Source organism: Shewanella canadensis, from assembly GCF_003966225.1.
In the GTDB taxonomy this organism is placed as follows: domain Bacteria; phylum Pseudomonadota; class Gammaproteobacteria; order Enterobacterales; family Shewanellaceae; genus Shewanella; species Shewanella canadensis.
In genome coordinates, this window is record NZ_RXNU01000001.1 from 692,059 (window position 1) to 749,729 (window position 57,671).

A 57,671-nucleotide genomic window follows, 5' to 3' on the forward strand; every position below is an offset into this window, starting at 1 on the left:
CCCCACCAAAGCTGACGTGAGATACACCAGTCGTTAATATCACGCATCCAAGAGTTGTACATGTTCTCATACTGCTGTGGCACAAACTTGATGTCACCATTATCAACGGCTTCCATCGCTGTTTTAGCCATAGGTGCAACAGAGACATACCATTGGTCGGTAAGCAGTGGCTCGATAACTACGCCTGAGCGATCGCCATAAGGCACTTTCAGTCCGTGTGGATCGATCTTACCTAGCAAGCCAAGCGTCTCAAATTCGGCAACAATGACTTTACGAGCCTCGAAACGGTCGAGACCGGCATAACGCTCTGGCAGACTGTTATCTAATTCGGTATTACTGGTGCCGTCGGTGTTAACCACTTCTGCAGATGAACGAATCGACGCATCGAAGGTTAAGATATTATACATTGGCAGCGCATGGCGCTTACCGACTTCGTAATCGTTAAAGTCGTGGGCTGGGGTGATCTTCACACAACCGGTACCGAACTCCATGTCGACATAATCGTCGGCAACAATCGGGATAAGACGGTTAACGACTGGCAGCAGGATGAACTTGCCGATCAGTGAAGCATAACGCTCGTCATCGGGATGAACCGCAACAGCGCTGTCACCTAGCATGGTTTCTGGACGCGTAGTTGCGACCTCTAAATAATCTTTGCCATCGGCAGTTAATGCGCCTTCGGCGAGCGGGTAGCGGAAATGCCACATGCTACCTTGCTTCTCTTTGTTCTCAACTTCGAGATCTGAGATAGCGGTGTGTAGGGCTGGGTCCCAGTTAACCAGGCGCTTACCGCGATAGATAAGGTCATCTTCGTACAAGCGTACAAATACTTCCTGTACCGCTTCAGACATACCTTCGTCCATGGTGAAACGTTCACGATCCCAATCAACCGATGCGCCAAGGCGACGTAGTTGCTTAGTGATAGTGCCGCCGGACTCGTTCTTCCAGTCCCAGATGCGGTCGATAAACTTTTCACGACCGAGATCATGACGTGTCTTGCCCTCTTCGGCAGCCACTTTACGCTCAACCAGCATCTGAGTCGCGATACCCGCATGGTCGGTACCGACCTGCCAAAGGGTGTTTTTGCCCTTCATACGCTGATAACGAGTCAAGGTATCCATAATGGTATCTTGGAAGGCATGGCCCATATGCAGACTTCCCGTCACATTTGGTGGCGGGATCATGATGCAATAGTTGCCCTGCGACTCATCGCCATGTGGCTTGAAGTAACCTTTCTCTTCCCAGCTTTGGTAGAGAGACTGTTCAATAGACTGCGGATTGTATGTTTTTTCCATGGGAGCGTATGCTTCTCAAACTAAATTAAGTGGTTGTTTTGCTAAATCCTGAGTGTTCAATGTAACTCCCAGGCTCCGATACTGCCGGTATCGCTCGCGAGCGATCGCCTTATGGCCGGTATCGTTGGCAACGAAATCGATAATCTGACCAAAGTTTACCGCAAATGAGGGGACTTGGTCTGCAAGATTAATCAGAAGATGGCGATTTTTATTGGGACCCAGCTTATCGAAGCCGATTTCAACCGGAGCACCGGTGGCGGGTCCTTCCCCTTTCAAATTATGGGGAACGAAAGAGCGCGGTTCAAACTGCCATAAAAGTTCATCGATGGCGTAAGCCTGCTCTCTATCCTGGCAATGAAGATAAACCAGTTGCTGCTTTATAAATGCCTGCTGAGCCAGTTCACAAGCCAAGTGAAACATTTGCTCTAATGCCGTTCCCGAGCTTCGAGGCTCAGTTGGCATAAGATAAAATAGGGTCTGTGTCATAGTTAGGCTTATTCAGCGGACGAAAGAGGAGATTTTACACAAAAACGGGGACGAGTTCAGCCTCTAATCTCTGTTTTATTTGTGGCTGCGGCTTTTATTTACTTCATGAAACTTCAAATGGAAGTTGTAGCCTTGTGGTTATCAATTGCTTGCAGCAGGCTTAAGTGCAAACACTTCTGCGACACGCTGTGAATATGTCCCTATACGCTCTGCGATTTCATCCCTGAAATCGAAGGTCACAGCCGCGTTTACACTGGCTACGATTACAAGAAGTTGTCTCTTCGATTGAACGGTGGCTCTGGGGAGTAGATAGTTTTAATGGTAATAACTATTATCGTTAAGTTAGAAAAAACACGTATTACATAATGTAATACGTGTTGACGCCTCCTTTAGCTTGTATTACTTTTCGTATTACGTTGCACTCATTCGATATGTAATACAGGAAGGTAAGTATGTCACTCTCTACACAAATAAAAAACATGATAAGTACCCCATCAGATTCACAACTGCTGTCAATTCGAATCCCGACAACTACAGTAAACCAATTGGAAGAACTAGCACAGATTCTAGAGAAAACGCGTTCAGAGTTGATAAGTACATTTATCGATGGAGGGTTGGAAGAACTTGAAAAGCAGTTATCGGATGCTAGAAATGAAAAAGCATTGGCAAGCGATACTAATACAGAGTCAAAGTCTCGTTATTTTCTGTTAAATACTAACTACAACAATTCACATCAAGACCATTATACAATGCTTGAAAATGAGGAAGCATCAGCCTTTTATGGTAACTGGAAAGAGAATATTGCTTACCTTGAAGATGGTGATGTCGTATTCCTCTATCAAAGTGGAAATGGAATTGTAGGTTATGGTTATTCAGACGGAAAGCTTATCAAAAGGGATCATGAAGGCAGTCCAGGTGAATGGTATTCTCGAAAGCTAAATAACTTTGTGCGTTTGGATAAGCCACTTACAGCAAAGGCTTGTAAAGATACAACTAAATCAAATTTCAACTTCAGAATGACAATGGTTAGCTTAAGTAAAGAGCAGGGTGAAGCACTGCTAAGCAAGCTTAATCAATCATAACTTTGTTGAGTGTGAGTGCTGACTTTTGCTAAATATAATTTGCCGATTTAGTGAACCGTACTGATCAGTCAAACGAGCTGTTACACTATGTGTTACACGCTCTGTTACACACGTTAGTGGTTACTTACTATGAAGCTCAATAAAATCGAATGTCATGAGTTGGCTAAGTTGTCTTATCGGCCAACTCATATTTTCAAGCGAAGAGAATACTTGCTTGTAAATCAGCAGGTGTAGATACGGCTGCGAGCTTCGATGACATGGATGTCATCGCAGAGCCCACAAGGATGTGCTTGCGGCGACTCGCAGAAGTGTCTACACATTCAGCTCACCGCAGGTGATAAATAGCCATGAAGGTACGGGTTTCAATAACCTACTAACAAATTAAGACGTTTTCATTAAACCTCGAAGCCAGATTCGGCTGTCGAGCAGGCAGCAGAAAATAGTCACCTTGCTGAGCATATAAGTAAATTTTGCCTGTTATGGCTGGGGCGGACCTACCTTTAATTCTTAGGAGATAAAGTCAGCTATGACTTGTTGTTTTTTGGGGTATCCCTTGCACCGGCCAGTCGGCCGAAAAATACCGATAAACCTATGGTTTTTCTGACATGCTCAGCCCAGTAAGCACCAATGAGAAATCCTACTGCAGCCCATATCGGTACGTTTAATGAGTAAACTTCTCCGGATTGCAGGCTGATCATGATACCGATAAAAGCGCCTATGAGTGTTGGTGAGCAGGCAATGGATAACCACAGTAATGACTGAACGAACAAAGCGACGAATCTCATCTATTATCCTTAATTCAGATGTTGTTGACATATTATGTCTTATGTTGGGTCGAATTTAAATCAATATAATTTCATCAACCTTCTTTAAGTGTGAAATCAGACGCTGGTAAGCCAGCAAACTTGCTGGTAAATTAGTCATTGGTTGAACTATCAGCCAAAGTAGTAACCAAACTGATTTTTTATTAATAGCTAAAGTAACAGCTAATCCAAGGAGTATTTGATGATTGTAGTTTCCCTTTACCGGGCAAACACCGCAAGTTAACCAACTTAAGTTAACCGTTTTAAGTTAACTGTTTTTAAGTTAACTAACTTAAGTTAAACCTGCATCTGCCCGGTAGTGAAGTTCACTTTTACCGGGGTCTTAGTTTTATATAAGTTTAAGAATCCCAGAATGAAAATATTCAGGCGCTTTGCGCTGGGGTCAATATGACAAAATCAAATCGTTTCGCCTCTATCCGTTCCACTAAAAAAACCGTTATCACACAGCCTGCTAAACCAGAGCCTGCCGTCGGGCACTCTGTTGAAAAAGAAGCTGTTGAACATTCAAATAAGTTAAGCCTGTCGCAGATGGGGTGGCGTGTTCACTTTCAGCACCAGCTAGCAGGTCTTGATTTTTCTGAGGGAAGAGTAGCGCGAATCTCTGCCCATCACCGTGGTCAGTACGACTTGCTCTCCGAACTTGGGGAAACCAGTTTAGCTGTCAAGAGTGACCTCCCGCCTATGACAGTAGGCGACTGGCTACTACTCGATGAACAAGGCAACTTTCTGCATCTGTTTGAGCGTGACTCTCTGTTTAGTCGTAAGGCGGCGGGGAGTAAGCTTGAGCGGCAACTGATAGCATCGAATCTGGACTGGGTGTTTATCGTTTCATCGCTTAATCACGACTTTAATATCAACCGTATCGAACGATATCTGGCGCTGGTCAATGACGCCAAGGTGACGCCTGTGGTGGTGCTGACCAAGCAAGATCTCTGTGATGATATTAGTGCCTATACCGAGCAACTCAGGGCATTGGACAGTAACTTGTTGATTGAAACTGTCAATGGTCTGGATGGCGATAGCGTGCAGGCGCTTAAGAGTTACTGCGGTAATGGTAAAACTGTGGCATTGATAGGCTCGTCCGGTGTGGGTAAGTCGACTCTGGTTAACAGTTTACTGGGTCAGGTAGAGCAAAGCACATCCGGCGTTCGGACTGATGATAGCAAGGGGCGGCACACGACCACGGGACGCTCCCTGCATCTGATGCCAACTGGTGGTCTATTGCTCGATACGCCGGGGATGCGCGAGCTGCAGCTGGCCGACTGTGAAGATGGAGTGAATGATACCTTCTCTGAGCTGGTCAGTTTAGCCGAGCAGTGTCGCTTTGGTGATTGCCAGCATCAACAGGAGCCAGGCTGTGCGGTACAAGATGCTATCTCATCGGGAAGTATGAGTGAGCGCCGCCTTGTGAGTTATCAAAAGCTGCTGCGTGAACAAGCACTAAACGGTGCCAGCATCGCCGAGAAGCGCGCCCAAGGACGTAGTCAGAGTAAGCTATATAAACGCATACAGGAGAGCTCGAGATCCAATAAGCGGGGCTAGTTAATAAGAGAGGCTATTGTCCCAATGGCCTCTCTTTGTTTGGCTTTTTTTGAGTATCGATAGCTCAAGCTCTCAGCCCTTGTATCCTCAGTCCTTGTATCTCAGTTCTCTTTATCTCACTTGTCTTTGACCTGCTTATCCGTTTGGAATTAATTCCATAAGTGGACTGAGTTTGCACAAGTTTTCCCTGTTGCAGAAGGCTTCAAAAGTCTGACCTAAATTCGTTGCCCACTATGAAACCCACTTGTATCTTAACATGTAACTAAAATGAGGTTTTTCTGATCTCAGCTGTGATGATTCGGTGAAACATCTCTGATTGCTTGTTCTTAAAATATGGGCTGAAATATCTATGCTGCTGAAACACAAAATAACGGGATTGTTTACTTCGTTATCATTTTTTATGGTGCTCCTCGTATCAATCGTTGCTTATCAAAATTTTGCTGAATTCAGTCAGGCCAGTTATCAGGCAAAGGTTGAAACGCAATCTAAGCTGGTGGCTCAGGCATTAGATGAAAAGTTAATGCGTTTTTTCGATGTGATCGATTCTGCCGCATTCTTCTTCGACGAAAATGGCGAGCTCGATCTTGAACGAGCCAACCTCACCGTTGAGCAGATAGCCAAAACGGTAAAAGGGGAGGCCGGTATCTATTTGGGTTTAAAAGATGGCACCCTGATTAGTGATGGTAAAGTCGTGGAAAATTTCAATGCGATCACGGCTAAGCGTGAGTGGTTCTTGAAGATTTTTGAAGGTGAGCATTACGTAGTTTCAAGGTCCTTTGTGGATGTCACTAAGAACGTCGAAGTGTTTGGCCTTTCTGTTCCTATCATGCACCAGGGGCGAACTTCCGGGGTCGTGTTAATCAACATCCCCGTTAAGTTATTCAGTGATTTCGCCGCCTCTCTTACCAGTAACAACCAGATGTTCGTCTACCGCAGCGATGGCTACATTTTATCGAGTGAGGATAAAGACAATATTGGTAAGAACATATTTGAAATACGCCCACAATACAGGGTGATATCAGAATTAAACAAGTCGATGACATACACAGCTTCCGGTTTGGGCGATTACTTCGTTACAAGCAATAAGCTGAAGGTTCGTAATTGGACTGTGGCTAGCTATGAAGCGGTGAAAGTCATAGAAGCTGCCAGTATGAATAACCTATATGAAGCTCTTATTTTAATTGCCGTCTCTCTGGTTGCACTCATGATCGTTATTTACCAGATGGTTATTCGTCTTATCTACAAACCTATTGGCGGGGAACCTCTGGAGATCTCAAACATTGTTAAGCAAGTGGCAGATGGTGATTTGAGTATGGATTTATCCTCTTCTGGCCAAGAGGGGATTTATGGCAATGTGATTGCCATGGCACAGAATCTTAGGGTCATTGTCACCAATATCAATGAAACGACAGGTGAACTTAATCGATCCTCTGTCTCCCTATCATCGTCAGCTGAGACTATGAGTAATGGCTCAAAGGCACAAACAGTGCAGCTCGAGCAGACTTCGGCGGCGATGAACGAAATGACCTCCACAGTCGATGAAGTGGCGCGAAGTGCACTGCAAGCGGCAGAGTCAGCTCAGGGCACTAATGAGCATTCCGAAGTTGGAATGAAGGTGGTAGAGGATATGAATGCCAATATCCGTTCACTGGTCAACGAGATGAACGATGTCACCCATGTCATCGAAAATGTTGAGGCCGAAACTGTCAATATTGGTAGTATTCTCGATGTGATTAAAGGCATTGCCGACCAGACTAATCTTTTGGCGTTAAATGCTGCAATTGAAGCGGCACGAGCCGGTGAGCAAGGTCGCGGTTTTGCAGTAGTGGCAGATGAAGTTCGAAGCCTTGCAAGCCGTACACAAGAGAGCGCCAATGAGATCTCTGTGATGATTGAAAAGCTACAAACAGAGGCTAAAAAAGCGGTAGATCAGATGGGGAAGAATGCTCAGCTTGCTGGACTGACCTCGACAAAGACTGAGGAAGCAAACTTATCGCTGACACAAATAACGACATCTGTTTCTGTCATTCTAAATATGAATGACCAGATCGCCACAGCATCAGAGCAGCAAACCCAGGTAGCAGCAGAAATTAACCAGAGTGTTCTGGAGATCAATGATTCGGCAAAAGAAACCAATAAGCACGCCGATAGCACTACGGAACTCGCACAAGAGCTGGGCGGAATGGCGAATACCCTAAATGGTATTGTGAGCCAATTTAAGCTTTGAAGAGAGCCCCAAACCTCCCTTTAATGTCATCTGTAGAAGCAGCCGTGATCGTTCGTGACCACGGCTTTCTAATACATGCTGTGACATGATGCAAATAGTCTGGTTTCATCTAGAATTTAATTATGAAGAGGACTCCGACTAAAATTTGTGTGCTTTATGATGGTGCCTGTCCCCGCTGTATCAAAGACCGGGATAACTATCTACGCCTGGCTGGAGGTCGAGCCGAAGGGGTGAGCTGGTTCGATATAATACCAATCGGTATAAAGATGTGATCGCTCAGCGAGTATGTAGCGCTTCTGAGGCAAGGCAACGAGTGAAGAACATAGTTATTCTACGTTTAAGCTCGTTAACACTGCATCAGGTGCGCTAAAACTCGCCTTTCAGGAGTGTTTTTGGCTGCCTACTTCTGCGTTGAATGACTTCAGAAGGGAGCACCATTCCCTCACTCATTCGCCTTGAATTAGTTTGCCAAAAAAACTCTGAGTAGATCACTTTCTTATACCGATTGGTATAACGACAAGGATGAGCAACTAAAGAGTTGGGGGATAGATCCCCGCAAGGCGTTGACTGAGTTACATGTGATTATTGGCTCAGATGAAAGCGTGGGGAAGCCGAAGAGGAGCAGAGGAATTACGTTCGCGGAACTTGATTCTGGTTTAGCCTTACCGGACGAGCCAATAGTATTATCCGAGCTGGATGCGTATATCGTACTAATGGAAAAGGTACCAGTGTTGAAAGCGTTAGCCTGGCTTATGGGGCTGAGCCTCGTGCGCCCCGCGCTGTCTGCTTGGTACCACAGGGCGGTGCATAAACGGCTTAAGCGTGAAGGACGCTTATAAGAGAGGATTTTGGTTTGTGGCGTTCGTGACGACCACTCCCCGTCGGCAACCTTGTCGAATTCAGTTATGGTCAACCTATAATACCAATTGCATTAAATAATTAATCAATTCAGAGCCCCCTCAGGATTTTCAATTCAAGGCGCATTGATGAGGAAATGGTTACTCCCTTTTAAGTCAATGCAAAGCAGAAGTGGGAAGCCTGAGGGGCTCACGTAGTGCGACTGATGTTTAAAGCAAAGGGCAAAGCCCTTTATGCTGCACTGGATGCTTTCGATATACGACTGCATGGATGCAGAAGGTAGAGCAACGCAGGAGCTTGTTGCCGAGAATAACTATTAGCTTCAATCATCCTACTTGCCTACAGAGCTTTGCACTCTCGCTGAATGGTCAGGTACTTAGTGCAATTGGTATAAGATAGACCTAGGCTCATGAAAACTTTCGGGCAAAGCAGGCAAATAAAAAGGGTGAACACCTATGTGTTCACCCTTTAGCTTGTTACTTAGTGCTCAACGATGAGTTTATTCCCCTTGAGGAACACCCGCTCGGTTGATCAGGAACTGAGTTAACAAAGGTACCGGACGTCCGGTAGAGCCTTTATTAGCACCACTGTTCCAAGCCGTACCGGCCACATCGATATGTGCCCAGTTGTACTTCTTAGTGAATCGGGACAGGAAGCAGGCTGCCGTGATTGCACCACCGGCGCGACCGCCAAGGTTGGTCATATCGGCAAATGGGCTCTCTAAATGCTCTTGGTACTCATCCCACAATGGCAAGCGCCATGCGCGGTCGCCACTTTGCTCACCGGCATTTAACAGCTCATGTGCAAGTGGGTTGTGTCCGGAGAACAGACCCGATGCGTGCTTACCCAGTGCGATAACACAGGCACCGGTTAAGGTTGCGGTATCGACCACTAATTCAGGATCGAAACGCTCAACATAAGTTAATACGTCACATAATACTAAACGCCCTTCGGCATCGGTATTGAGCACTTCAACGGTTTGGCCTGACATAGTCGTCAGGATATCACCTGGGCGGTAAGCGTTGCTCGATGGCATGTTTTCACAGCCGGCAAGAATACCCACAACATTGATAGGTAGTTTCATATCACACAGGGCTTTCATCGCACCGATAACACCGGCAGCGCCACCCATGTCGTATTTCATTTCGTCCATGGCTTCGCCAGGCTTGAGTGAAATACCACCCGAGTCGAAGGTTAGACCCTTACCGACCAAGACGATTGGCTTTTCGGTATTGTCGACGGCACCCTTGTACTCCATGACAGTCATAATCGATTCGTTATCACTGCCACGGCCCACAGCTAGGTATGAGTTCATACCTAGTTTAGCCATCTGCTCTTCGCCAAGCGTAGTGACGGTAAGCTCTTCACTGTTCTCGCCCATTTGACGAGCCTGAGAAGCGAGGTAAGCCGGGTTACAGATGTTTGGTGGCATGTTAGCCACATCACGACAAAGACGCATACCGGCAGATACTGCCATACCATGCTCGATGGCGCGTTCACCCACGGTCAGTTCGCGACGCGTCGGTACGTTAAATACCAGTTTACGCAGTGGACGACGAGTCTCACCTTTGGCACTCTTAAGGGCATCGAAATTGTAGAGACTGTTTTGAGTCGTTTCTACCGCTTCACGCACCTTCCAATAGGTGTCACGGCCTTTAACGTGCAACTCGGTCAGAAAACAAACGGCTTCCATTGAACCCGTTTCGTTCAGAGTCTTGATAGTTTTCGTTATGATCTGCTTGTATTGGCGCTCATCTAACTCACGCTCTTTTCCGCAGCCGACAAGTAATACTCGCTCACTTAGTACGTTTGGCACATGATGCAAAAGTAGCATCTGTCCAGGTTTTCCTTCTAAATCGCCACGACGAAGTAAGTTACTGATATAGCCTTCACTTATTTTATCAAGCTGCTCAGCAATACCTGAAAGACGTCGAGGTTCATACACGCCAACCACAATACAGGCCGAACGTTGTTTTTCCGGACTACCGCTCTTAACGCTAAACTCCATGAGCTCTCCTAGATTCTTAAAGACAAATTTTAATATTTATTAGATAATGTCTGCTTGCGCCCAAAACGGGCCTAAAATTGGTACACCAAAGTCTGTTTTTTTAGGTGTTTTTTCGCCATTTTTAGTTCATGGCTGGTCACAAAACTATCAAAAGTAGACAGTCTACATGAAAGTTTGACTGACACCAGCATAATTATAAGTTAAGAGACCGGATCCAGCCTGTGATTGTATTTAGATATTTGATTAGAGAAGTTTTTAAGGCACAAATTGCGGTACTTTTCGTGCTTCTGGCTATTTTTATTAGCCAACACTTTGTGCGAGTACTCGCAAATGCGTCTGATGGTGAATTTCCAGCTTCTCTGGTCATAACCCTTTTGGGCCTCAACCTTCCCTATCTTGCGGTTTTAGTCATACCTTTAAGCTTATTCTTAGGAATATTATTGGCTCATGGGCGTATGTACGCCGAAAGTGAGATGGTGGTATTACACGGCGTAGGTGTGAGTGAATGGTATATCACACGAGTCACTCTCTTGCTGGCCGTGATAAATATGCTCTTCACCGGTTACCTGTCTGTTTTTGTGACGCCCTGGGCCGAAGAGAAACAGAATCAGGTGCTGGAATCGGCTCAGTCTGAAGCCGGGCTTGCGGCAATCACCCAGGGTCGTTTCCAGACCAGTCCTAATGGCAGAGCCGTATTGTTCGTCGAACGAATCGACAGAGATAATCAACTCAATAAAGTCTTCGTTGCTCAACTTCCCGATCCCGAAGATGAATCGGGGCAGAGTAATATCGTCATGGCTAAAGGGGGCAGCGTTGTCGAAGACAGCTCCGGTGGACAACGCTTACAACTCAATGATGGCGTGCAGTATCAGGGCACGCCTAAGAAGGTCGATTTTCAAGTCGTTGAGTTCGGCGGCTACCAGATGCAGATTAAGGAGCAAGAAGTTGACGAGCGTCGTCGCAAGCTTTCTGCACTGCCCATCAAAGATCTGATGGCCTTAGATGGCCCGGAAGCGACGGCCGAGTTTCATTGGCGATTAGCTATACCGCTGGCTATCCCCTTAATGACACTGATTGCCGTCCCTATGGCGCGGGTTAATGTCCGTCAGGGTAAGTTTGCCAAGATGTTCCCGGCCATCTTACTATACCTCGGCTATTTCGGCTTGATGATAGCCGGACGAAAAGCCTTAGAAGATGGTGTGGTACCTGCCTATCTAGGCATGTGGTGGATACATGCCTCGGCCCTGTTCCTGGGGATATTGCTCTTGGGTAGGGAGCGGCCATCGGGGGCGAAATTATCGGGTATGTTTAAGCGTAAGAAGGTGGCAGTGTGAGGATTTTAGATCTCTATATTGCCAGAACAATAGTCAGCACTTCAGCCCTGTGTTTGCTTATTCTTACCGGCCTTTCAGGCATCATTAAATGGGTGGATCAGTTACGTTTAGTCGGGCGTGGTAGTTACACCATGCTCGATGCCGGTATTTATGTCTTGTTTCTTATCCCCAGAGACCTGGAGATGTTTTTCCCTCTGGGTGTGCTGCTGGGTGCCTTGATTGGCATGGGGATGCTGGCATCCAACTCTGAGTTGGTAGTGATGCAGTCTTCGGGCTTGTCTCGTTGGCAAATTACCCTCTCGGCGATGAAAACCGCCGTACCTCTGATGCTGTTGATTATGGCGTTAGGTGAATGGGGAGCCCCGGTTGCGGAGCAAAAAGCCAATGAATTACAGGCGACCAAACTCTCCGGCGGTAGCCTGATTAAATCCAGTCGCGGGATCTGGGCCAAAGATGGCGATCTGTTTGTTAATATCGGCGAAGTCGAAGATATCAATCATCTGGGCAACATTACCCTGTATGAGTTCGATGAGACGCTCTCTTTAGTGCGTACCATTCACGCCGAACATGGTGTCTATTCCAATGACCATTGGCGCTTAGTGGATGTGAGGCAGACCGATCTGACCGAAGATAGGGTGACACTCACCGACTTAACACTCTACCGTTGGGAGTCGACCCTGACTCCGGATAAACTGAGTGTTGTTTCGGTTAAGCCCGAATCTCTCTCGATTCAAGGCTTGATAGGCTACCTGGATTACCTCAAGGTTAATAATCAAGATTTTGCCCGATACGAATTGGCACTGTGGCGTAAATTACTGCAGCCGGTAACGGTGGGAGTCATGATGTTAGTCGCGCTCTCTTTCGTGTTTGGTCCGCTAAGAACTGTGACCATGGGAGCGAGAGTGTTATTAGGCGTCATCGCCGGATTCAGCTTCTATATCAGTAGCGAAATCTTTGGCCCGCTAACCTTAGTCTACGGGGTGCCGGCATTTATCGGCGCCGGAATGCCCGCGGTGATATTCAGTGCCGGAGCCATCTATTTTATTAGGAAATAGGAATCCTGAGCGACTAGACACCTAGGACACTCATTGCATGAGCTAATAGACGCCAGCAAAGCTGGCTGTTATACCAATCGGTATAAAGGTGTGGTCACTCAGCGAGAGTTTAGCGCTTGTGAGGCAAGGCAACGAGTGAGGAACATAGTTATTCTACGTTTAAGCTCGTTAACGCCGTATCGGAAGCGCTAAAACTCGCCTTTTAGGAGTGTTTTTGGCAGCCTACTTCTGTGTTGAATGAGTTCAAAAGGGATCACCATTCCCTCACTCTTTCGCCTTGAATTATGCAGCCAAAAATAACTCTGAGTTGACCACTTTCTTATACCGATTGGTATTTAATCTAAGACGACACTCACTTTGTGAGCTAATCGACACCAGCGTTGCTAGTTGTTGGAAAGAGGCATAGCTGAATATTTTCCAAAGAACCAGAATCTAACAGCTTGTCTTTATCCAATAGAGCGCAGCTCGTCGAATAGGCGTAGCCGTCCGCGAAGTGATAGGCCGTAGACCGTCTTCTCTACTTTTCCTTGGTCCTAAAAACGCTACACCCCATGCCAGTTACGCATCTGGTTGGCTTCCTTAGACAGTACGACCACTTCTGAGCGAGTCATCATATCCTGGAGGGCGAGCTTATCTCCGTTGATTAAGATCCACAGGTTACCTATGCCAAGCAGAGACCATACAAGTCTGGCGGAGGCGGTGATAACGCTCAGACTCTGGCCGTTAGGATGCTGAACCTTTAGTCTCCAGGCTCGCATGCCTAAAGTTTGGCCACCATGACTCCAAAAGGCTATGTAGAACAAGCCCACGCACAGTGCGATCCAGAATTGATAGATGCCTTTATAAAGAGGTGTACCATTGAGTAGATCTGAAACATGTTCAAAGCTTCCCATCTCAATCAGACCCGCCGAGGTGAGGGCGGTAAACACCCCAAAGCCGATGGCTCCGGCTATCATGTAAACGGCAACAGCGAGCAGTAGATCGTAGACTATGGCGCCGAAACGACGGAAGAAACTCGCACGGGGGAAATTAGCATGTTCGCTATTGGGCATTGAGCTTTCTTTCATTGATATTCTCTTAACTTCAATTGAGATCCAAGGCTGTTTATCCAGCCACTAAAGATGACTGGATAAAATGACGACGGGCTATGAATTTTCTTTCGGATCGTCTTTAATGTAATAGATATCACTAAAGCCCATTTTAGCAAACTCGTTATCTCTAAAATCTCTTACCGCCGACTTCCCTTTAGAGGTCATCATCACCTGCTGTTCCATCATATGATAGTTGGTCAGATCTATCCCTTCCGCTGCCGCGACAGCCTCATGAATATTATTGAATTTGTCATAGGCGAAGTTAATCTCTTTCGCTTGCTTCTTAAATTTGTAGGTAATTCTACGAGCCATAATATGTTCTCTAAAATAAGTTATTTAAAATTGCTATCAAATATGAGTATTGTATCGATTAAACTTGAGCACTAACCATAAGAACTTAGTCTTAAGAGCTTAGGCTTAATAATATAGAGTTAAGAGCTTAGTGCCAGCACCATATAGCAGGCGTCCGGAGTGTAGCTCCCGAGGCTCTTCTCTATAGGGTGAGCGATAAAGCCCCGCCCGTGCCAGTAACTATCCGCACCTTGCACCGCCACCAGTGATATACAGGGTAGGGCAAGTTTTTTGGCATGCTGGACTAAGGCCTGAAAGGCCAGTTTCCCCGCCCCTTGCCCCTGAACTTTCGAAGACAGGGCGATGTCATGTAGATACAGGGTATCCGGCTCTGTCGCAGCGACCAGAGTTTGTTCAAGGGAAGGTGGAGAGCCTGCAACCCAAGGGTGCGCGAGGCAATATCCAACAACCCGCTTATCAGACTCTATAACGAAGCAAGTTTGCGGCGAAACCAGCCATTTACTCTGCAATACTTCGAGCGATTCGGGTTCAATTTGCGGGTAGCACTCCTCCTGGATCAGTAATATGTCGTCCCAATCCGCAGAGGTTATACTTCGAAGTTGCATCTCATCCCCAAAATCGCTAGCTGTTGTGATGGCGGTATAATACGTTATTTCATCGGCCTTTGCTTTATTTCAGAGGCCTTACTTCAGGCGCCTTATTTCAGGTAGCTTATTTCAGCTACTCTACTTTAAATATCTTTGCTCCAGGTGCCGTTTGAAATAATCGGGGTTCAGAGTTTCACCTGTGGCTTGTTTTACCAGCTCATCAGTGCTTAACAGGCTTCCCTGTGACCAAATTTTCTGTTCCAGCCACTCAAAAATTTGAGCTATATCTCCCTGGGCAACCAAGGTGTCCACCGAGCCCAGGCTCGTTTCCATGGCAAAACGGAATTGTGCCGCATACATAGCGCCTAGGGTATAACTGGGGAAGTATCCAAGCTCGCCCACGGCCCAGTGTATATCTTGCATGCAGCCATCTTTAAAGTTGCCCTGGGTGTTAACGCCTAATAGCGAACTCATCTGCTGGGCCCAGAACTCAGGCAGATCGGCGACACTGAGACTGCCATCGATTAAGCCTTTCTCGGCTTCGAATCTGAGTAGGACATGACAAGGGTAGGTGATCTCATCGGCATCGACCCTGATAAGACCCGGATTAACCCGGGTGTAGATATTGGTCAGTTGCTCTGTTGAAAGTTGGCTACCTAAGTGTTTGGCAATTTGGGGTTGTAAATGGGAGAGAAATCCGCTGCCGCGTCCCAGCTGCATTTCACAAAACAGACTCTGGCTCTCATGGATAGCCATAGAGCGAGCATGACCGGCAGGCTGTCCTCGCCAGTTAATCGGCAACCCCTGCTCATATCTGGCATGGCCCGTTTCATGGATAACGCCCATTAAGGCGCTGGTGAAATCGGACTCATCGTAGCGGGTCGTCAGGCGAACGTCACCAGGCACTCCACCACAAAATGGGTGGCTACTGACATCTAATCGACCCTGAGTAAAATCAAACCCGAGAAAGTCCATCACCTCTCGTCCCAGTGTCTCTTGAGCCTGGCTGGAGCAAGAGTCGATATTAAACCTGTGCTCCCCGGTTTGTTTATGCTGAACTCGCTGAATAAGCGAGGGAAGCCAGGTTTTAAGGTGACCAAATACCGATTCGAGGTGCTCGGTCGTCATGCCCGGTTCAAACTTGTTCAGTAGGGCATCATAAGGTGATAAGCCTTGTGCCTGTGAACGGATATTCGCCTCCTCTTTAACGAGTGCCATCAAGGCCTCGAGATTAGGCCTGAACCCCTGCCAGTCATTATTCTTGCGCTGATCACGCCAGGCATGTTCGCATCGGTACGCGAGCTCTGTCTTAGCCTTAACCAGTGATGCGGGGATCACGTTGGCCTGAAAGAATTGATAGTTCATCTCTTTCAGGTTCGCAGCTTGCTCGCGAGTTAGCATCTCATCTTGAGCAAGTTGTAGCGTGTCGGCAAGGAAAGGGGCTGTTTTTAGCTCGTGAATATGTTTGGCTAACTCAGCCATCGCAGCGCCACGGGCGGCGCTTCCGCCGACTGGCATCATCGTCGCCTGATCCCAGTCACCCAGTGCACTTAGGTGCTCGAAATGAGAGATCGTCTGAAAATGTTTTGTGAGCGTGTCGTAATGGGAGCTTGGGCTAGGCTGGGTCATATCAACTCAATATTGGGTCATTTGAAGCTTATGGTACTGACTTTTAATGTAACAGCCAAACTCAATGGTGATGGGTTGCAGACAGAAATACCTGAGCCGGGCTTGAATTGATTTAGTGTAATTAAAAAAAGCGCCAGAGGCGCTTTTTTTATGGATGAAACTTATCAGATTTGGGCTTGTTGTCAGTCAAGTAACAGAGCCAGTGCCGGTTGCTCATTATTGGGGAAAACCTGATAGGCCTTATGGTGTTTGATTAAGCTGGCTTTCTTATCTCCCTGACTGAGAAGAAGCTCATGCTTGGCGGCCATTTGAGCTAACTTCTGTTCGTTAGCGCGTACAAACAGCGTGATAGGCTTAATGACATTCTTGTCCTTGATATACCCCTCATACTGCTTGTTAGATATCACCAGACTATTTTCTCCGTCACTGTCGAGTTTTAACTTAGTCGTGACCTCTTCATCTAAGATCACGACCCAGTCATTGGCCTTTAATTCAGTCAAAAAGTGCTCGAGAGACTGGCCAAGCTGCTGGTTGCTCATGGCTGCGCGATACTGATTATCGATACGCGCTAGCAGGGAAGGAAGCTGTGCGCCTGCACCCAAACTTCTGCCATCTCGGATCCATTGGGTTAAGTCTTTTGCTATCAACTTGGAAAATTGGCGCGCTTTCAATGCGCTCGCCATCCAACTGCAGAGAAAGTGACTCTCGGCTGCGGCAGTTTTTATGACGTTCCCTTTTGATGCGCGCTCTTCAAGGGCGGCTAGGCCTGCTTGAGCAAATTCAACGATGGCCTGATTATAGCTAGTCATTATTTGTTCTCTGTATCGTTAAGAAAAAATCACCGTCAAGCGGTGATTTTTAGATAAAAAGGTGTCACCCATGAAAGTAAGGTTATCTGATTTTCTTGACCTTAGCTGGCGCCTTGTTCGATGAGTTTTTAACTTTAACTCTACGACCCCCCAGATTCTTCTCTGCGATCATCTGTGCGCCGGTGTTATCTTCTCTTTGCTGTTTCTTGGCAAAACTACGGCGTTTCTGAATTTGCTTGATAAGCAGTTCTCGGCTGCCCACTTCATAACCCGGGACAGTGATACGGCGAAGCTGCTTGCCAATCAGCTTTTCGATATCGGCTAAGGTGCGCTCCTCTTCACGGCTGACCAGAGAAATAGCGACCCCTGATTTTCCGGCGCGGCCGGTACGGCCGATACGGTGCACATAATCTTCGGCTAAGAAAGGCAGGTCGTAGTTAACGACATACTCAAGACCTTGAATATCGAGGCCGCGAGCCGCAACTTCGGTGGCTACCAAGGCGCGTACCTTGCCCTCTTTAAATTCACGTAGAGCGCGGCGACGATTACCCTGAGCCTTCTCGCCATGCACTACAGCCGATGTGATGCCATCGAGGTTTAACTCTTTTACCAGCTTATCCGCGGCGTCGCGTGTCGCGGTAAAGACCAACACCTGTTGCCAGTTTTTCTTGCCGATAAGTTCAGACAGCAGCTCTCGCTTACGACGCTGCTCTACCGGATAGACCACCTGGCTCACTGTATCTGCGGTGCTGTTTTGGCTATCGACACTGATAAGTTTGGGCTTGACCAACATATCGTTGGCCAGTTTCTTCACTGCGCTAGAGAAGGTGGCAGAGAAGAGTAAATTTTGACGATTCTTATTCACGGCTTGAAGTATCTTCTGGATGTCGGCTATAAAGCCCATATCCAGCATACGGTCCGCTTCGTCTAATACCATAAAATCAACATTAGACAGGTTCAAGTTACACGCTTGAAGGTGCTCGAGTAAGCGTCCCGGTGTGGCGACTATGATGTCTGCACCACGTTTGATCTTCTGTGCCTGAGTCTCCAGCTTTACACCACCATAGATGGTTAATACCGAGACCTGCATGTATTTGCTGTAATCTTTGATATTGTCGGCTATTTGACTGGCCAGTTCACGGGTCGGTGTCAGGATCAGTGCACGGGTATTGGAACGCTGAGTTTCTGTTGGCGTGTCGAACATCTTCTGCAAAATAGGCAGAGCAAAGGCGGCAGTTTTACCTGTGCCCGTTTGTGCACTGGCTAATACATCCTGACCTCTGCGAATTGCCGGAATGGCTTCTTGTTGAACTGGTGTCATTTTCTGATAACCACATTCTGAGATAGCACGTAAAATCTCGGGAGCAAAACTAAAAGATTCAAATCTCATCTTGGGTTTCCTGTATTTAACCAATTCAAATGCCCTGCGAAGTTGCAGGCCAATGTCACCATAAACAATAGCCGTCAAAAATTGACGGCGGCGGAATATAGCAAATTTGCGTCGATTTTAACAGCAAATACTATCAGGTAAATCCAGGTATTGTTTAATTCTGCTCTTATTAACCGAATCACCTCGCATTGTGGTTGTTTAAAGGTGCGCGCAGTTTGACAGTTTTAGCTTGTGGTCTAGGCTTTATAACTCTTACAGCTTGGATTGCATGGAGGCAATATGACACTACTTGTGTGTTCTCAAATGGAAGCGCCTGATTATCTCGCCAGTTTTGACTCTCTTTCTCACTTGCTCTCTCACTTTTATGAGGGTGCGTTATGACGATTAATGTTCTGATCATCGACGATTCCCTTAGCTCTTGTCGTGTGTTGAGTAAACACTTTATGCAGTTGAACGTGTATCGAGTCGAGTACTGCAGCGATGGCCAGACGGCGTTACGGACACTGACCAAATACAGAGATGATTATCAGGTGATCGTGGTCGATCTTCATATGCCTAAAATGGATGGCATCGAGCTGTTAATCAGGCTCAGTAAGATAGGCTTCAAGGGCGGAGTGATCATCGCATCCGGTATGGAGAGCCGGATAATTGAAGCCGCTTCTCAGGTCGTCGTGAACTCCAGACTAAGGCTGTTAGGCGCCCTGATGAAGCCCGTCTGCTCCTCTCAGCTGAAGATATGTATCGAGCGCTTGTTTATGATGGACAGTGAACTGGCTCCTAAACAGCCCATGATGAAGGTGAAGGAGTTGCAGGAGGCGATTAATAGCGACAAGGTGATTCCCTATTATCAGGCTCAGATGGATGTTAAAACCGGTGAGATAAAAGGCTTCGAGGTGTTGTGCCGCATTCAACAGGGAGAGCAACTGCAACTGATCTCACCGAGCCGCTTTATCGATCTGGCCGAAGAGCATAACTTGCTCAATACCTTAACCGATAAACTCATCACCAGGGCGATGGATGAGTGGAGAGAGATAAGCCGGATGAGCTCCTGTGCCGGTAGCAGCATTTCGATAAACCTAACCCCGAACCAATTAGCACAGCGAAGCTGGCCAAATCGGTTGATGCGCTATTGTGAAGAGAAACAGCTCAAACCCTCGAAGGTGACCATCGAGATAACCGAAAATCAGGTGCTCAATAAGCAGAGTCAGCACTCGAGTATTAGTCGGTTAAGGATGCATAATTTTGGCGTGGCTATCGATGATTTCGGGACCGGTTATACCAATCTGTCACAACTATGTAAGTTACCGATTAGTGAGGTCAAACTCGATATGAGTCTGGTCAAAGGGATCCACTTAGATCCGCTGGCGCAAACTATTTTGAAATCTCTGCAGGATATCAGCCAGGGCTTGGGAGTGGATCTGGTCGCCGAAGGTGTCGAGGATATTCGGGATCTCAATTATCTCGAGAAGATCGATGATTTGCGCCTGCAAGGCTACTTAATCTGTCGACCAAAACCCTTTAGTGAAATCATGCGCTGGTTGAAGGCGCACGAGAAAGTGGGTTGCGGACAGGTGTAATAGGATCCCGGAGATCTCGTTCCTCGATTCCGGGATGACTACTATTAATAGGGGCTAGAGCCTGAGAACTGAAAAACTAGATAGCCTTCTGTTACTAAATAGTTTTAGTTGCGTTTGTCAGCCAGGCAAGCTCCTCACCCCGCATTAATGGCGATAGGGTATCGAATACCAATCTATGATAATCATTAAACCAGTTGATCTCGGCCTCACTTAAGAGTGCTTTATCTATTAGGCGTGAATCCATGGGGATCATAGTGAGTGCTTCGAACTCGAATATTTCACGTTCGGCGTTTGCTAAGGCTTCACAGTGACGTACCGTCACTAAGTTCTCCAGGCGTATGCCAAATTCATCGGCGCGGTAATAGCCAGGTTCATTTGAGATAACCATGCCGGGAAGCAGGGCGACATCATTACTGTTTTTGGCTACACGCTGTGGTCCTTCATGGACACTCAAGAAGTGGCCGACTCCGTGTCCGGTGCCATGGTCGTAGTCGAAGCCATGTTGCCAAAGGTACTGTCTGGCGAAAGCATCGAGTTGCTGCCCTGTGGTGCCTCTGGGAAAGCGCGCCTGATCCAGGGCGATATGGCCTTTAAGGACTAAGGTGACCATCTTCTTCTGCTCATCACTGACCTGACCTATGGCCAAAGTACGGGTGACATCGGTCGTGCCGTCGAGGTATTGAGCGCCGGAGTCGACCAGATAGAGACTGTTGTTGGTCATGGTTGCCGGGGTGCCATTGTTGTGGTTGTAATGGCACATTGCCGCGTTGCCGCCCACCGCTGAGATAGTGTCGAAACTTGGCTCACGATAGAGCTCATCTTCGAGACGGAAGGTTTCTAATTTATCCGATAAGACGCCCTCATCATAGAAGTTGCCAGCTGACACCTCCTTATCTAACCAGGCGAGGAAGCGACTGACCGCGACGCCATCGCGAATATGACAGGCTCGGATCCCGGCAAGCTCAGACTCATTTTTTTGTGCCTTAGGCAGTGAAACCGGATCGAAGCCGGCAACTAATGTCGCGCCCGCCTGCTGGGCAGTCAGTTGAGACCAGGCATTAGCCGAATTAGGGTCGGCTAGCAGCTTGGTGTCCGCTAGCTTATTGAGGGCCGATTTCAATTCAGTCTCATCGCAGAAGGTGACGCCTTCACCCACATGCTCATTGATGCCAGCAGGAAGCTTTTTAAGATCGGTAAAGAGCACCATATCACCATTGGCGTGCAGCAGCGCCGTGCCTAACACGATAGGCAGACAGGGGACATCGCTGCCTCGAATGTTCAGCAACCAGCAGAAGGAGTCGAGTGAAGTGATAAGCGCGGTATCGGCGCCCGCTTTGGCGACGGCAGCACCTATCTCCAGACGTTTTTGCAGACTCGTCTTACCTGCACTCTTAGCGTCAAAGAGTACGACCGGTGAACTTGAGGGCGCCGGTCTGTCCTGCCAGTGAAGGTCGACTGGATTTTCTTCGACAGAGACTAAGCTTATCTGCGCCTTTGCCAATTTAGTTTCAGCACTTTTTTGCCAGCTAAGGGGATGGAGGCGGGAGTCGTAACCCACGCGCGCATCGCGCGTTAAGGTCTCTGTGAGCCACTCAATTTGTGGTGTGTCAGTCAGGCTGAGATATTCAAACAGAGTGCCATCCACCTGCTGCTTAACCTGAACGGTATATCGACCATCGACAAAAATCGCCGCACTCTCTTTAAGCACGATAACCATACCCGCAGAGCCGGTGAAATGACTGATCCACAGCATGCGCTCGTTGCGCTCGGGGACATACTCTCCCAGATATTCATCGGCGCGTGGAATGATGAAAGCGTCGAGGTTGGCTTTGGTCATTTCTGAGCGGACGGCGTCCAGGCGAGCGGCGATTGTTTGTGTCATACATACTCCTGTTATCACTGACCGACTTTCGGGCGGGATGCATTGTCAGTGTTTATTCTAATGGGATTATTTGCTGCCGATTATCGCAGCTCAATGGAGGAGAGGGAAGTTGCTCCATTGCGTTTTTTTATTCAAACAAGCTACAGCTTGTAAACTTTGAAACATTTAACTTGTTACATTCTGGTGCAGATCAATTAGATTAACCCAATAGACTCATCACCCATCTTTTGGCTAAGGTCATCCGCCTCTTAGATAAAGTATGCATCTGATTTTTTACTGTAGGAGTTAATTAATGCCGTTTAATGTTTGGGTGCTGACCCTGGCACAAGCGTTCGCGATGAGCGCCGCACCTATGATGATGTTACTGGGAGGGATCGTCGGTATCGAGCTGGCACCCAGCCCGGCCTTAGCGACATTGCCGATCACCTCCATGGTTGTGGGGGTTGCGATATCGATATTACCTGTGACTCAATTGATGAAGCGTTTCGGGCGTAAAAAAGTATTCATCGGTGGATCTCTTTTGGCTGCGATGGCGGGCCTCATAGGAGCCTATGGGATAGGTGAACGTGACTTTACGGTCTTCTGTATCAGCGGAGTGCTGCTCGGCACCGCCGGGGCGATCGTTCAACAGTACCGTTTCGCTGCAATGGAAGCCGTGGCGCCCGCTTTAGGTGCTAAAGCTGCATCTCGGGTGCTACTCGGTGGGTTAGTCGCCGCATTTCTAGGCCCGGAACTGGCCCTGTTTGGCAATGAGTTAGTGGCCACTCCCTATGTCGGCGCCTTTCTTTTTCTGACGCTGGTTTGCCTATTAGCGGCTTTTACATTGATGTTTTACCGTGAGTCTGCGGCAATTAACCCCCTTCATTCGGAACGTTCTCATGCAGCTCCCAGACCTCTAGCGGTTATTTTGAGTCACACTCAAATCTGGGTGGCTATTGCTGGCGCCATCATAGGCTTTGCCATGATGAGTTTCGTGATGACGGCCACTCCCCTGCATATGCATCATATCGAACATCACTCTCTGGCCGATACTAAGTGGGTGATTCAGAGTCACATTATAGCCATGTATCTTCCTTCATTATTCACGGGGTTTTTAGTGGCAAGGTGGGGGGTATCTAAGATGATGTTGCTGGGCTTAACGGCCTATCTGGTGACTATCGTTATCGCCTTGATGGGTAATGAACTTCTTAATTATTGGTTGGCACTGGTATTGTTAGGTCTGGGTTGGAACCTGTTGTTCGTTGGCGGAACCGTGCTTCTACCCCGTTGTTATGCTCACGGTGAAGGATTTAAGGTACAGGCGTTGAATGACAGTTTAGTCTTCGGTTCTCAAGCGCTCGCCTCCTTGAGTGCCGGATGGGTTATTCATCAATTGGGGTGGGAGTTACTGCTGAGTATCTGTCTGCCATTCATAGCCTTTCAGCTTTTGTTGATGACTTGGTGGAAATTTAGTCAAAGCAATCGCTTGGAGGCTAATGCTAACAAATAAGGCCCTCTTTTCATTGTGGATTTATGTTAGAATTTTTGTTTCAATTTAGTATGCTTTTCTCTTTCGAATACGAAGAGAGCTGTGGAGCAGTTAATGCAAACAATAACGGTCGATATCGGTGGTACCACAGCATTATTTGAGATGCATCTTGATGGTCGAGTCGAGCAGTATAAAATTGCTACGGGTGACGGGTTTAATATCGATAGCCTTAATCAGCACTTAACGGAGTTAGAGTCTGATTATGGATTTAGCGAGTATGGGCTGGCGATAGCTCTGCCTGGACTGGTTCAAAATAACCGACTGCTGTCGAGCAGATCTCTGCCGAGGCTAAATGGCTTATCCCAAGTCGATATCTTGAGCCGAGCGAAGAACATTGTTATTTCAAATGATATCGATGCCGGCATACAGGCTGTTAGCGATCCTAAGCACCCATGTGAGTTATTGATCATGAGTGGTAGTGGGATCGGGATGTCCATTGCCTTGAATGGTAAACTGTTTACCGGGGCATCCGGTGTAGCAGGAGAGTTAGGGCATTGCCGGGTGATGACTGAATCCGGTGAGTTTAGCCTGGAGCAACTTGCCGGTGGTGTCTGTGCACGCACACGCGGGCTTAAATCACCCAGTGAGTTGTTTCGTGCAGGAAGTTATCTGGGGATGGGGATAGCCTGGTCCGTGAATCTGTTTAACCCTAATCGCATATGGCTTGCCGGTAGCATGATGAACAACGATGATTATTATAAAGGTTGTATCAGCGCACTCAATGATATGGCATTAACGGCCCCCTTATCTCAAGCGAAGGTATCCCGTGTTCATGATATGGAAACCTTAGTGTGCAGAGGCCTGAAGAAACTTCTCGCACAAACAGGGGATTGATCTTTTCTGCCTATTATCGACTCCTTGTCTAGGGAGTCGAGCCGATATAACTCACATTTTCGCATTTTACATTTAGAGCCAAGATGTTGAGTATGTTTTTATTAACTACTTATACCGATTGGTATTAATGTAATAGAACATTAACTTTCCCTCGAGTTGGTAATAATGAAAATAAAGTTGAAACAGATAGCCGTCGTGATATCGGCAGGGCTGTTGAGCACCTCGGCTCTTGCTCAGAGTGAGATATTTGCCGGACAGTCCGGCACAATATCTGACATCGGTGACGTGGTACAGATCCTGCTCCCGGCAGGGGGGCTGGCAGGAAGTCTTTGGATTGGTGACACCGAAGGTGCCTGGCAACTCACAAAAGGGGTCGCAACTACCTCGGCCATCACACACGGCTTAAAATTTAGCTATGAGCGACTCAGACCCGATGGTAGTGAGCACAACTCCTTTCCTTCGGGACATACATCGGCGGCATTTTCGGGTGCCGCCTATATTCATCACAGATACGGCAATGCCTGGGGGATCCCGGCATATGGTGCGGCTGCCTTTGTTGGGGCCAGCCGTGTATGGGCTAACCGTCACTATCTGGATGATGTCATGGCTGGTGGCTCTATTGCTGTGCTCAGTAGCCTATATTGGACCGAGCCTTACAACCAATCCGACTTCGTGATATCTCCTACCATAGGTGAGGGGAGCGTGGGACTCTCACTCAATTACACTCCGGGCAGAGCGGGGGCGAAATCTGACCTTAGCTCAAAACATAAGAGTGATTGGGGTAAGGTCGATAAGAGCTACCGTAACAGTTATGAGCTATTTATCGGCGGCGCCGATACCAATGAGAACAGCATTCAAGACGCAGGTAGTCAGGCTTTCGACCTGTATGACTTTAGCCGCGAAAGTGAACCTCATACCTACTCTTCAGCGAGAGTTAAATGGGGCATGGATGAGGCTCAGTATCTCTATTTTAGTTTCACTCCCTTCGAGTCCAGAGATACCAGTAAGCTCAACGAAGATATTCACTTCGGGGGGAAACAGTATCGGGCGGGCAAGGAGGTGGTTTCGGCTTACCGTCTATACGGTTTAACCGCGGATTACCTGTTTGAGTTATTGCCAAATAGTGATTGGAAACTCGATGTGGGTGCTGGCCTGAGCGTTAATCATCTCTCTATTCGTTTAGATGATATCGAAGGCGACAACTTGAGTGAGCGAGAGGATTGGTTTATCGCCCCGGCGGCCATGGCCGAAGTGGGTTATCAATTCACTGACAGCATCTCTGCGAATATTGGCTACCGAGCATCGATATCCGGTACGGCAGACTCTCAAGATGTGTGGGTCAGTTTCGATTACAGGTTCAACGAGCGCTGGGCAACCTCTTTGGTGGCCGGTCAGTTTGAGCAGCAGATATCGACAAACGAGTTAACCAACGACTTGTCTCTTGCCTATGGCGGTTTTACGGTTGCCTATGCCTTCTAGTCTAATCTATTAAACTATTAGTGAAATGCCAGTCGGTGCTCAATCGACTGGCATTTTTATATCGGCTCCAGAATTAATTGTTCGGGTGAAGTTTCTCCCAGGTTTACGACCTCATTATTTATTCCCTATTTGGCCTAAATTTAATCATTCTCTATCCGTTTGAATATTTTTCTACTGATACTTTGTATATTTTATGCTAGAAAGTAGTTCTGATTTCATGACTGGTTCCATAAGCGGATCCAGTCTTGAGTAAAATAGGTGTTATGCCTGGAGTTCAGGCGTTTTCCAGGTACAAAAATGAAAGGGTAATCAAATGACCTTAGGTGTAGGCGGTTCAACCGTAGAACAAGAGCTGGCGAAACTGACCGATATGACCGAAGGCACTCAGCCTATCGGTCATGACGAATATCAAGCTCGTATCGAGAAGGCTCAGGAGCTGATGAAGTCTCAAGACATTGAGGCTATCTATGTTAATGCCGGTACCAACTTATACTATTTTACCGGCACACGCTGGTATGCGAGTGAGCGTATGGTCGGCGCCATTATTCCGGCCAAGGGCGCGGTCGAATATATTGCCCCTGCATTCGAAGTGGACACGCTCGAAGGCTTTATGGTTATCGAAGGTAAGGTCAACACCTGGCAAGAGGATGAGAGTCCCTATGAGTTATTCGGATCTGCCTTGAACGAGATGGGGATCACGGCAGGTAAAGTCGGTATCGATGAATCCGCCGCATTTTTCATCTTTGACGGCGTGCGTCAGGCTCACTCAAATTTCGAATACGTTAACGCTAAAAGCGTGACCGCGACCTGCCGTATGATTAAGTCAGAGACTGAACTGAGTCTGCTTCAGCGTGCGAAAGATATGACGCTGGAGGTGCATAAGGCGGCGGCTCGTATTTTGCGTGAGGGGATCACGGTCGCCGAAGTTGAAGCCTTCATCAATGATGCCCATAAGGCGGTAGGTATACCGGCGGGATCTTACTTCTGTATCGTACTCTTCGGTGAAGACAGCGCGTATCCTCATGGCGTTAAGTCTCCTAAAGCCCTGGAGTTGAACGATACTGTCCTTATCGATACCGGGTGTCAGCTACAGGGTTATAACTCAGATATTACCCGTACATTTGTGTTCGGTACACCCAGTGCTCGTCAGCGTGAGCTTTGGCAGTATGAGCAAGATGCGCAAATAGCTGGATTTGAAGCCGCCAGAATCGGGGCCCCGTGTTCGAGTGTCGATGAAGCTGCGAGGGATCTGTTGGTCGCGGCAGGATTTGGCCCCGATTATGCGGTTCCGGGACTGCCGCACCGTACCGGTCATGGCATAGGCCTGGATATTCATGAGTGGCCCTACCTTGTGCGGGGCGATGAGACGCCACTGGCCGCAGGCATGTGTTTCAGCAATGAGCCTATGCTCTGCGTTCCCGGTGAGTTTGGTGTCCGTCATGAAGATCATTTCTATATGACTGAGCAAGGCCCGGTGTGGTTCACCAAGCCGGCACATTCTATCGATGATCCATTTGGGTATGAGGCTTAATATCGATTGGTATAATATGAATCGCTATAAATGAAAAAGCCCCGGACAGTGACCTGTCCGGGGCTTTATTTTTTTGGGTAAGATTAATCTATGCTGATTAATTCGACATCGAAGATAAGTACCGAACCGCCGGTAATTTTCCCCGCATTACGATTTCCATAGGCCAGTTCGCTTGGAATGAAGAAGCGGGTCTTCTCACCTGTAACCATTAACTGAACCCCTTCTGTCCACCCTTTAATGACTCTGTTAAGTGGGAAGTCGATTGGCTCGCCTCGCTCTACTGAGCTGTCAAATACGGTGCCATCGATCAATGTGCCATGGTAATGCACAGTTACAGTATCGGTCGCTTTCGGGTGATTGGTGCCATCTCCTTTTGCTAATACCTGATATTGCAGTCCTGAATCGGTTGTAGTCACCCCCTCTTTGAGCTTATTTTCACTGAGGAAAGCACCACCTATCTTGATATTTTCCTGTGCGGCTTTTTGATTATTCATCGAAGTGAAGTAGTAAAAAATAACTCCGGCGATGACGACAATAGCTAATAGAATTTTCATTATAATTTTCGGTTAGTCAGATTTCGATAATCATAATAACCCAATCTATTGTAAGAGGTAAATTTAGAAAACCAGATAACCGGATTCAGATGAAACAGGAAGTATTTGTTCCTCCCTTTTTTATCTTGCTGGCAAGGAGGGGCTGATGCATTAACAAATTGCCTGTTTCGATAGAGCAGTCCTAATTTTTGGGTATTATACCAATCGGTATAAAGGTGTGGTCACTCAGCGAGAGTTTAGCGCTTGTGAGGCAAGGCAACGAGTGAGGAACATAGTTACTCTACGTTTAAGCTCGTTAACGCAGTATCGCAAGTGCTAAAACTCGCCTTCCGGAGTGTTTTTGGCAGCCTACTTCTGTGTTGAATGAGTTCAAAAGGGATCACCATTCCCTCACTCTTTCGCCTTGAATTATGCAGCCAAAAATAACTCTGAGTTGACCACTTTCTTATACCGATTGGTATTACAGTAATTTAACCTGATGCAGCAGTGTTTGCCCCTTCGATGAGAGCAGCCATAACAAGGTGCCGTTGTTTAAAGCAATCATTAACCATAAGGTTATTCGAAAGCTCGTTTTCTGAGATTTATGCCTCAGCCACCTCTGGGCCAGCAGCGCTCCTGGCCAGCCACCAATCAGCGCCATCAGTTGCAGTGTGCTCTCTTTGGTGCGCCAGTTCCCCTTACGGGCTGCGGACTTATCAAGAGCATAGGCGATAAAGGTGAAGCCGCTAACGATTAGGTAGAAGGGCGCTATCTGATAGGGCAACATCTGCTGAAACAGCGCGGCGGCGATAAGCACCGAGAACCCCAGAATAAACAGTAAGCCAAGGGAGCTTCTGTGTCTCGGCGGCTTAGTAAGTTTTGTTCTCATCTCTTCATCTGTACTCGTTGTTATCTGTATTAGTTCGTGCCGCTACCCATCTGCGGCTGTGATTATATCAAGATTCAAGAGGTGTTGTGGGGCTGGTTAATCTGATATTGATTTTCCCAGTGTGATGATAAAATTTGCCCCCCCTATCGGTGCATCCTCCACCTTGATGCTGCCATCATGTTTATGGACAATCGATTGGACTATCGCGAGCCCTAATCCATAACCTCCCGAGTCACGTGAACGGCTGGGGTCTAGACGGGTAAAAGGCTCGAATATCTGCTTCTTCTTGCCCGGAGCGAGCCCTGAGCCATCATCCTGAATACTGATTGTTAAAGCGTTATGCTGGCTTTCTACCGTGATGAGGCATTTAGCGTAGGCGAAGCGCCCCGCATTTCTCAATATGTTTGACAGGGCTATTACCATCAATTTGATATCGCACCTTAACTGACACTGAGTCTCATCATCGAGGATAAATTGGATCTTGGGATAGAAGTGTTGCACTTTTTCTATCGCTCGTTCGATGAGCTCTCTGGTGCTGATTGAACTCCACTCCAGTTCCGCACCATCGTGTTGAAGGCGGGAGTAACGCAGTACCTGTTTGACAAGTTCATCGAGCTCTTTAATCGAACGCTCGAGTTGCCCCTTAAGCTGCGAACGCTTATTTTCATCGGCCTCTTTGAGTAACTCTATGGCGAACTCCATTCGAGCCAGAGGGCTCCTGAATTCATGGGCAACCCCATGGAGAAGATCCCTCTGTGTGATGAGTAACTGATCGAGCGCGATGGATTTTTGCCGATTAGTGTTAGACATCAGATCTGCCTGGGCCTGCAATGAGTCGATGCTTATCTGCGAGGGGACGGCTTGGCTCTCTAAAGAGAGCGAATCACTGAGGCGCTTCAGTGCTTTCTTATCTTGATAATCCAGCAGGGTAAAAGTGGCGATAGCCGTGAGCAGGGCAAACAACCAAGTGAAAATTTCGGCCGCATAGGCCAAGGTAATATCATCGATGGGGCCAACGGTTAATGCATATTGTTGTGATATCGGGTAGTAGATGAGCCCCATATCCGGGTCGATAATACCGTTATTGCCTATCGGAGAGGCGAGTTGATCTAAGACATCCTGAGTGAAGTTGTCCTGATCTCGTTTATCGAGATAGACCGGAGTGTTTAACTCAGCGGAGAGCTTTGCCGCCTGTTGTTGCCATAGACTTGGGCTGGCATCGTGAATACTGTTTTTAATCTGAGTCTGATACTCAAGCAGATTATCATTGAAGGTACTCATGGCGAGTCTGTCTATGGCGTCATAGAAGATAGCCTGACTCAGTAAGGCTGCAATACTGAAGCTGATTGATAACGCTATCGCCGCACGAACCGATTTAGTCATTCTTATCTCGCAAGTAAATATCCCCTGTTTCTGACCGTCTGGATAATATTCCCCGATTCGGCATGTTGGTTTAACTTATTTCTGAGTCTGGATATGCGCAGGTCTATCGAACGCTCGATACCATCATATTCAAAGTTGAAGATGGTTTGATGCAAGGTGTCCCGACTGACTATCTCACCGCTGTGTATGGCGAGTTGCAGCAAGACATCGTACTCGGCACCAGTGAGCTCAATCAGTTGGTTGTCGACACTGAGGGTTCTGTTTGCCGGGTTGAGCACAAAACATCGGTTGCCAAACTCTATACTTTCGAGCTTTTGGCGTTTCTTGTGTTTCTCAAGGTGTCTCAGTTGTGCCCTGATATGAGCGAGTAACACTCTGGGCTTAACAGGTTTCGCGAGATAATCGTCGGCACCGACTTCGAGGCCTGTGACCTCATCGATATCATCATCGAGTGCCGTCAACATGATTATCGAACCGTGGTAGTCCTCTCTGACCTGCTTGCATATGGTGAGCCCATCGACATGGGGGAGCATAAGATCCAGTATCACTATGTGTGGGTTCTGACTGAGGATCTCCTTCGCGGCGTTGAGGCCATCGTTAAGCACACTGACCCGGTAATCGTTTTGGATCAGATAGTCACGAACAAGCTCACAAAGCTCGATGTCATCATCGATAAGCAGTACGGATAATTTATTTTTCATTGACCTCTCCGAGGTAAGCCCTGTATTGCTACGGGGCCTATCTTTCTTGAATGCTTTAGTCAAAGTTTAATACGCTAGAGCTTCTTCTTACACGCCTCGAATATAACCTGATTATAAGATGTCATAAAGTGTATGAGCTGTTTACGTTTTTCTCTCTGCTCTGTGGTGGATATCGCATCTCCCGTTCCCGCCATATATTGCACACCACATAAAGTCTTGGCGTGCTCACTGTCATCTTGAGAGATACCCGGCAGGGTGGCTCTTCGTCCCGTAGTGGCATAGAGCCTTAAGTCGCCCAGAACCTGAGCATCCTTAACCGCCTGTGCGACCTGAGCCTCTACCGGATCGATGTTCGGATCTGAGTCTTCTGTATGGTTGCACCCACTAAGCAGAGCCAATATAAACAATGATGCTATTGCCATGAGTCGAGAGTTGTTTGCTCTGTTCATAACGCTCTCCTTCTTAAACTTCTTGCGCCGAGCAACGGAAGTAAAGTAAGTAACCAGAAGCCTAAGCTACCACCGGATGAATCACCACCCGTCTCGCCCTCACTGCCGCCTCCCGTTCCTGTGCTGGTGGCGTTAACTGTGATGGTGACGACTGCGCTGGCAGTGGCTTTCATTGAGTCCTGCAGGGTGTAAGTGATGGTTTCACTGCCTGAGAAACTTGCCCCTGGAGTGTAGCTTATCTTGTTATTGACGATAGTGGCTGTGCCTTGCCCCGTATAGTTAAGGCTTAACAGGGTGAGTTGATCGCCGCTATCGACATCACTGTCATTGCTCAAGGGGTCGATAACATTGTTCGATGAGCCCTGATTTACATTGCTGGCGTCATTGACCGCCTTGGGGGCATCGTTTACCGCCGTGACGCTAATCAGTGTCGGGAAAGCCTCACTCTCAATGCTGCTACTGTGTGCAATAACGAGTACGGATAACTCACCGTTAAAGTCGGCCGTCGGTGAGATGGTGGTACCGTTCACCTGGTAGTTATTTCCGGCTTGCAGGCTAAGGCTGGTCGCCGTGAGCCCCAGGTACTGATACATATCGGTCGATAACGTCAGTTCGCCATCCTCATCCATGGTGAGGGGAGCCTTGAGTCCGGTTATCTTGATTGTCTGCTCATTTGTCCCTCCGGCAACAGAGAAGTTACCATTATTGACTGCAAAGAAGATGTTGTCGGCACAAGAGAGTTTAATGCGAGCACTATTCGAGGAGACTTGAGCCAGACTGACCTCGTGACTGCCGTCGTTGTCGACGCCCATCGCCAGGTTGGTATCGAAGCTGGTTCCACCGTTGGTTGAAAGCTGAATGTTCACCTTACTGCATGAGATAGGCGCCGCAGCCGTACTGGCGACATTCCAGGTCACGAGCTGACTGTTATTGGCCCAACTGGTACCCGCGACCGGTTCGATAACGGCGAAGGCCTGATTCGTGTCGATAACACTGACTTTCATCGAATCTCTGGATAAGCCCTGATCACCATCTCTCACTACCAAACGAAAGTTGAGTTCACGAGTTGTCTTCGGATAGGTTTCGCCTATGGTCAGTTTATTGAGCAACAGATCCTCGAGTCTCGGAAAGGTGCGACTGGGTTGACTGGTCGGGTTCCAGACCCTGAACAGAGGGCGTTTACCGTCATCAACCTGCTCGGCTGCACTGGCGCTGGCTGGTCCCAGATCATATTGCTGCCAGTCATAGGACAGGGTATCGCCATCGGCATCGGTTGCGCTACCCGTCAACACAAATGGGGTACGAGCGGGGATGGTATAGTCGGCTCCCGCGCTGACCTCGGGATTTGTATTCGACGTCGTGCTGACTTGAGCACAGCTGCTACCACTGCCCGTGGTGATATGGGCCTGTATGACATCTATCGAGTGTGAATGGAAATAGGGGTTAGAGTTATTCTGTAGGTTTTGTTGACCACAGATCCCCGCATAGCTCATGACCGTAGAACCACTTCCCGGCTCAAAAGCACTGCTGTCGGCTCGGTTGCCATCGCAGGAGTCGGTCAGGCCGTTGAAAGTATGATCGGCGCCAAACTGATGGCCTAACTCATGGGCGACGTAGTCGATATTAAATGCATCGCCTGTGGGACTGGGACTGCCTGTCACTCCGTCCCCTTTAGCATTGGTGTCACAGATGACGCCCAGTGCCGCCAATCCGCCACCTCCGGTTCCGACCACATGGCCGACATCGTAACTGCCGTTGCCTATCGCATTATCTATGATCCCGGTATTGGCTTCGCCATCGGCATCGGTGTTGTCGAAGGGGTCGCTATTCGGATCGACAAAAATCAGCGAATCGTTGTTGGCAACCAACTCTAACTTCACCGCCAGATCGGCCTGATAAACATCGTTAACCCGATTGAGCATGGTGATGACAGCGGCGAGGCCCTTCTCCTTGGTTCCGCCATGGAACTGGGTGTACTCACCCGTGGCAGAGACGGCAATTCTGTAGGTCTTCAGTTGAGTCGCCTGAGCCTGGGCGTCCTTAGCTTGGGAAGCCATAGCCGCGTCCCTAAGGGCGTGGTTGGTGAGGGCCTGCTGACTATTATCTCTGATCTTCGGCGGCAAGCGTTTGGGCATATTGGCAAGATCTAGTGGGATGGCATCTTTGCGAAAGTAGCTGATGTAGCGAGCATCACTGTCCCGGTATTGAGGGTCGATAAAGACCGTTTCTTTGCCGTACCTGAACAGGCCGTGAAACCCCTGAGGCGTAATATCGAAACGGCCATGATTGTCCGGTTTACCCAACTCATGACCACTGAAGGTTTTAATATTAGGGTACTTTTCATTCAAGCCTCGCTCGACTATGGCTGAAGGCTTCAGCTTAAAGTTGGCAAAGTTACCATCGGGTAGAGGCAGGGTAACGATAACCGAGTCGCGGCTTGACAACATTATCTGATTCAGTGCGGCGATATTCGTGCTCAGCTGCACACTGGAAAGAGCCTGGCTATTTACCCGTGTGAGATCGTCTCTGTTAGCAAGCTTTTGCCATTCGTTAAACTGGCTCCCGGACTGAGTCCCGGCAACGGCACAATGCGATACAGCCGTCGCGATAAAGAGACTCAAAACCGTCAATACTTTTTTCATGGTGGTTCCCCTTTACCAAATGAAGAGTTATCACCTTAATGTAATAAGGGTGTTAACTTCCTTGGCAAATTGTAGCCGCTTTGCCTTGCTTGATACAAACGGATACAAAAGAGGAGTTATTTGCGGGTTTTAGCCTTATCCCGGTGTATACCAATTGGTATTAGTCCGCCCTACCATCGAAAGCCGTGGGAGCCTGCTGCGGCGCCCACCACAGCTATCAGGCTCAGGGAGAGCAGGAAGATGTGCATGTTATGCACCAAAGAGAAGGTTTTCTCGCTATCTTGTGCGGCTTTCTTTCGGAACCACTGATGTAAGAAGAGGGGTTCTAAGATAAAAAGCACCAGAGTGAAGACTGCCCATACCAATGTCATCAGGTGCATCCACCAGAAATGGGGATGAAGATACCGTTCCCAGCCATCGATAATATCAAGCATTATGTAGCCGGAAATACCGGTAGCCAGAGTGACAAATTTTGCCTGAAATGAGAACTTGTTCTCCAGAGTTTCAAACAGTTCCAGACGTTTCTCAGGAGAGGTGATGGCCTTGATTGCTGGCAGAAGAACTGTGGTGACGAAGGCAACGCCACCTATCCAGAGTACAACCCCGAGCAGGTGTATGGCGCGGGCTATGATGAAGTAATCGTGTTGTTCCATGAGCCTGGCGTGTCCCTAACTTGAGCCTGCTGAATCTTGCCAGAGTACTGGCTTTGCTCATCGAGTGCCATCTAATAGGGGAGATTTACATTTCCGCTTTTTGTTGTCGACGACCGTCAGATTCACTCGTTATCAGGCTCGGTTATTGCTCAACCTCTTTTAAGCATAACGCTTCTTGCTTGCCGTTAAGCGTCGACCCGATGTCGCATTCTTCATTAACAGGTAGAGGTTTATTGCGCCGGCAATCAACTCAACACCTTGCAGCAGATAAAATGAGAGATCGAACTGCCCGGCTTGTGCCCAGCTATTTAAGACGATTGCAGCAGGGAGCAATATTAAGGCGCCGTTGGCCGCGGCGCACTTAGTTCTCAATAGTTTCTGCTTGATTAATTTACTTCTATTCCCCTTGGCTAGCAGGTTACCCGTGATCCCTGTGATTGCCATAGCCGGAATTAAGATAAACAGTCCCGGGAAGACGATGCTGCTTTTTATCTGGGCGATAAAGGTGTGTGTTCCAAATAGCTCAGCCAGTAAGCTGAAGCTAAAGAAGGTGGCAATACAAAGTGTGGCCGTGATAGCGGCAATCAGGTGAAGTTTGGTTTTCATCGTTAACCCCGTGAATTCGGTTCGTCTGTTGATTTGACTCGTTTGTGATATAGGTGCTTATTTAAAACTGACAGCACACTGTCAATATTTGTAATTATGCATATGTGACAACAGGCTGTCAAGTTTGACAATGTGTTGTCGTTTTACTATTCTTGAACTCTTGTTGATGGCGAGAAAATATGACGAGGGCTAATGCGCAGAAAGATTGGAGTTGAAATGACAGAGCATGAAGGCTTTACGCAACTGGTACTGAGTGTATTCAGACTTAATGGATTATTGATCACCGAAGGCGACAGCTTGAGCCAACCATTGGGGTTAACCAGTGCTCGCTGGAAGGTATTGGGCGCCATTGAGAATGCACCGCAAACGGTATCTCAAATCGCGAGAACCATGGGGCAGACCAGGCAGAGCGTGCAGCGTATCGCCAACGAGTTGGAAAAGTTAGCGATTGTCTCGTTTGAAGATAACCCGGATCATAAGACGGCTAAGCTGATCCAGCGTACCGAGAGGGGAACTGAGCTGTTTGAACGACTAAGTGAGCTTCTTCCAGCCTGGAGTGACGCGGCATTGGAAGATATTACCGAAGAGGCGTTGGCGACAACGCTTAAAGTCGTCGCTAAGCTCGTCACTCACTTTGAAAAAAGTTGAGCAATAAATAGTTTACTTCGATGGTTTTGCCGAGATCCACAGCTTGATGTGACCCTGGACGACCACAATATCATTGTCATCATAGGCGGTCACGGGCACCAGCAGATCGCCCTCAACCCACTGCTCGGGTTTGACCTCTGCCACACAGCGAATATCGCTGCCCGCCTTGGCGGTGTAATCTAAGCTCATCCCTTTAGGTATCCATCTCAGGTGGCTAGGAATAGAGGCCTCCGCCATAACGCCCATAGCCATCTCGAGTCCGTTACAGATGGCTATCACATGAACGGTCTTAATATGGTTATGCACGGCGTGGCGCTTCTTGATTAAACATTCGCAGTAATGGGGTCTAAGCTCGGTGATTAAAGGTTTTATGGTGCCAAAGTAGGGCGCCATACGAGACACCATAAGTGAGAAGATCTTATTGCCATAGGGTAAACGGGTGACTCTATTGTAAAGCTTCATCACTTTGGTCGGTTTCTGCTGCGCCATCGATATGTTCCTGAATTATTCTTATTCTGGTCGGATGAGTTTAGACTAAATGAAAAACCGGCGAATAACAAATGATTAACAATCATGAGTTGAAAGAGGGCATTTTTTCAATAATGAAACAAACTTCATTTCCACTTGTCTCACTTTGGTACGTATAATGCTGCTGCTTGGTTGAATTAACATTAAGGACAGAAATTGAAATACCTGCTTATTTACCTAAAAGGCATGGCGATGGGCGCCGCCGACGTGGTTCCCGGTGTCTCCGGCGGAACTATTGCATTTATCACAGGTATTTTAGATACCCTGTTAGACAGTATTCGGCGTATTAATCCGACCTTAATCAAGGTGGTTAAGGAGCGAGGCATCAAAGGTGCCTTCATGCACATCAATGGCCCTTTTCTGGTCTGTGTCTTCGGTGGCATTTTAACCAGTGTATTCACCTTGTCAAAACTGATCACTTACCTGTTAGTGACTCATCCTATTCCTGTATGGTCCTTCTTTTTCGGGCTTATCCTTATCTCAGTGGTTCATATGCTGAAGCAGGTAAAAAGCTTTTCGTTGGTTCGACTTATCCTGTTTTGCATCGGTGTGGCTTTTGCTTGGGGGATAACGATGCTTAATCCCATCGCACTTGAGATGACTTACCTCAATATTTTTATTGGTGGTAGTATCGCCATCTGCGCCATGTTGTTACCCGGAATATCAGGCAGTTTTATTCTATTGTTGTTAGGACTTTATCCTACGGTATTGGCGGCAGCTAAAAACTTCGATATCACCATATTAGCGATTTTTGCGTCAGGCTGTGTCTTTGGCTTACTGACCTTCAGTCATCTATTGTCGGCGTTATTGAGAAAGTACCACGATGCGACACTTATCTTCCTGACCGGCTTGATGTTAGGTACGTTAGGCAAGATCTGGCCCTGGAAAGAGGTGCTTACCTGGCGCAGTAACTCCAAAGGTGAGCAAGTGCCCCTGTTGGAGCAGAATTTGTCACCGATGCAGTTTGAACAGCTAACGGGTCAACCCGCACATATTGCCTGGGCCGTTGGCGCGCTTTTGTGTGGCATCTTGTTGGTGTGGGGGCTGGAGCAGTTTGCTGCACGAAACAGCGTGGGAAGTGAGGATTAATACCATGGTCACTCCCGCGAAAAATGCAGTGTTGTTCTTTATATTGGCGGGTATCTCTGCTTGTTCAACCCTTGAGTTTGAACCCATAGGTGTCAATGTGGAGCCTGAGGCCAATGAGGTCATACTCGATTCTAAAGCGGATCCTATGGCGGGCGATAATGAACGTATCATCAATGAAGCCAGACAGGATGGCAGGCTGGAGAGAAACTAGCTAATAAGTGACTAGACCCTAGAGCCTAGTCACATATTATTTAACCCGCCTGACGGCTGTTATCGACCTGTTTCTTATCGTAATACTCGAACGGGAACAGGTTGCGGATCCGTTGGGTGATAGCGTCGTTCACATTAGCCGATATGTGGAGCCTGACTGAACCGGCTTTCTCACATCTGACTGAACAGGTAAGCTTCTCTGCCTTGGCAATTGCGCGGCACTCTTTTTGAAACTTCTCCGGGATCTTACCTTTATGGGAGGCTAATCTACCATCCTTAAAATGCATCTCAAAAATCGTGAGTCCCTTCTTACCGCTGAATATCAATTTATAGGCGAGGAAAATCCCGATAGCGATAAAAATAATCTTTAATACAGTAGGGGTCATTTAGTCATCCTTTTTAGACTCGTTTTATTAAAGATACTCCGGCTGTCACCGTTTTGGTAGTAGATTAGATCACGTTTAAACCAGTTTAAGTCAGTTTCTGCTAGACTCTGTAACAGATAAGGAACATTTTTCTCAATCATCAAAGTTAAGGATAACGCTATGCATCTATCGAATGCTGAGCAGTGGGCTCAACTATGTCATCGTCAGGCTGAGCTTGTTGAAAGCCTCTCTAAAACCTTCCCAGAACGTCGTGAAAATCATACCGATTTAGGTCTCTGTTGGCGAAGGCTGGAACAGCAGGTCTTACGTGGCGAAACGCCGCGAGTCGATGACTTAAAGTAGTGGAGTGATAAATGAAAAACCGCCATCAGGCGGTTTTTTTGTGAAAATAAGGGGGGGAGCTTGGCTGTTTTAGAAGGCGTAGGTGGCGGTGGCGAGTACCGTACCCTCATTTTTCCAGGCGCCGGAGTCAATCATGTTATCGCTGCTAAGGTTGGTATCCAGCCAGGCCAGTGACAAGCCTACGCCAGCAAGTTCTGTCGAGACGCCGATGGAGTAATCCATGTAATCTTCGCCCCAATCAAGATCTGCCCCATCGCCATAGCTATAACCCACATGGGCATCGATACTCCAGTTTTCGACAAATTCATAAGAGTAGTTGAGCTCGGTATAGTGAAGGTCAACATCAGCGTTGGCATAATCGTTGGTGTACCACTGTGATAAGTGGAAACCCGCAAAATAGAATCCTACATTGGCCTCTAAATATTTACTGCTCTCATCTTGTCCCGGATAGGTGTAGTAGGTCAGAGTGACATCGTACTCGAACTCCTCATCTTCACCGAAAGCACCCCAATAACCGGCGTAGATGTCTATCTCTACATCAGCATCATAGCTTTCATCATCAACATTACTCGCCCATGCACCGACGAAGAAGCCATTATCGGCGCTGTAATCGATACTACCCTGAACGGCAAAGTCACCGGCCGTTTGTGAGACTCCGCGAAAACGGTAGTCACTGGTGACTCCAATTTCGCCCGATACTTCTGCCGATACCATAGGTGAGATTAGCGCTGCAGCCAATGTAAGGCCGGTAACCTGGGCAATCCGTTTTTTATTGAATTTTTTATACACGGTAGTTTCTCCATTTTACTTTATTGACATAAATGACTGCTAAGAGTCCATTTCATGTGTACCAAACAGCAGCTAAGTTGCTGTACCTCATGGTGTCGATTATGAAACTTAAGTTTCAATTTTAAGATCTATCTCTTTTATCAAGATTATCAAATGTTCTGATTTTTTAGTTATTAGTCTGGAAGACCACATAGATTTTTTTACAGGTATCTAAGACCTCCCACGTGCCTCTGAATCCGGCTGGGATAACAAATTTATCACCTTTTTTAACCGTCATAGATTGCCCCTGACCATCGGTGATGACGCTGGATCCGGCAAGTATTTCGCAATACTCATGCTCGGTATAGCCGACCTTCCAGGCGCCTCTCTCTCCAGTCCATACACCCGCATCAAATTGTTTGCAGGGGCTGGAGTAGTGATTTTCAACCTGCTGCAGTGGCTCACCGGATAAGATCTTCTCCTGTTCCGGCTTAAAACTTTCGACGTCTGGAAGGGAGGTCGAAAAGTTAATGATTGAGTCAATATTCAAGGTCTGTCATCTCCATCAGAATTTGCATTTAGCGTTACCAACAAAGGTGCAGGCAAGGCTGCACCTTTGTGATTGTGATGATTACTTCATCGTCGGCATGACAAACTCTGCCTGAGCATTTTTCGGTTTTGGCCAGCGGGCAGTAATTGCCTTACGTTTGGTATAGAAGCGAACGCCGTCGGGCCCATGCATATGTAGCGGACCAAACAGTGAACGCTTCCAACCACCGAAGCTATGGAAAGCCATGGGCACGGGAATTGGCACATTTACGCCGACCATGCCTACCTGAACGTGATGACAGAAGTGTCTCGCCGCTTCACCGCTTTGGGTAAAGATGGCGGTGCCATTGCCAAACTCATGCTCGTTAATGAGCTCGAGTGCTTCACTGTAATCATCGACTCTGACGATGGCCAGTACCGGACCGAAGATCTCCTCCTTGTAGATGGTCATCTCAGGGGTGACATTATCGAACAGGCAGCCACCGAGAAAATAGCCCTGCTCGTGATCTGCAACCGTTAACTCCCGGCCATCGGCAAGCAGGGTCGCGCCTTCTGCCACGCCGGTTTCGACATAGTCGGTGACCTTGGCTAGATGCTGCGCGGAAATTAAAGGTCCCATATCCATCTCCGGAGTCACTCCGTTACCCACGCGCAGTGCTTTAATCTGTGGTAGCAGTTTTTTAACCAGTTCATCGCCTGAATTGCCTACTGCCAGTACCACTGATATCGCCATGCAGCGCTCGCCTGCCGAGCCATAGGCTGCGCCCATCAAGGCGCCAACGGCTTGGTCCATGTCGGCATCGGGCATGAGTAACATATGATTTTTCGCGCCACCCAGTGCCTGTACTCGTTTACCGTGTTTAGACGCCGTCTCATAGATGTATTCGGCGATAGGGGTTGAGCCGACAAAACTGACGGCTTGAATATCTTTATGAGTCAGCAGGGTATCGACCGCCTCTTTATCACCGTTGACGACATTGAATACACCATCGGGCAGACCCGCTTCACTCAGCAGTTCGGCCAGGCGCATCACTGAGCTGGGATCTTTCTCCGACGGCTTCATGATAAAGGTGTTACCACTGGCAATCGCGATAGGGAACATCCACATGGGAACCATGACCGGGAAGTTGAACGGAGCGATACCGGCCACGACGCCGAGGGATTGATTCACATGCCAGGCATCGACGCCTGTGCCGACCTGCTCGGTGTGCTCGCCTTTAAGCAGGTGTGGAATGCCGCAGGCAAACTCGACAACCTCCAGGCCGCGAATGATCTCGCCTTTGGCATCATCTAACACCTTGCCGTGCTCACGGGTGATAAGCTGTGCTAATTCATCGATATTATTCTCGACCAGCGCCTTAAACTTAAACAGGACCCTGGCACGATTTAGCGGTGAGACCTGAGACCAGCTCTTATGCGCTCGCTTGGCTAACTCGATAGCCCCGGCAACTTCGGCCGCACTGGCCAAGGATACCGATGCTGTTTGCTCTCCGGTGGCGGGTTCGAAAACCTGACCCGTACGCTCGCTTGTGTCTGTATGGCTGCCGTTAATGAAATGGGTGATCGTCTGCATCTTACTCAATCCTTTATTTCCTGCGCTGCAGGTATGATAATTTCGTGTCTATTCCAGGCGCTCATCACACCTGAAATATCTGTTTGTTCAACTTACGTGCCCGTTAACCCACGGCCCGGATAGCATCACCTAAGGTGTTGACTATCTGATCGATCTGCTGTTTATCGATGATCAATGGCGGGGAGATTGCGATAATATCTGCGGTGGCCCTGACTAAGGTGCCATTGGCAAAGCAATGTTCGAAAATGCCAAAGCCGCGTTTTCCTACTCCCTCTTCGCTGGGAGAGAATTGAATGCCACCGACTAAGCCAATGTTTCGTATGTCGATAATGTTAGGTAGCCCCTTGAGACTATGAACGGCCTCTTCGAAATAGCCTTCAAGCTCTCTGCTACGTTCGAAAAGTTGCTCGTTTTGGTAGATATCCAGAGTCGCTATGGCTGCGGCTGCAGCGACGGGGTGGCCCGAATAGGTATAACCATGAAACAGCTCGATACCATCCGGGCCTTGCATACTGGCATCGTAGATGGCGTCATCGATGAGTACGGCGCCCATGGGGATCGCTCCGTTGTTGAGCGCCTTGGCGGTGGTGATCATGTCTGGCGTTACGCCCCAGCGCTGGCTGGCAAATGCATCGCCTACTCGCCCAAAACCTGTGATCACCTCATCAAAAATCAGTAAGATGCCATGTTTTTTGGTGATCTCTCTGAGTCTTTGCAGGTAGCCTTCAGGCGGCAATATCACGCCAGCCGATCCCGACATAGGTTCGACAATCACGGCGGCGATGTTTTCTGCCCCATGAAGTGCAACCAACTGCTCCAATACGTCAGCTTTCTCAGCCCCGGTCTTAGGCATGCCACGACTAAAGGCATTGTTTTGCATATCTAAGGTATGTGGCAGATGATCGACACCGGGCAATAGCTGTTGACTGAATGTTTTACGGTTACCGCCGATGCCGCCGACGGATATTCCGCCGAAGCCGACACCGTGATAGCCAAGCTCTCGACCGATGAAACGCGTTCGCGTCGCCTCACCATTGGATCTGTGGTAGTTAATGGCAATCTTTAGGGCACTATCGACCGACTCAGAACCTGAGTTGGTGAAGAACACCTTATTCAATCCATCAGGACTGATTTGAGCCAGACGTTCGGCGAGTTCGAAAGCAATAGGGTGCCCCATCTGGAAAGAGGGAGCAAAATCCAACTTATGGATCTGTTTACTCACAGCTTGCGAGATCTCTTTGCGTCCATGACCCGCGTTACAACACCATAGTCCTGCCGTGCCATCGAGTACGGATCTGCCAGTGGTATCTTTGTAATACATGCCTTGTGCTTCAGCGAGCATTCTTGGTTTCGATTTGAACTGCCTGTTTGCCGTAAAAGGCATCCAGTAGTGTTCAAGAGACTGCGTTTCGCTTTGCATATTTGCCTGACTATCTGACATAGCATGTACCCCGATTCAGTATTATTCGTTGTTATTATGAGCGGTTGATATTTCGTATGCTATGTCAGAAATAATGAACATGAAAGCTTTTTGTTCGTTTATTTATAGCAAAATGTGTCTCTTTGTAAAATATATTGAAACTTTTGTTGAAAAATGATCGAGTAAAAGCGTAATCTGGTGCTCTGCATATCCTTTACTGTGCGAAGCTATCGTTATCAATTACCCGTTAAGAGGTCATCATGAGTACACCTACAAATCGCAATCAATGGCAAAACTTAGCCGATAAGTTAATCAGTGAAGGGGGAATTAAGTCCGATGCATTTATCGATGGCGAATACCGTCCTTCGGTATCGGGCGAGACCTTTGAGTGTGTGAGCCCCATAGATGGCCGGGTACTCTGTCACGTCGCCAGTTGCTCGTCCCAAGATGCCGATATTGCCGTCAATAGTGCAAGACAAGCGTTCGATGAGGGGAGCTGGTCGGCTCTGCCGCCGGTAAAACGCAAACAGATAATGATACGTTTCGCCGACCTGCTCGAACAGAATCAAGATGAGCTCTCTTTACTCGAAACCTTAGATATGGGTAAACCCATACGCTATTCAGGCTGCGTCGATGTGGCGGGTGCTGCACGTGCCATTCGTTGGTCCGGTGAGGCTATCGATAAAATTTATGATGAGATCGCACCCACGGCGCCAAATGAGATTGGCATGATCACCCGTGAGCCCGTTGGTGTGGTTGCGGCTATCGTGCCGTGGAACTTCCCTATCTTGATGGCGTGTTGGAAATTGGGCCCGGCTCTGGCGACGGGCAATAGTGTCATCTTAAAGCCTTCGGAGAAGTCTCCTTTAACGGCGATTCGCATGGCTCAGATAGCTGTCGAGGCCGGGATCCCCAAGGGGGTGTTGAATGTACTTCCTGGTTTTGGTCATACCGTGGGTAAGGCATTGGCCCTGCATATGGATGTGGATACCTTGGTATTTACCGGTTCGACCAAAATCGCTAAGCAGTTGATGATCTATGCTGGTGAGTCAAACATGAAACGGATTTGGCTGGAGGCCGGAGGCAAGAGCCCTAATATCGTCTTCAACGATGCCCCTAACCTGCAAAAAGCGGCCGAAGCCGCCGCTTCTGCCATTGCCTTTAACCAGGGAGAGGTCTGTACCGCCGGTTCACGCCTACTGGTCGAGGCGGGGGTTAAAGATGAGTTACTTGGCTTAATTGCGAAAGAGTTGCTTGCCTGGCAGCCGGGTCATCCGCTGGATCCAGAGACGACCTGTGGTGCCGTTGTCGACAGGCAGCAGCTGGACAATGTACTCAATTACATTAGAGCCGGAGTCGAAGAGGGTGCCGAGCTGATCCAAGGCGGCGGTCAGGTGATGGCCGAGAGTGGTGGCGTGTATGTCGAGCCAACCATCTTCTCTGAGGTGAATAATCAAATGACGATTGCTAAAGAGGAGATCTTTGGCCCGGTATTATCGGTGATCACCTTCGATGGCATGGAACAGGCGATAGAGATAGGAAATGACAGCATCTATGGCTTGGCTGCCGGTGTGTGGACCTCAGATATCAACAAGGCTCACAAGACGGCTAAGGCATTGCGTAGTGGCATGGTATGGATTAACCATTATGACGGCGGTGATATGACAGCTCCCTTCGGCGGTTACAAACAGTCGGGTAATGGCCGCGACAAGTCACTGCATGCATTCGACAAGTACACCGAGATCAAGGCGACCTGGTTAGTGTTGGATTGAGGAGTTGAGGCTCTAGGTCCTAGTACCTAGGTTCTAGAACCTCAAACCTCGCTATCAGGCTACTTATGCTCAGGGTTGAACTTATCCATCACGACCGCACAGACGGCGTCGCCGGTGATGTTAAGTGAGGTACGGATCATGTCAAATATACGGTCCAGGGCGAACAGCAGTGGCAGGCCGTCAATCGGGATCCCGGCTGCAAGCAGCACTGCAACGACCAGGAAAGAGGGACCCGGCACACCGGCTTGACCGATGGCGCCCAGTGTCGAAGTGAAGATAATGGCAGCATAGGCTGTCATGGTCAGATCGACATGGTACATCTGGGCGAAGAACATGGCGACCAAGCCATAGTAGATAGCGTTACCTGTCATGTTGATGGTCGCGCCGAGCGGCAGTACGAAGGCGGCCGTCGCCTTTGAGACATTGAGATCCTCTTCACAGGTTTCCATAGTGACCGGCAAGGTGGCCATAGATGAAGCAGTAGACAGCGCCATCGCCTGGGGTTTCTTCATCGCCGAGACAAACTTCATGGCAGGGACGTTTGAGAAGAACTTGACCACCAACGGGAAGAAGATGAAGGCATAGATAAGAATCGCCACTACGAATACGACGAATAGCTTTAGAACCACTTCAAGCGCCTGAAATCCGAATGAGCCCACAGATTCTGCCATCAGGCCGAAAACCCCTAGAGGTGCGATGACCATCACACAGTTGATCATCCATACGAAGGCATCAACTATGGTATTGAGGCCATTGATGATGGGCTTGGCACCATCGCCTTTCACTTTACTCAGAGCGATACCGAAGAAGATGCAGAAGACCAAGATCTGCAGGATATTCCCCGAGGTCATAGATTCGAACACATTGGTTGGGATCATCCCAATCAGGGTATCCATGGCACTAGGCAGTGCGCCTTGCTCCGCCGTGATTTGGGTTAGTGATTGACCGTGTGCAGTAAAATCCACTCCGGCTCCGGGTTTGAATATATTGCCCATGACCAGTGCGAGCGTGACGGCAACGCCCGAGGTAATAATAAAGAATGCAAAGGTGCCGATACCTATCTTACCCGCCGAGGGGCTGTCACCTAAGCTGGCTGCGCCGGCGATAATGGATACCACGACTAAGGGGATGACCAGCATCTTAACCAGATGAATAAAGATGGTGCCTAGTGGCCCAAATATGGCTGCACCTTCTCCCATGAAGAGGCCCACTAATGCACCTATTATCATGGCGATGACCACCTGAAGACCTATGTTGTGCATTAATTTTTTATCTCGAATTCCCACGCTCGCTCCGTTGTTGAACTGATCTGTTAAGCTTTTTTGAAGGGGCGTAAAGTTATCACACAAGTGCATCGGGCACTGTGAAACAGCACTTAACTAGGAGGTAAACTCATCCTTCTTCAAATAAACTCTCCTCTCATTGAGTTATTCTTAAAAAGTATAGGTAAAATTTTGTAAATCGTTAAAATGAATTCAAAATTAGTGGGGCTGATTTTGATATCTGTATTTACCGCTTTTTATTTGACCTCTTACTTTGATGCTTTTTCCTTATGGGAGCAGATGAAAGGTATAATCAGGCTACTTGTCTGACTCAGCTTTGTTACTGCTGATGTACTTCTTGCGTATTTTTTCCAGCTCTCCACGTTTTTCAAATGCTTCAAAAAGCGTTCTAAGCTTATCTACCGATATACGATCCAGACTCTTTTTTGATACCTGAACCCAAGGGGTTCGTTCTGAGACCACCAGAGGTTTGCCAAAGAATGTCTCGCTTTGTCCCTGTTGAACCGCGGCGCTGAGTATCGGATCCATTGGGCCGATAATGGCATCGACCCGATTGATCATCAGCAGCTTTATCGCCTGAACAAAATCTTTAGTTTCTACAGAGATAATTTCCGGCTCGCCATCTATGGCATCACTGAATTTAGCGCCTCTTAAATAGGCGAGTTTTTTCCCTTTTAAGTTTTCTATCGAGTCGAAAGTGCTTCCTTTTAAGCCGATAACAACGGTTTTGAGACTAGGTAAGGGGGCTATGTAAACGACGTAATCTTCAAGTTCCTCATACTTAAACATGATGGTCATGTCGGTTTTACCGGACTTGAGCTCAAACATAATCCTGGCATAGGGATAGACAAGGTTGTTAACCTGGTACCCCGCTTCTTTGGCTAACAGATTGGCAATATCGTAATAGATGCCGCTAAGATGATTTTCCCGCTCAATGCCATAGGGAAGAATTGCGATCGTCCTGATCTCAATTTTCCGGCTCTCTTGACTCTCTTCCCCCCAGACTGGGATAAACAGACCCGATAAAATAATGAAGGTAGAAATTAGAATCTTGATTTGTCGATTCACAATCATCTTTTTCACAGTCCTCCTATTTTTATAACACTACAGCTTGACGCCAAATGGTGGGCCCTCTTGATCAACTTAGTTGATATTGTGTAAATCGACAAGGTAGAACGGTGGGGATTAAAGAGAGAAGCACTCAATCAGAGTGCTTTCTTGTTTTGATTATGGGAGCTCTGCTTATTAAAGTTCGTGACGGTAGGGGATGCTTCTCTGTGCTCCGGGCCGGGTTACTGCTATGGCTGCGGCTCGGTTAGCAAACTCTACCGCATCACGCATCGCCAGGTTTTCACTCAACGCCACCATTAATGCCCCGTTAAAGGTATCGCCGGCGGCGACGGTATCCAGAGGTTTAACATCGACGCCGGCGACTACGCCTTCAAACTCTGAACAGCTTAAATATGCACCTCGGGAGCCTAAGGTGATGATCACCGTCTCAGGCCCGAGTTGATGAAGCATTTGAGCCGCAAGCCTTGCCGTATTTTCGTCGGTGACCTCAATCCCCGTTATCGCTTCGGCTTCGGTCTCATTTGGGGTGATAATGTCGACCCATTTGTAGATCTCTGTGCCGAGCACGGTTGCGGGGGCAGGATTAAGTAGGGTATTTGCGCCATGTTTTTTCGCCGATTTCAGCGCCTGAGCAACGGTTGTTGTCGGGGTTTCCAGTTGCACCAGAAACCAATCGGCTTGTGCTAATAACGTCTGGTGTTTCTCGAGTGCCTCAGTCGTCATACTGGCATTGGCACCCAGTGAAACCCCGATACTATTCTCGCCATTTGCGCCGACAAAAATCATGGCGGTGCCCGTGCTTAGCCCATTGACCTTAGTGATCCCATCGGGGTGAATACCGTCATCATGCCAACTCTGACACATCTGGTCGGCAATGCCATCGGCTCCCAGGTGACAGATAAAATCGATTCGATTGCCGGCTTGGCATAGTCTGGCGCAGGCAACGGCCTGGTTTGCGCCTTTGCCACCGTGTTCGAATCGATAATCCTTGCTCATCAAGGTCTGCCCGGGGGCGGGCAGATATTCGAATGACATTACATGGTCGGCATTGGCACTGCCTAAAATGACGAGTCTGCTCATGATTTCCCCTATTTACACTATGTCTATTGGTTATATGCCTGTAGACGCTCGACTAACAGGTAGGTAGACAGACCCTTGTCTGTCTATTTACTGTATGCCTGTGACGCTTAACTAATAGAACTACAGATTTTTGTCTGGCGATTAGTTATATGCCTGCAGACGTTCGACTAACAGATCGACAAATCCTTGTCTGTCCAGATTAAATAGTACTTTAGTATTGGGAGTATTGCCTGTCAGATGATGACGATCCACAACGGTCATCCCCTGAGTATGCTCACCTTTTGTCTCTATGCCTACCCAGCAGTCCTGAGCCTGAAACAGTTCCGGCTTAAGTAGCCAGGCAATCGTACAAGGGTCATGCAGCGGTGCTCCGGTAAAGCCCCACTTAGGATCCCTGTGATAGACGATGAAGAAATCCAGAAGCTCTGCCACACACAAAGCGATAGGGTTATCGATCGCGCGGATCCGCTCTATGTCTTCATCCATAATTTGCGCTTCATGGGTGACATCCAGGCCACACATAGTAATAGGTATGCCGGACTTAAAGACGATATCGGCAGCTTCGGGATCGACGTAGATATTAAATTCTGCGGCCGGGGTCCAGTTACCGATACCAGCGGCTCCCCCCATCAGGACGATACGTTCGATTTTATCGTGTAGCTCTGGATGGCTCGTGAGCAAGATGGCGATATTGGTGAGTGGGCCTGTCGGTACTAAGGTTACCGGGACCTGACTCTCTCTGAGTTTAGATGCCATCAACTCTATGGCTGTCATAGATACAGGCTCGAAGCCGGGATCGGGCAGTTCAGGGCCATCCAATCCGGTTTCGCCGTGAACGTTATCGGCGATGATCAACTCTCTGGCTAACGGCTTCTGGGCTCCGCCTGCAACCGGAATATCGCTGCGACCTAACAGGGTCAACACCCTAAGGGCATTGTTCAGGGTCTTATCGGGCGTCTGATTACCGGCGCTGGTCGTCACAGCAAGTGGGGTGAATGCATCGGTGCTTAAGGCGAGAATGAGCGCTATTGCGTCATCATGTCCCGGATCACAATCAAGAATAATTGGGCGTGCCATGGTCATACTCCTTCATTTGACAGAGATGCAGGTTAGCACGACAGATCCATCTGTGTTCTAAGGCACTTGTTGTTTTTGTGAGGCAAGAGTCAATAAAATTATAGTTAAGGTTAGCGTACGCACTCTGATGGTTAAAGTCAGGGTCACAAAAGTCATTCAAATTTTACAACCACATGATTAACGGGTCTATAATCTTTGCCTTATCCAATCAGTAAATCATTAAATAAATAGCAGGAACTGGATCAGACTATGACCGATCATTTCAAAGGTAAGTATGAGGTGGAGCTGAAGTATCGCTTAACTTCAAGAGCTCAGTTCCTATCGCGCCTTAAGGCGATGAACCCTGAGATCATGCTGGAAGATAATCTGGAGCAGGATAGTTATTTCGACCTGTCAGGTGGGGAGTTAAAAGGCCAAAACAAGAGTGTTTGTATCCGCAATATGCAGCCCTCGGGCATCAAGCTCTGGATCGTAAAAGGCCCTGAGCCTGACAGATGTGAGGCGGTGAATATTACCGATGATGAGAAAGCCTGCAGCATGCTTCAAACCATGGGGTTTAAGCGGGTTCTGGAGATGAAGAAGACCCGCAGTATCTATTTTCTGGGTGAGTTTCATGCCACCCTAGATCACTTGGAAGGGATAGGGGACTTTGCCGAGCTGGCCATCATGACCGATGATGAGCATAGGTTGGCAAAGTATCGGATGCAGTTGTTGGAGTTAGCTGCGAGTCTGGGGCTGGAATCAACACAGCTGGAGACCGGATCTTATCGGGAGTTAAAGGCTAACTCGATTAGCTTTTCTGGCTAGTCATCCTGAACTTATTTTTTGTAAATAGTAGAATCCAGCTTGGAGCTTGTACCTTCATGGGTATTAATCACCTGCGGTGAGTGCTGTATAGATATATACGAATGTCGTGATCACATGGATGTGAATGAACGACCTTATGTGCAGATACCTATGCGATACGCCGGCTCTTGATTTCAAAAGAGTCATCCATGGAGGCTCGACGATGGCAAACAACCTCCATGTTTAAATGCCACTTCGATATCCCTATCTCTCGCTCGGAGAGTATCACTTAGTGATACCTCGCCATGCAGTCAACGGCCACACTTGCATCTTCACCGGGTTATTTCATCTCCGATTAAACTTTCTTGCCTCTACCAGAACATCTGACCTACAAGGAAGTAGTGAATGCCGAAAAATGTTTGGAACATTTTCGGCCCTGTTTTCTATGTCCTCTGTCGTATCTACACTTAGTTATTTCAAAGAAGGTGGTCTCTTCGATGAGGCTTTGCTGTTAACCATAAGCTTTGCTATATCTAGGCATAAATAATTGTTTCAACATACGCGCATTTGCACGATACAAATCGTTATCTCATATCCGGTTGCCTGTCTTTTCCTAATCAATACCTTACTAGTTAGAATCTAAGCGCAACTCAATTTTATCCAGAAATGGTTTAGGGGACGTAACTTCTTTATGCCTAACGATGAGCCTGCAGGAGTATTGCAGGTTTATCTGTCTACTAATTAGCAATCTGAGTCACTTTTTACTTTGTTAGATGATTTTTCGTAAGACTTCACATTTTCAACCGAATAGATGTAACACTTTCCGAAACGCTCTTGCTTGTAGGTCGGATGATGTTCATCACCGGTGACCAAATCTATTGATTCTTCTTCGGTATGACTTTGTGCCGCAGTGCATTGAACTGGACCACAAGCCTTCCAATTTCCATTTGATGTTTGCCACGTAAGAACTAGACCATTAGAAGTGCTATCCGTTTTTTTATTCTTCTTTTGAATTGCCACCTCTTTTGATGATGTGGTTGTGGGTGGCAAAGCAGATTGGTGAGTATCGATATTAGTCATCGTCAGCGTTGATGAAGTTTTGCCTGCAGACTTTGCTAGTAACATGCTTTTTTGAGCTAAATCGCTCCTCACACTGGCTTCAAGCTTAGCTTGCTCATAAGCCTGCTGCTCTTTTTGCAATAGCCGAGCTTGTCGCAAGCTAGCCTGAAATCGTGCTTTCATTCTTTGGGTTTCACGTTCGAGTTGTGCATTAAGGTTATTAAGTGCACTGATTGACATACTGGCCCAGGCATTGGAGTCATCGATATAGCCATTTTCATCCACTTTAGCGAAATGACTGGCTTCTTGCGCTGGCCAGCCGCCCATAGCACGGAATGTTTTCAACCGTTCCCAATTCATACCACCGTTTTGAATTAACAAATCCATACCATTATTACCGTATTGGTTTTTGATATTGATATCAGCTCCCGCTGCAATCATCAGCTTGACATGACTCACCTTCTTCCAGCCTGCGATAGCTTCAATCATTGGATAAGTGCGGCTACTGTAACTATTTTTTACGGCTGGATTTGCCCCCGCTGCCAGTAAAGCCTTAACGACATTATCACTGAGCTTCTTTTCGACAGCAATATACAATAATGTATTACCGCTAATATCCTTGATATCAGGCGAAACCCCCATTGCCATTAGCTTACGCATCATTTGAGTGTTTGAGCTTTTAGTCGCGCGAAGCAATAAACCAGAAAGCTCATTTGCATGTTGCTTGTGCTGTTCATACAGAGGCAATAACTGATCCACCACTTCTTTTTGATTACGACTTGCCGCAACCGAAATCGGAGATGCGCCACTTTTTGTTTTAGTGAACGGATCGACTCCTAAAGCCAGCAGCTTTGTCACACCATCTGTAAAACCATTTTGCGCGGCAAGGAACAAGGGCGTCATTCCGTCTTTATTTGATCGGGTGTAATCCACTCCAAGATCAATGAATTTGGCTAATTGGGTTAAGTCTTGATTTCTAACGGCTAAGTGGATCAGGTTTTCACCTTTATCATTAGAAACATTTTCGACAGTGACCTTACCGTTATCAGCTTCACGGGCAATATCATTAAACTTATTCACCAGGGCGTAATTATAAACCCAATTGATTTGTTGCTGATTAAGTACTTGGTTTGCTTTTAACAGCTTGACAGCTAAACCTTCATAGCCTTTTTTAACTGCGTGATAGATGGTTGATTGTTCAAACTGAGTATCCGCAAAATCTTTCGCTCCATGATCGAGCAGCAACTGCGCTTGTTCCTCATGGCTTAACTTGATTGCCGTTGTTAATAAGCTTTCATGAACTAATTCAGGTCGATGATTAATATCTAAATCTTGGCGTAATAAAAATGCAGTGATATTCGGATTATCCGACCTTATCGCTTGCTTGAAAAGCCAATAATGTTCATCGGCGTAAGTAATAGCTGGTTGGTATTTGTAGAGCACCTTCAATGATGTAAAAGAATAGGTAATCGCTTGAGACTTGAGGTGCCAAGTGGCTTGGCCAGGCGTTAATAATTCAAGTAAATACTCCAATAATTCTGCGTTATCCTCGCGAATAACAGTGTCAAATGCATCGAGGGTATCCACAATCTTAGGATTGAAGTCTGTGGCATATATCCATTTTAAAATTGCCTGAGCATTATTTTCGACAGCCTGAATTGCCAATGAACTTCCCTGTTCATTAGGCTCATTTAATTGGGGGTATTGAGCCACTAGCTGTGCAAACTTGTCTGCATCATCATTTTTAATGGCTAAGGCCAGCATAAACTTGGCGTTAACCAGTCGATATTCAGTTTGAAGATGGGCAAACATTTGCTCTTTTGTTGGTGCTAACACTGCCCCTGCATCTAGTAACCATTTCTCTATTTTTTTATCACCTCGGAGTCGAGCTTGTGCAAGTAACTCGCCCTTTACATTGGGGTTAGCACCGGCATCTAGCAATAATTTTACAAAAGGTTCCCTGCCCCAAAAAACGGCATCGGTTAAAGGGTATCCAGTAAACCGAGTAGGTCCATTAACATTAGCTCCATACTCTATCAGTAGCTTGCTGATCTCATACTGCTCGGATCTAATTGAGTTGTACAAGGCAGAATGTGCAAGTTTATCATCGGGGTTATTATTTGGATAATTTGGAGAAATGCCCATTTCTAGTAGTTCTTTACTAATATCTTTATTCCAACTAGAAGCACGGCTTAAGGCTGAATATAATCGTTCATTACGTTCAGTTTCCGTTAATTTTTTTGAATTAACTAATTTGCTTATCTCATGCCGCGTGGCGATAGAATCTTTATCAGCATTAGCTTTTATCATTGAAAAAGAGGCATTTATACAACCTTGTAAAATCAACACCATTAAGCCTAAAAAAAGCCATCGAATGGCCTGTTGGCCGCTAACAATTACTAATTGCATACATCTTCCCTTGTTAGGTGTGTCAACACCTAATTAACACCTCTGTAATAATTTAACTTAATGTTGGCCACCGAACTTTGATTAATATCAGGCTCAATGTTGTTGACCAAAAGAGTTTGCTTAGATCGAAATGAAAGAGGCAGGAGGCCAGCATACAAAACGATAAAGTGAACGTTGCTATGACGCAAAATAGAAGGTGTTGTGAAGCGGCTTAGTCAAATTGACACTATTTAAGATCTGAAAGGTTTACTTCGTAACACACATTTATCCAAAACAGTGTTAATAAATTAAAGTCAAAATCGAAGAGATAATTTTCTCGAAACCAGAGTAAGATGCTGCTGGAGGCGGGTTGCAAGGCGAGGTTTCATAAAGTGAAACTCTATGAGCGGGCATTTGTATATGGACATACTTTATCGAACTGACATTTTAACAGGGAGGTTGTTTGAAACCGCAGAGCGTATATCCCTATACTGCATCCGCGGCAGGTGATAAATACCAATGATGATTTGGTACTTAGCACACTTACTAAATACCACATTTACAAAGTACCCAATCAGTCCAAAGAACCAATAAAAGATACTTCAAGCTTGTTATCTGACAAGCAGTGAGGGTATCAAAAGATATCCAAGAACCTATGGTAGAGCATCCCTGCTGCCAGCATGGGCGATCTGAATGTTGGCCCTCCGGGGAAGGTCATATGCTGTATCTTATCGAAGATATCGAAACGACCTGCCTGAGCCGATAATGCTTCAGCGATGAGTTTCGCCGCCATATGGGTGGCGTTGACGCCATGACCGGAATAGGCCTGGGCATACATGATGTTAGGGCAATCGGGTAGACGACCGATTTGAGGGAGCCTGTTAGCCCCTATGCCTATCATGCCTCCCCATTCGAAATCGATTTTAACCCCTTTTAGCTGGGGGAAGACCTTTTCGAGATTAGGGCGCAGCGCGGCCTCGATGTCTTTGGGATCTTTACCTGAATAGGTACACAGGCCACCGAATAGTAGGCGGTTATCTTCTGACAGGTGGAAGTAGTCGAGATCGATACGCATATCGGCGAAGGCCATATCCTGAGGGATGATATCTTTACACTGTTCATCGGTCAGCGGCTCGGTGGCCAGCAGGTAACTGCCGGCAGGGAGTACCTTGCCACCGACATAGCCGTCGAGTTGATGACCTATATAGGCGTTGCCCGCCAGCACCAGATACTGACAGTTCACTTCACCATGCTCGGTGATGACTCTAGGTTTATCTCCCTTGATGATCTTCTGCGCCGCACTGTATTCAAACATCTTTACCCCCAGCTCCCGGGCGACACGGGCTTCGCCAAGGGCTAAGTTTAACGGGTGCAGGTGGCCGCTATTCATATCGACCAGCGCCCCCTCATAGCAGTTCGAGCCTATGACCCGACCCATATCCTTTTTTTCTAACAGGGTGAAGCCTTCACCTCGTCCCTGAGAGACAAGATCGTCGAAGTCTTGTTTTAACTCCTTCATATGGCGGGGACGCATGGCCAGATCGCAATAACCCATCTGCAGGTTACAGTCGATGTTATGTTCGGCAACGCGTTGTCTGACAATATCCACCGCCTCGAAACCCATTTGATGTATGGCATTGACGCCATCATCGCCAATCACATTTTTGAACTGTTCAATATTATGACCAATACCACGAATAAGCTCGCCGCCATTTCTGCCTGATGCTCCCCAGCCGATCCGCTTCGCTTCCAGTAGTGCAACGGAAAAACCTTTCTGCGCCAGTTCGATTGCCGTGTTAATACCGCTGAAACCACCACCGACGACACAGACATCCACATCGATTCGCTCCCTGAGTTGTGGATGTTCATAGAGCTCTTTTGCCGTGTTTAAATAGTATGATGACGGATACATGTCACTGTGCACTGGACTCTTGGCTTGCATCATCTCTCCAAATTATAATTGTTGTTATTGAGTATTTATGGCCAGGAATTTATGGGATCTAAGACGGTATACTTTTGGTCTGAGTCATATATAATTCACGGGTGTTGATTATATTTAACATGCTTTTTTGTTTGATACAAATTACTATGTAATATAATTTGAACACTTTAATCAATATTGTGATTTTAACAGGAGAGATGCATTTGGATATTGGAACTAGCCTTAAGGCTGTCCGTAAACTAAAAGGCCTTTCGCAACGCGAACTTGCGAAAAGAGCCGGAGTGACCAATAGCACTATCTCCATGATTGAGAAGAACAGTGTGAGCCCGTCGGTAAGCTCTTTGAAAAAAGTGTTATCGGGGCTGCCTATGTCCTTAGTGGACTTTTTTTCTATGGAAGATAACGGTGGCAGCGAGCAAAAAGTGGTGTATCGCAGCGACGAACTTCTCGATATCGGTGATGGCAATTTAGATTATAAGCTGGTGGGCAGAGATTACCCTAACAGGGCGATGTCTGTAATGAGCGAGACTTATCCACCAGGCTCCGATACCGGAGAAGAGATGCTCAAACATGAAGGCGAAGAGGCGGCCATGGTTATCGAAGGTAAGTTTGAGCTTACCGTAGGTGAAGAGGTGTTTATTCTCGAAGCCGGAGACAGCTATTACTTTAACAGCGAGACCCCTCATCGATTCAGAAATCCGTTCGATGAAAACTGCCGTATCGTTAGTGCAACGACGCCGGCAAACTTTTAACAGTCTTGAACGGCCTTGTTTAATAGTCTTGAACGGCTTTATTTAATAGTCCTAAACGATGCCATTCTAAACATATCCTGTAACGCTTAAACTCGAGTCCGGCTTTAAGCCGGAAGCTTTATAAATCCGGAAACCTTATTCATTCGACAACAGTGTTCCGGTTTGTGGCGTTACGGGCGAATAATTTCTGTTGCCACTCTCTGTTGCCATCTGGTTATCCTTCTCCTTTCTTAAACCCTGCTAGTTCCTGTTTCTCGTGCTCTCCCGACTCCCCATTGTGCTGTTTCTCGAACAGGCTTTAAATTTACTCACCTCATTTTAGTATTTTATGCTGTTTTTTATCGAAAAACGCTCTGTTTTAACCCATCTGTCCGGGTTTTTTCTCTATTTCAGAATTCATGTATGTAAATAATATTGGTCAATGTCAACTGTTTTTTGTGATGTTTGTCATGGTCTGAAACTCGAGCAATTCTCGTCTGTTGGGAAAGAATTAACGAGCTGATGGTAACTTTAATATTTTGTTTGTTGGTCTATCTTGTTGATTTGATGTGTTGTTTGGTTTTCGTTTTTATGATTTTAAATTGTATTCATATCTCCTCTTGCCTGTGTTCAATTTTCAGTGTAGTGTTTGAAAAAGTGAACAGAAGGTTAAAGACTGTTCACATATAAGAACTCTTATAAGAGCTCATATAAAAACAAAAATTATAAAAACTAAAATATAACCAAATAGGTGATTTATGTCGGATGCAGGGCTTGCTGTCATTGGGGTGACGGCGTGCAACCAGGAGTTAGGCTTACATCCTTTTAATATAGTGGGCGAGAAGTACCTTCTTGCTATTGCTGATGCAACCAAGGGTTGGCCTTTGGTTATTCCCGCGCTGGGTCACTGCCCGAGTGAGCTTATTTTGCCTCGCTTGGACGGTATTTTGTTTACCGGCTCTCCCTCAAATATCGAACCACATCACTTTCAAGGTGAAGCAAGCGAAGCTGACACTCACCATGATCCCAAGCGAGACGCGACGACTCTTCCTCTGTTAAAAGCGGCGATAGAGGCAGGTATCCCTGTCTTGGCTATCTGCCGTGGGTTTCAAGAGATGAACGTCGTGTATGGCGGAAGCCTGCATCAAAAATTGCATCAAGTGGGCGGCTTTATCGAGCACCGCGAAGATAAGAGTACGGCTGTCGAGGTGCAATATGGGATCTCCCATGAGGTACAGATAGAACCTGGAGGACTGCTTCACGACGCATGGGGCCGTAGCTCTGCAGAGGTTAACTCTGTGCATACTCAAGGCGTAGATCGCCTCGGAGTTGGGTTACGGCCAGAAGCATATGCACCAGATGGTTTAGTAGAGGCTTTCTCTATTAAAGAAGCAAAGAATTTTGCGCTGGGCGTGCAGTGGCATCCTGAATGGAAGGTACTGAATAACGCTTTCTATACCTCTATTTTTAATGCTTTCAGTGATGCCTGTGAGCGCCGAGCAAAGACACGAGTGAGATAAAAATGAAGAAGTTAACCGCTTATTTAAACGAACATAAGATTACCGAAGTTGAGTGTGTGATCAGCGATATGACCGGTATTGCCAGAGGTAAGATCGCCCCTGTCGCCAAGTTTATCGATGAAAAAGGGATGCGGATGCCTGAAAGCGTCCTGTTGCAGACGGTGACCGGCGATTACGTCGAAGATGAACCCTATGATGCACTCTTGGATAGTGCCGATATCGATTTCGTCTGT

The 57,671-nt window shown here is 47.4% G+C and carries 50 protein-coding genes (2 of these 50 only partly in view); 19 read left to right on the plus strand and 31 right to left on the minus strand.

Features of this window, described 5'->3' with window-relative positions; all coding sequences use genetic code 11:
- Together EKG38_RS03045 and EKG38_RS03050 are read right to left on the minus strand one after the other, a co-directional pair.
- Positions 1-1,295: the beginning of a valine--tRNA ligase gene (locus EKG38_RS03045; RefSeq protein ID WP_126518529.1), read on the minus strand. Its footprint begins 1,627 nt before the window's first position; only the first 1,295 of its 2,922 coding nucleotides appear in the window; it begins with the start codon at positions 1,293-1,295; the stop codon falls past the left edge of the window.
- Positions 1,296-1,310: 15 nt separating this feature from the next.
- Complete coding sequence (locus EKG38_RS03050) at positions 1,311-1,781, minus strand: DNA polymerase III subunit chi (protein ID WP_126518531.1); 471 nt, start codon at positions 1,779-1,781, stop codon at positions 1,311-1,313.
- A 452-nt stretch (positions 1,782-2,233) separates the two neighbouring features.
- On the opposite strand from EKG38_RS03050, the gene EKG38_RS03055 reads away from it, so the two are divergent.
- Positions 2,234-2,863, plus strand: coding sequence for a CopG family ribbon-helix-helix protein (locus EKG38_RS03055; protein WP_126518533.1), 630 nt, complete (start codon positions 2,234-2,236; stop codon positions 2,861-2,863).
- A gap of 524 nt (positions 2,864-3,387) precedes the next feature.
- Here the strand turns inward: EKG38_RS03055 and EKG38_RS03060 are convergent.
- A complete protein-coding gene (locus EKG38_RS03060) occupies positions 3,388-3,648 on the minus strand; it encodes a hypothetical protein (RefSeq protein ID WP_126518535.1) in 261 nt (86 codons plus the stop codon).
- A gap of 426 nt (positions 3,649-4,074) precedes the next feature.
- Here EKG38_RS03060 and rsgA point away from each other — a divergent pair, with 426 nt between their 5' ends.
- Positions 4,075-5,229 carry a ribosome small subunit-dependent GTPase A gene (gene rsgA, locus EKG38_RS03065; RefSeq protein WP_126518537.1) on the plus strand — a complete coding sequence of 385 codons (1,155 nt, stop codon included), beginning with the start codon at positions 4,075-4,077 and terminating at the stop codon, positions 5,227-5,229.
- A gap of 349 nt (positions 5,230-5,578) precedes the next feature.
- Positions 5,579-7,456 carry a methyl-accepting chemotaxis protein gene (locus tag EKG38_RS03070; protein WP_126518538.1) on the plus strand — a complete coding sequence of 626 codons (1,878 nt, stop codon included), beginning with the start codon at positions 5,579-5,581 and terminating at the stop codon, positions 7,454-7,456.
- Positions 7,457-8,813: 1,357 nt separating this feature from the next.
- On the opposite strand, the gene pepA is transcribed toward EKG38_RS03070, so the two are convergent.
- Positions 8,814-10,322 (minus strand): leucyl aminopeptidase, encoded by a 1,509-nt coding sequence (gene pepA / locus EKG38_RS03090; protein WP_126518540.1) that lies wholly within the window; start codon positions 10,320-10,322, stop codon positions 8,814-8,816.
- 221 nt (positions 10,323-10,543) lie between these two features.
- Between pepA and lptF the strand changes: the two genes are divergently transcribed.
- Positions 10,544-11,656, plus strand: coding sequence for an LPS export ABC transporter permease LptF (lptF, locus tag EKG38_RS03095; protein WP_126518542.1), 1,113 nt, complete (start codon positions 10,544-10,546; stop codon positions 11,654-11,656).
- Positions 11,653-12,711, plus strand: coding sequence for an LPS export ABC transporter permease LptG (gene lptG, locus EKG38_RS03100; protein WP_126518544.1), 1,059 nt, complete (start codon positions 11,653-11,655; stop codon positions 12,709-12,711). The genes lptF and lptG overlap by 4 nt, the downstream gene beginning before the upstream one ends.
- Before the next feature lie 542 nt (positions 12,712-13,253).
- Here the strand turns inward: lptG and EKG38_RS03105 are convergent.
- The 6 genes from EKG38_RS03105 to EKG38_RS03135 all read right to left on the minus strand — a co-directional run bounded on the left by EKG38_RS03105 (position 13,254) and on the right by EKG38_RS03135 (position 18,529).
- Positions 13,254-13,763 (minus strand): RDD family protein, encoded by a 510-nt coding sequence (locus EKG38_RS03105; protein ID WP_126518764.1) that lies wholly within the window; start codon positions 13,761-13,763, stop codon positions 13,254-13,256.
- Between the two features lie 93 nt (positions 13,764-13,856).
- Positions 13,857-14,114: a DUF2960 domain-containing protein gene (locus tag EKG38_RS03110; protein ID WP_012141365.1), complete on the minus strand. Its 258-nt coding sequence runs from the start codon at positions 14,112-14,114 to the stop codon at positions 13,857-13,859.
- 119 nt (positions 14,115-14,233) lie between these two features.
- Positions 14,234-14,719 (minus strand): GNAT family N-acetyltransferase, encoded by a 486-nt coding sequence (locus EKG38_RS03115; protein ID WP_126518546.1) that lies wholly within the window; start codon positions 14,717-14,719, stop codon positions 14,234-14,236.
- A 120-nt stretch (positions 14,720-14,839) separates the two neighbouring features.
- Complete coding sequence (locus tag EKG38_RS03120; RefSeq protein WP_126518547.1) at positions 14,840-16,330, minus strand: carboxypeptidase M32; 1,491 nt, start codon at positions 16,328-16,330, stop codon at positions 14,840-14,842.
- 182 nt (positions 16,331-16,512) lie between these two features.
- Positions 16,513-17,139: a DUF2913 family protein gene (locus EKG38_RS03130; RefSeq protein WP_126518549.1), complete on the minus strand. Its 627-nt coding sequence runs from the start codon at positions 17,137-17,139 to the stop codon at positions 16,513-16,515.
- Positions 17,140-17,221: 82 nt separating this feature from the next.
- Positions 17,222-18,529: a DEAD/DEAH box helicase gene (locus EKG38_RS03135; protein ID WP_126518551.1), complete on the minus strand. Its 1,308-nt coding sequence runs from the start codon at positions 18,527-18,529 to the stop codon at positions 17,222-17,224.
- Positions 18,530-18,906: 377 nt separating this feature from the next.
- Between EKG38_RS03135 and EKG38_RS03140 the strand changes: the two genes are divergently transcribed.
- Positions 18,907-20,106 carry an EAL domain-containing response regulator gene (locus EKG38_RS03140; protein ID WP_126518553.1) on the plus strand — a complete coding sequence of 400 codons (1,200 nt, stop codon included), beginning with the start codon at positions 18,907-18,909 and terminating at the stop codon, positions 20,104-20,106.
- Between the two features lie 94 nt (positions 20,107-20,200).
- On the opposite strand, the gene EKG38_RS03145 is transcribed toward EKG38_RS03140, so the two are convergent.
- Positions 20,201-21,988, minus strand: a complete 1,788-nt coding sequence (locus EKG38_RS03145; protein WP_126518555.1) for an aminopeptidase P family protein — start codon at positions 21,986-21,988, stop codon at positions 20,201-20,203.
- 292 nt (positions 21,989-22,280) lie between these two features.
- Between EKG38_RS03145 and EKG38_RS03150 the strand changes: the two genes are divergently transcribed.
- The 4 genes from EKG38_RS03150 (at position 22,281) to EKG38_RS03165 (ending at position 27,360) form a co-directional block, all read left to right on the plus strand.
- Entirely contained in the window at positions 22,281-23,477 is a 1,197-nt protein-coding gene (locus EKG38_RS03150) for an MFS transporter (protein ID WP_126518557.1), read from the plus strand.
- A gap of 93 nt (positions 23,478-23,570) precedes the next feature.
- Positions 23,571-24,350 (plus strand): ROK family protein, encoded by a 780-nt coding sequence (locus tag EKG38_RS03155; RefSeq protein WP_126518559.1) that lies wholly within the window; start codon positions 23,571-23,573, stop codon positions 24,348-24,350.
- A 165-nt stretch (positions 24,351-24,515) separates the two neighbouring features.
- The gene (locus EKG38_RS03160) at positions 24,516-25,829 is read left to right on the plus strand and encodes a phosphatase PAP2 family protein (RefSeq protein ID WP_126518561.1); all 1,314 of its coding nucleotides are present in this window, start codon (positions 24,516-24,518) and stop codon (positions 25,827-25,829) included.
- A gap of 313 nt (positions 25,830-26,142) precedes the next feature.
- The gene (locus EKG38_RS03165; RefSeq protein WP_126518563.1) at positions 26,143-27,360 is read left to right on the plus strand and encodes a M24 family metallopeptidase; all 1,218 of its coding nucleotides are present in this window, start codon (positions 26,143-26,145) and stop codon (positions 27,358-27,360) included.
- A gap of 83 nt (positions 27,361-27,443) precedes the next feature.
- On the opposite strand, the gene bamJ is transcribed toward EKG38_RS03165, so the two are convergent.
- The 8 genes from bamJ to EKG38_RS03205 form a co-directional block, all read right to left on the minus strand.
- Positions 27,444-27,914, minus strand: a complete 471-nt coding sequence (gene bamJ / locus EKG38_RS03170) for a BamJ family beta-barrel-assembly machinery protein (protein ID WP_126518565.1) — start codon at positions 27,912-27,914, stop codon at positions 27,444-27,446.
- Between the two features lie 460 nt (positions 27,915-28,374).
- Complete coding sequence (locus EKG38_RS03175; protein WP_246033060.1) at positions 28,375-28,782, minus strand: DUF1294 domain-containing protein; 408 nt, start codon at positions 28,780-28,782, stop codon at positions 28,375-28,377.
- 96 nt (positions 28,783-28,878) lie between these two features.
- The gene (locus EKG38_RS03180; protein ID WP_126518567.1) at positions 28,879-30,165 is read right to left on the minus strand and encodes a sensor histidine kinase; all 1,287 of its coding nucleotides are present in this window, start codon (positions 30,163-30,165) and stop codon (positions 28,879-28,881) included.
- A 2-nt stretch (positions 30,166-30,167) separates the two neighbouring features.
- Entirely contained in the window at positions 30,168-30,866 is a 699-nt protein-coding gene (locus EKG38_RS03185; RefSeq protein WP_126518569.1) for a response regulator, read from the minus strand.
- 74 nt (positions 30,867-30,940) lie between these two features.
- The gene (locus EKG38_RS03190; RefSeq protein ID WP_126518571.1) at positions 30,941-31,315 is read right to left on the minus strand and encodes a hypothetical protein; all 375 of its coding nucleotides are present in this window, start codon (positions 31,313-31,315) and stop codon (positions 30,941-30,943) included.
- On the minus strand, positions 31,312-33,957 hold the full coding sequence (locus EKG38_RS03195; RefSeq protein WP_126518573.1) for a reprolysin-like metallopeptidase: 2,646 nt from the start codon (positions 33,955-33,957) through the stop codon (positions 31,312-31,314). The genes EKG38_RS03190 and EKG38_RS03195 overlap by 4 nt, the downstream gene beginning before the upstream one ends.
- Before the next feature lie 170 nt (positions 33,958-34,127).
- Positions 34,128-34,610, minus strand: coding sequence for a hypothetical protein (locus EKG38_RS03200; protein ID WP_126518575.1), 483 nt, complete (start codon positions 34,608-34,610; stop codon positions 34,128-34,130).
- Positions 34,611-34,769: 159 nt separating this feature from the next.
- Positions 34,770-35,216: a hypothetical protein gene (locus EKG38_RS03205; RefSeq protein WP_126518577.1), complete on the minus strand. Its 447-nt coding sequence runs from the start codon at positions 35,214-35,216 to the stop codon at positions 34,770-34,772.
- 216 nt (positions 35,217-35,432) lie between these two features.
- Between EKG38_RS03205 and EKG38_RS03210 the strand changes: the two genes are divergently transcribed.
- Entirely contained in the window at positions 35,433-35,864 is a 432-nt protein-coding gene (locus EKG38_RS03210; RefSeq protein WP_126518579.1) for a MarR family winged helix-turn-helix transcriptional regulator, read from the plus strand.
- A 12-nt stretch (positions 35,865-35,876) separates the two neighbouring features.
- Here EKG38_RS03210 and EKG38_RS03215 read toward each other — a convergent pair whose 3' ends face one another.
- Complete coding sequence (locus EKG38_RS03215; protein ID WP_126518581.1) at positions 35,877-36,353, minus strand: hotdog fold domain-containing protein; 477 nt, start codon at positions 36,351-36,353, stop codon at positions 35,877-35,879.
- A gap of 195 nt (positions 36,354-36,548) precedes the next feature.
- Here EKG38_RS03215 and EKG38_RS03220 point away from each other — a divergent pair, with 195 nt between their 5' ends.
- Positions 36,549-37,481: a polyprenyl-phosphate transporter gene (locus tag EKG38_RS03220; RefSeq protein WP_126518583.1), complete on the plus strand. Its 933-nt coding sequence runs from the start codon at positions 36,549-36,551 to the stop codon at positions 37,479-37,481.
- Between the two features lie 4 nt (positions 37,482-37,485).
- Positions 37,486-37,692 carry a hypothetical protein gene (locus EKG38_RS03225; protein ID WP_126518585.1) on the plus strand — a complete coding sequence of 69 codons (207 nt, stop codon included), beginning with the start codon at positions 37,486-37,488 and terminating at the stop codon, positions 37,690-37,692.
- A gap of 40 nt (positions 37,693-37,732) precedes the next feature.
- Here EKG38_RS03225 and EKG38_RS03230 read toward each other — a convergent pair whose 3' ends face one another.
- Positions 37,733-38,077, minus strand: a complete 345-nt coding sequence (locus EKG38_RS03230) for a DUF3634 family protein (RefSeq protein WP_126518587.1) — start codon at positions 38,075-38,077, stop codon at positions 37,733-37,735.
- Between the two features lie 159 nt (positions 38,078-38,236).
- Between EKG38_RS03230 and EKG38_RS03235 the strand changes: the two genes are divergently transcribed.
- On the plus strand, positions 38,237-38,419 hold the full coding sequence (locus tag EKG38_RS03235; protein WP_126518589.1) for a hypothetical protein: 183 nt from the start codon (positions 38,237-38,239) through the stop codon (positions 38,417-38,419).
- A gap of 69 nt (positions 38,420-38,488) precedes the next feature.
- Here EKG38_RS03235 and EKG38_RS03240 read toward each other — a convergent pair whose 3' ends face one another.
- The 4 genes from EKG38_RS03240 to aptA form a co-directional block, all read right to left on the minus strand.
- On the minus strand, positions 38,489-39,208 hold the full coding sequence (locus EKG38_RS03240) for a TorF family putative porin (RefSeq protein ID WP_126518591.1): 720 nt from the start codon (positions 39,206-39,208) through the stop codon (positions 38,489-38,491).
- A gap of 166 nt (positions 39,209-39,374) precedes the next feature.
- On the minus strand, positions 39,375-39,737 hold the full coding sequence (locus tag EKG38_RS03245) for a cupin domain-containing protein (RefSeq protein ID WP_126518593.1): 363 nt from the start codon (positions 39,735-39,737) through the stop codon (positions 39,375-39,377).
- Positions 39,738-39,818: 81 nt separating this feature from the next.
- Complete coding sequence (locus tag EKG38_RS03250; protein ID WP_126518595.1) at positions 39,819-41,309, minus strand: CoA-acylating methylmalonate-semialdehyde dehydrogenase; 1,491 nt, start codon at positions 41,307-41,309, stop codon at positions 39,819-39,821.
- Between the two features lie 103 nt (positions 41,310-41,412).
- Positions 41,413-42,750, minus strand: a complete 1,338-nt coding sequence (gene aptA / locus EKG38_RS03255) for an omega-aminotransferase AptA (RefSeq protein WP_126518597.1) — start codon at positions 42,748-42,750, stop codon at positions 41,413-41,415.
- A gap of 239 nt (positions 42,751-42,989) precedes the next feature.
- On the opposite strand from aptA, the gene EKG38_RS03260 reads away from it, so the two are divergent.
- Positions 42,990-44,501: an aldehyde dehydrogenase gene (locus tag EKG38_RS03260; RefSeq protein ID WP_126518599.1), complete on the plus strand. Its 1,512-nt coding sequence runs from the start codon at positions 42,990-42,992 to the stop codon at positions 44,499-44,501.
- A 59-nt stretch (positions 44,502-44,560) separates the two neighbouring features.
- Here EKG38_RS03260 and EKG38_RS03265 read toward each other — a convergent pair whose 3' ends face one another.
- The 4 genes from EKG38_RS03265 to rihA all read right to left on the minus strand — a co-directional run bounded on the left by EKG38_RS03265 (position 44,561) and on the right by rihA (position 49,012).
- Positions 44,561-45,763 (minus strand): dicarboxylate/amino acid:cation symporter, encoded by a 1,203-nt coding sequence (locus EKG38_RS03265; RefSeq protein WP_439332635.1) that lies wholly within the window; start codon positions 45,761-45,763, stop codon positions 44,561-44,563.
- A gap of 318 nt (positions 45,764-46,081) precedes the next feature.
- Entirely contained in the window at positions 46,082-46,858 is a 777-nt protein-coding gene (locus EKG38_RS03270) for a substrate-binding periplasmic protein (protein ID WP_126518771.1), read from the minus strand.
- Positions 46,859-47,029: 171 nt separating this feature from the next.
- Positions 47,030-47,935: a ribokinase gene (rbsK, locus tag EKG38_RS03275; RefSeq protein ID WP_126518601.1), complete on the minus strand. Its 906-nt coding sequence runs from the start codon at positions 47,933-47,935 to the stop codon at positions 47,030-47,032.
- Positions 47,936-48,076: 141 nt separating this feature from the next.
- On the minus strand, positions 48,077-49,012 hold the full coding sequence (gene rihA, locus EKG38_RS03280) for a pyrimidine-specific ribonucleoside hydrolase RihA (protein ID WP_126518603.1): 936 nt from the start codon (positions 49,010-49,012) through the stop codon (positions 48,077-48,079).
- 249 nt (positions 49,013-49,261) lie between these two features.
- Between rihA and cyaB the strand changes: the two genes are divergently transcribed.
- On the plus strand, positions 49,262-49,819 hold the full coding sequence (gene cyaB / locus EKG38_RS03285; RefSeq protein WP_126518605.1) for a class IV adenylate cyclase: 558 nt from the start codon (positions 49,262-49,264) through the stop codon (positions 49,817-49,819).
- Positions 49,820-50,539: 720 nt separating this feature from the next.
- Here the strand turns inward: cyaB and EKG38_RS03290 are convergent.
- Entirely contained in the window at positions 50,540-53,266 is a 2,727-nt protein-coding gene (locus tag EKG38_RS03290; protein ID WP_126518606.1) for an ankyrin repeat domain-containing protein, read from the minus strand.
- Between the two features lie 613 nt (positions 53,267-53,879).
- Positions 53,880-55,187: an NAD(P)/FAD-dependent oxidoreductase gene (locus EKG38_RS03295; RefSeq protein ID WP_126518773.1), complete on the minus strand. Its 1,308-nt coding sequence runs from the start codon at positions 55,185-55,187 to the stop codon at positions 53,880-53,882.
- A gap of 203 nt (positions 55,188-55,390) precedes the next feature.
- Here EKG38_RS03295 and EKG38_RS03300 point away from each other — a divergent pair, with 203 nt between their 5' ends.
- The 3 genes from EKG38_RS03300 to EKG38_RS03310 form a co-directional block, all read left to right on the plus strand.
- Positions 55,391-55,939, plus strand: coding sequence for a cupin domain-containing protein (locus EKG38_RS03300; RefSeq protein WP_126518608.1), 549 nt, complete (start codon positions 55,391-55,393; stop codon positions 55,937-55,939).
- A gap of 737 nt (positions 55,940-56,676) precedes the next feature.
- Positions 56,677-57,438, plus strand: a complete 762-nt coding sequence (locus EKG38_RS03305) for a gamma-glutamyl-gamma-aminobutyrate hydrolase family protein (protein WP_126518610.1) — start codon at positions 56,677-56,679, stop codon at positions 57,436-57,438.
- 2 nt (positions 57,439-57,440) lie between these two features.
- Positions 57,441-57,671, plus strand: the 5' portion of a protein-coding gene (locus tag EKG38_RS03310; RefSeq protein ID WP_126518612.1) for a glutamine synthetase family protein. Its footprint extends 1,119 nt past the window's final position; only the first 231 of its 1,350 coding nucleotides appear in the window; the start codon lies at positions 57,441-57,443; the stop codon falls past the right edge of the window.

Coding starts and splice junctions, on each gene's coding strand:
- EKG38_RS03050 (WP_126518531.1), bottom strand. CDS start 1,781: ATGACACAGACCCTATTTTATCTTATGCCAACTGAGCCTCGAAGCTCG.
- EKG38_RS03055 (WP_126518533.1), top strand. CDS start 2,234: ATGTCACTCTCTACACAAATAAAAAACATGATAAGTACCCCATCAGAT.
- EKG38_RS03060 (WP_126518535.1), bottom strand. CDS start 3,648: ATGAGATTCGTCGCTTTGTTCGTTCAGTCATTACTGTGGTTATCCATT.
- rsgA (WP_126518537.1), top strand. CDS start 4,075: ATGACAAAATCAAATCGTTTCGCCTCTATCCGTTCCACTAAAAAAACC.
- EKG38_RS03070 (WP_126518538.1), top strand. CDS start 5,579: ATGCTGCTGAAACACAAAATAACGGGATTGTTTACTTCGTTATCATTT.
- pepA (WP_126518540.1), bottom strand. CDS start 10,322: ATGGAGTTTAGCGTTAAGAGCGGTAGTCCGGAAAAACAACGTTCGGCC.
- EKG38_RS03105 (WP_126518764.1), bottom strand. CDS start 13,763: ATGCCCAATAGCGAACATGCTAATTTCCCCCGTGCGAGTTTCTTCCGT.
- EKG38_RS03110 (WP_012141365.1), bottom strand. CDS start 14,114: ATGGCTCGTAGAATTACCTACAAATTTAAGAAGCAAGCGAAAGAGATT.
- EKG38_RS03115 (WP_126518546.1), bottom strand. CDS start 14,719: ATGCAACTTCGAAGTATAACCTCTGCGGATTGGGACGACATATTACTG.
- EKG38_RS03120 (WP_126518547.1), bottom strand. CDS start 16,330: ATGACCCAGCCTAGCCCAAGCTCCCATTACGACACGCTCACAAAACAT.
- EKG38_RS03130 (WP_126518549.1), bottom strand. CDS start 17,139: ATGACTAGCTATAATCAGGCCATCGTTGAATTTGCTCAAGCAGGCCTA.
- EKG38_RS03135 (WP_126518551.1), bottom strand. CDS start 18,529: ATGAGATTTGAATCTTTTAGTTTTGCTCCCGAGATTTTACGTGCTATC.
- EKG38_RS03140 (WP_126518553.1), top strand. CDS start 18,907: ATGACGATTAATGTTCTGATCATCGACGATTCCCTTAGCTCTTGTCGT.
- EKG38_RS03145 (WP_126518555.1), bottom strand. CDS start 21,988: ATGACACAAACAATCGCCGCTCGCCTGGACGCCGTCCGCTCAGAAATG.
- EKG38_RS03150 (WP_126518557.1), top strand. CDS start 22,281: ATGCCGTTTAATGTTTGGGTGCTGACCCTGGCACAAGCGTTCGCGATG.
- EKG38_RS03155 (WP_126518559.1), top strand. CDS start 23,571: ATGCAAACAATAACGGTCGATATCGGTGGTACCACAGCATTATTTGAG.
- EKG38_RS03160 (WP_126518561.1), top strand. CDS start 24,516: ATGAAAATAAAGTTGAAACAGATAGCCGTCGTGATATCGGCAGGGCTG.
- EKG38_RS03165 (WP_126518563.1), top strand. CDS start 26,143: ATGACCTTAGGTGTAGGCGGTTCAACCGTAGAACAAGAGCTGGCGAAA.
- bamJ (WP_126518565.1), bottom strand. CDS start 27,914: ATGAAAATTCTATTAGCTATTGTCGTCATCGCCGGAGTTATTTTTTAC.
- EKG38_RS03175 (WP_246033060.1), bottom strand. CDS start 28,782: ATGAGAACAAAACTTACTAAGCCGCCGAGACACAGAAGCTCCCTTGGC.
- EKG38_RS03180 (WP_126518567.1), bottom strand. CDS start 30,165: ATGACTAAATCGGTTCGTGCGGCGATAGCGTTATCAATCAGCTTCAGT.
- EKG38_RS03185 (WP_126518569.1), bottom strand. CDS start 30,866: ATGAAAAATAAATTATCCGTACTGCTTATCGATGATGACATCGAGCTT.
- EKG38_RS03190 (WP_126518571.1), bottom strand. CDS start 31,315: ATGAACAGAGCAAACAACTCTCGACTCATGGCAATAGCATCATTGTTT.
- EKG38_RS03195 (WP_126518573.1), bottom strand. CDS start 33,957: ATGAAAAAAGTATTGACGGTTTTGAGTCTCTTTATCGCGACGGCTGTA.
- EKG38_RS03200 (WP_126518575.1), bottom strand. CDS start 34,610: ATGGAACAACACGATTACTTCATCATAGCCCGCGCCATACACCTGCTC.
- EKG38_RS03205 (WP_126518577.1), bottom strand. CDS start 35,216: ATGAAAACCAAACTTCACCTGATTGCCGCTATCACGGCCACACTTTGT.
- EKG38_RS03210 (WP_126518579.1), top strand. CDS start 35,433: ATGACAGAGCATGAAGGCTTTACGCAACTGGTACTGAGTGTATTCAGA.
- EKG38_RS03215 (WP_126518581.1), bottom strand. CDS start 36,353: ATGGCGCAGCAGAAACCGACCAAAGTGATGAAGCTTTACAATAGAGTC.
- EKG38_RS03225 (WP_126518585.1), top strand. CDS start 37,486: ATGGTCACTCCCGCGAAAAATGCAGTGTTGTTCTTTATATTGGCGGGT.
- EKG38_RS03230 (WP_126518587.1), bottom strand. CDS start 38,077: ATGACCCCTACTGTATTAAAGATTATTTTTATCGCTATCGGGATTTTC.
- EKG38_RS03235 (WP_126518589.1), top strand. CDS start 38,237: ATGCATCTATCGAATGCTGAGCAGTGGGCTCAACTATGTCATCGTCAG.
- EKG38_RS03250 (WP_126518595.1), bottom strand. CDS start 41,309: ATGCAGACGATCACCCATTTCATTAACGGCAGCCATACAGACACAAGC.
- aptA (WP_126518597.1), bottom strand. CDS start 42,750: ATGTCAGATAGTCAGGCAAATATGCAAAGCGAAACGCAGTCTCTTGAA.
- EKG38_RS03260 (WP_126518599.1), top strand. CDS start 42,990: ATGAGTACACCTACAAATCGCAATCAATGGCAAAACTTAGCCGATAAG.
- EKG38_RS03265 (WP_439332635.1), bottom strand. CDS start 45,763: ATGCACAACATAGGTCTTCAGGTGGTCATCGCCATGATAATAGGTGCA.
- EKG38_RS03270 (WP_126518771.1), bottom strand. CDS start 46,858: ATGATTGTGAATCGACAAATCAAGATTCTAATTTCTACCTTCATTATT.
- rbsK (WP_126518601.1), bottom strand. CDS start 47,935: ATGAGCAGACTCGTCATTTTAGGCAGTGCCAATGCCGACCATGTAATG.
- rihA (WP_126518603.1), bottom strand. CDS start 49,012: ATGGCACGCCCAATTATTCTTGATTGTGATCCGGGACATGATGACGCA.
- cyaB (WP_126518605.1), top strand. CDS start 49,262: ATGACCGATCATTTCAAAGGTAAGTATGAGGTGGAGCTGAAGTATCGC.
- EKG38_RS03290 (WP_126518606.1), bottom strand. CDS start 53,266: ATGCAATTAGTAATTGTTAGCGGCCAACAGGCCATTCGATGGCTTTTT.
- EKG38_RS03295 (WP_126518773.1), bottom strand. CDS start 55,187: ATGCAAGCCAAGAGTCCAGTGCACAGTGACATGTATCCGTCATCATAC.
- EKG38_RS03305 (WP_126518610.1), top strand. CDS start 56,677: ATGTCGGATGCAGGGCTTGCTGTCATTGGGGTGACGGCGTGCAACCAG.